Annotated in this window: 47 protein-coding genes; 4 read left to right on the plus strand and 43 right to left on the minus strand. The window is 40.5% G+C overall.

Annotation, left to right across the window (positions count from 1 at the left end; genetic code table 11):
• Positions 1-26: 26 nt before the first annotated feature.
• The 5 genes from A5867_RS12120 to A5867_RS12140 all read right to left on the minus strand — a co-directional run bounded on the left by A5867_RS12120 (position 27) and on the right by A5867_RS12140 (position 8,489).
• Positions 27-791, minus strand: a complete 765-nt coding sequence (locus A5867_RS12120) for a ribonuclease HII (protein WP_005229617.1) — start codon at positions 789-791, stop codon at positions 27-29.
• Positions 775-1,641, minus strand: a complete 867-nt coding sequence (gene ylqF / locus A5867_RS12125) for a ribosome biogenesis GTPase YlqF (RefSeq protein ID WP_005229614.1) — start codon at positions 1,639-1,641, stop codon at positions 775-777. The genes A5867_RS12120 and ylqF overlap by 17 nt, the downstream gene beginning before the upstream one ends.
• A gap of 420 nt (positions 1,642-2,061) precedes the next feature.
• A complete protein-coding gene (locus tag A5867_RS12130; protein WP_087627706.1) occupies positions 2,062-2,958 on the minus strand; it encodes a class C sortase in 897 nt (298 codons plus the stop codon).
• A gap of 22 nt (positions 2,959-2,980) precedes the next feature.
• On the minus strand, positions 2,981-4,849 hold the full coding sequence (locus A5867_RS12135; RefSeq protein ID WP_087627707.1) for a SpaH/EbpB family LPXTG-anchored major pilin: 1,869 nt from the start codon (positions 4,847-4,849) through the stop codon (positions 2,981-2,983).
• A gap of 64 nt (positions 4,850-4,913) precedes the next feature.
• Entirely contained in the window at positions 4,914-8,489 is a 3,576-nt protein-coding gene (locus A5867_RS12140; protein ID WP_087627708.1) for a SpaA isopeptide-forming pilin-related protein, read from the minus strand.
• Between the two features lie 343 nt (positions 8,490-8,832).
• On the opposite strand from A5867_RS12140, the gene A5867_RS12145 reads away from it, so the two are divergent.
• Positions 8,833-10,326, plus strand: a complete 1,494-nt coding sequence (locus tag A5867_RS12145; RefSeq protein ID WP_087627709.1) for a helix-turn-helix domain-containing protein — start codon at positions 8,833-8,835, stop codon at positions 10,324-10,326.
• A gap of 129 nt (positions 10,327-10,455) precedes the next feature.
• Here the strand turns inward: A5867_RS12145 and lepB are convergent, their stop codons facing one another.
• The 7 genes from lepB to A5867_RS12180 form a co-directional block, all read right to left on the minus strand.
• Positions 10,456-11,004, minus strand: a complete 549-nt coding sequence (gene lepB, locus A5867_RS12150) for a signal peptidase I (RefSeq protein ID WP_005229602.1) — start codon at positions 11,002-11,004, stop codon at positions 10,456-10,458.
• Positions 11,005-11,035: 31 nt separating this feature from the next.
• On the minus strand, positions 11,036-12,466 hold the full coding sequence (locus tag A5867_RS12155) for a S41 family peptidase (RefSeq protein WP_087627710.1): 1,431 nt from the start codon (positions 12,464-12,466) through the stop codon (positions 11,036-11,038).
• A gap of 68 nt (positions 12,467-12,534) precedes the next feature.
• Positions 12,535-12,756 (minus strand): YozE family protein, encoded by a 222-nt coding sequence (locus A5867_RS12160; RefSeq protein WP_005229600.1) that lies wholly within the window; start codon positions 12,754-12,756, stop codon positions 12,535-12,537.
• Positions 12,749-13,270 (minus strand): peptide-methionine (S)-S-oxide reductase MsrA, encoded by a 522-nt coding sequence (gene msrA, locus A5867_RS12165; protein WP_016610786.1) that lies wholly within the window; start codon positions 13,268-13,270, stop codon positions 12,749-12,751. The genes A5867_RS12160 and msrA overlap by 8 nt, the downstream gene beginning before the upstream one ends.
• Entirely contained in the window at positions 13,270-13,920 is a 651-nt protein-coding gene (locus tag A5867_RS12170; RefSeq protein ID WP_087627711.1) for a YpmS family protein, read from the minus strand. Before A5867_RS12170 ends, msrA begins: the two co-directional genes overlap by 1 nt.
• Positions 13,917-14,903: an SGNH/GDSL hydrolase family protein gene (locus A5867_RS12175; RefSeq protein ID WP_010749380.1), complete on the minus strand. Its 987-nt coding sequence runs from the start codon at positions 14,901-14,903 to the stop codon at positions 13,917-13,919. The genes A5867_RS12170 and A5867_RS12175 overlap by 4 nt, the downstream gene beginning before the upstream one ends.
• A gap of 212 nt (positions 14,904-15,115) precedes the next feature.
• Entirely contained in the window at positions 15,116-15,958 is an 843-nt protein-coding gene (locus A5867_RS12180; protein ID WP_026008095.1) for a DegV family protein, read from the minus strand.
• A gap of 126 nt (positions 15,959-16,084) precedes the next feature.
• On the opposite strand from A5867_RS12180, the gene A5867_RS12185 reads away from it, so the two are divergent.
• Positions 16,085-16,738: a hemolysin III family protein gene (locus A5867_RS12185; RefSeq protein ID WP_005229593.1), complete on the plus strand. Its 654-nt coding sequence runs from the start codon at positions 16,085-16,087 to the stop codon at positions 16,736-16,738.
• 63 nt (positions 16,739-16,801) lie between these two features.
• Here the strand turns inward: A5867_RS12185 and A5867_RS12190 are convergent, their stop codons facing one another.
• The 14 genes from A5867_RS12190 to A5867_RS12255 all read right to left on the minus strand — a co-directional run bounded on the left by A5867_RS12190 (position 16,802) and on the right by A5867_RS12255 (position 31,414).
• Positions 16,802-17,290 carry a dihydrofolate reductase gene (locus tag A5867_RS12190; protein WP_005229592.1) on the minus strand — a complete coding sequence of 163 codons (489 nt, stop codon included), beginning with the start codon at positions 17,288-17,290 and terminating at the stop codon, positions 16,802-16,804.
• 5 nt (positions 17,291-17,295) lie between these two features.
• Positions 17,296-18,042 carry a hypothetical protein gene (locus A5867_RS12195; protein WP_087627712.1) on the minus strand — a complete coding sequence of 249 codons (747 nt, stop codon included), beginning with the start codon at positions 18,040-18,042 and terminating at the stop codon, positions 17,296-17,298.
• 44 nt (positions 18,043-18,086) lie between these two features.
• On the minus strand, positions 18,087-19,034 hold the full coding sequence (locus tag A5867_RS12200; protein WP_074933007.1) for a thymidylate synthase: 948 nt from the start codon (positions 19,032-19,034) through the stop codon (positions 18,087-18,089).
• A gap of 16 nt (positions 19,035-19,050) precedes the next feature.
• The gene (locus A5867_RS12205; protein WP_087627713.1) at positions 19,051-20,958 is read right to left on the minus strand and encodes an ABC-F family ATP-binding cassette domain-containing protein; all 1,908 of its coding nucleotides are present in this window, start codon (positions 20,956-20,958) and stop codon (positions 19,051-19,053) included.
• A gap of 203 nt (positions 20,959-21,161) precedes the next feature.
• Positions 21,162-23,198 (minus strand): sodium:proton antiporter, encoded by a 2,037-nt coding sequence (locus A5867_RS12210; RefSeq protein WP_087627714.1) that lies wholly within the window; start codon positions 23,196-23,198, stop codon positions 21,162-21,164.
• Between the two features lie 3 nt (positions 23,199-23,201).
• Entirely contained in the window at positions 23,202-23,483 is a 282-nt protein-coding gene (locus A5867_RS12215) for a hypothetical protein (RefSeq protein ID WP_015510017.1), read from the minus strand.
• Positions 23,484-23,672: 189 nt separating this feature from the next.
• Positions 23,673-25,793 carry a penicillin-binding protein 2 gene (locus A5867_RS12220; RefSeq protein WP_005229581.1) on the minus strand — a complete coding sequence of 707 codons (2,121 nt, stop codon included), beginning with the start codon at positions 25,791-25,793 and terminating at the stop codon, positions 23,673-23,675.
• Between the two features lie 310 nt (positions 25,794-26,103).
• On the minus strand, positions 26,104-27,132 hold the full coding sequence (locus A5867_RS12225; protein WP_087627715.1) for an LCP family protein: 1,029 nt from the start codon (positions 27,130-27,132) through the stop codon (positions 26,104-26,106).
• 185 nt (positions 27,133-27,317) lie between these two features.
• A complete protein-coding gene (locus A5867_RS12230; protein ID WP_087627716.1) occupies positions 27,318-28,127 on the minus strand; it encodes an ABC transporter permease in 810 nt (269 codons plus the stop codon).
• 42 nt (positions 28,128-28,169) lie between these two features.
• A complete protein-coding gene (locus tag A5867_RS12235; protein WP_087627717.1) occupies positions 28,170-29,219 on the minus strand; it encodes an ABC transporter ATP-binding protein in 1,050 nt (349 codons plus the stop codon).
• A 32-nt stretch (positions 29,220-29,251) separates the two neighbouring features.
• Positions 29,252-29,662, minus strand: a complete 411-nt coding sequence (gene tagD, locus A5867_RS12240; RefSeq protein WP_087627718.1) for a glycerol-3-phosphate cytidylyltransferase — start codon at positions 29,660-29,662, stop codon at positions 29,252-29,254.
• A gap of 284 nt (positions 29,663-29,946) precedes the next feature.
• Entirely contained in the window at positions 29,947-30,147 is a 201-nt protein-coding gene (locus A5867_RS12245; protein ID WP_005229578.1) for a cold-shock protein, read from the minus strand.
• Positions 30,148-30,288: 141 nt separating this feature from the next.
• On the minus strand, positions 30,289-30,894 hold the full coding sequence (locus A5867_RS12250) for a superoxide dismutase (protein WP_005229576.1): 606 nt from the start codon (positions 30,892-30,894) through the stop codon (positions 30,289-30,291).
• A 76-nt stretch (positions 30,895-30,970) separates the two neighbouring features.
• Positions 30,971-31,414 carry a GtrA family protein gene (locus A5867_RS12255; protein ID WP_249270054.1) on the minus strand — a complete coding sequence of 148 codons (444 nt, stop codon included), beginning with the start codon at positions 31,412-31,414 and terminating at the stop codon, positions 30,971-30,973.
• A gap of 132 nt (positions 31,415-31,546) precedes the next feature.
• Between A5867_RS12255 and A5867_RS12260 the strand changes: the two genes are divergently transcribed.
• Positions 31,547-32,356, plus strand: coding sequence for a DUF1189 family protein (locus A5867_RS12260; RefSeq protein ID WP_005229572.1), 810 nt, complete (start codon positions 31,547-31,549; stop codon positions 32,354-32,356).
• A gap of 26 nt (positions 32,357-32,382) precedes the next feature.
• On the plus strand, positions 32,383-33,378 hold the full coding sequence (locus tag A5867_RS12265; RefSeq protein ID WP_087628180.1) for a phosphoglycerate dehydrogenase: 996 nt from the start codon (positions 32,383-32,385) through the stop codon (positions 33,376-33,378).
• A 67-nt stretch (positions 33,379-33,445) separates the two neighbouring features.
• Here the strand turns inward: A5867_RS12265 and A5867_RS12270 are convergent, their stop codons facing one another.
• The 17 genes from A5867_RS12270 to A5867_RS17980 form a co-directional block, all read right to left on the minus strand.
• Positions 33,446-34,387, minus strand: coding sequence for a glycosyltransferase family 2 protein (locus A5867_RS12270; RefSeq protein WP_170927533.1), 942 nt, complete (start codon positions 34,385-34,387; stop codon positions 33,446-33,448).
• 57 nt (positions 34,388-34,444) lie between these two features.
• Complete coding sequence (locus tag A5867_RS12275) at positions 34,445-34,744, minus strand: hypothetical protein (protein ID WP_005229567.1); 300 nt, start codon at positions 34,742-34,744, stop codon at positions 34,445-34,447.
• Between the two features lie 11 nt (positions 34,745-34,755).
• Positions 34,756-35,421: a TrkA family potassium uptake protein gene (locus A5867_RS12280; RefSeq protein ID WP_005229566.1), complete on the minus strand. Its 666-nt coding sequence runs from the start codon at positions 35,419-35,421 to the stop codon at positions 34,756-34,758.
• 86 nt (positions 35,422-35,507) lie between these two features.
• The gene (locus tag A5867_RS12285; RefSeq protein WP_005229563.1) at positions 35,508-36,137 is read right to left on the minus strand and encodes a response regulator transcription factor; all 630 of its coding nucleotides are present in this window, start codon (positions 36,135-36,137) and stop codon (positions 35,508-35,510) included.
• A 3-nt stretch (positions 36,138-36,140) separates the two neighbouring features.
• A complete protein-coding gene (locus tag A5867_RS12290; protein WP_005229561.1) occupies positions 36,141-37,208 on the minus strand; it encodes a sensor histidine kinase in 1,068 nt (355 codons plus the stop codon).
• On the minus strand, positions 37,205-37,936 hold the full coding sequence (liaF, locus tag A5867_RS12295; protein WP_005229558.1) for a cell wall-active antibiotics response protein LiaF: 732 nt from the start codon (positions 37,934-37,936) through the stop codon (positions 37,205-37,207). The genes A5867_RS12290 and liaF overlap by 4 nt, the downstream gene beginning before the upstream one ends.
• 152 nt (positions 37,937-38,088) lie before the next feature.
• The gene (gene greA / locus A5867_RS12300; protein ID WP_005229556.1) at positions 38,089-38,568 is read right to left on the minus strand and encodes a transcription elongation factor GreA; all 480 of its coding nucleotides are present in this window, start codon (positions 38,566-38,568) and stop codon (positions 38,089-38,091) included.
• Positions 38,569-38,683: 115 nt separating this feature from the next.
• The gene (gene mltG, locus A5867_RS12305) at positions 38,684-40,027 is read right to left on the minus strand and encodes an endolytic transglycosylase MltG (protein WP_087627721.1); all 1,344 of its coding nucleotides are present in this window, start codon (positions 40,025-40,027) and stop codon (positions 38,684-38,686) included.
• Between the two features lie 101 nt (positions 40,028-40,128).
• Entirely contained in the window at positions 40,129-42,957 is a 2,829-nt protein-coding gene (locus tag A5867_RS12310) for an N-acetylmuramoyl-L-alanine amidase (RefSeq protein ID WP_087627722.1), read from the minus strand.
• Positions 42,958-43,215: 258 nt separating this feature from the next.
• On the minus strand, positions 43,216-43,509 hold the full coding sequence (locus tag A5867_RS12315; RefSeq protein ID WP_087627723.1) for a hypothetical protein: 294 nt from the start codon (positions 43,507-43,509) through the stop codon (positions 43,216-43,218).
• Positions 43,510-43,520: 11 nt separating this feature from the next.
• Positions 43,521-43,703 carry a hypothetical protein gene (locus A5867_RS12320; protein ID WP_087627724.1) on the minus strand — a complete coding sequence of 61 codons (183 nt, stop codon included), beginning with the start codon at positions 43,701-43,703 and terminating at the stop codon, positions 43,521-43,523.
• Between the two features lie 316 nt (positions 43,704-44,019).
• Positions 44,020-44,865 carry a dTDP-4-dehydrorhamnose reductase gene (gene rfbD, locus A5867_RS12325; RefSeq protein WP_087627725.1) on the minus strand — a complete coding sequence of 282 codons (846 nt, stop codon included), beginning with the start codon at positions 44,863-44,865 and terminating at the stop codon, positions 44,020-44,022.
• Positions 44,866-44,920: 55 nt separating this feature from the next.
• Complete coding sequence (gene rfbB, locus A5867_RS12330; protein ID WP_087627726.1) at positions 44,921-45,949, minus strand: dTDP-glucose 4,6-dehydratase; 1,029 nt, start codon at positions 45,947-45,949, stop codon at positions 44,921-44,923.
• A gap of 15 nt (positions 45,950-45,964) precedes the next feature.
• Positions 45,965-46,546, minus strand: a complete 582-nt coding sequence (gene rfbC, locus A5867_RS12335; protein ID WP_087627727.1) for a dTDP-4-dehydrorhamnose 3,5-epimerase — start codon at positions 46,544-46,546, stop codon at positions 45,965-45,967.
• Positions 46,547-46,548: 2 nt separating this feature from the next.
• The gene (gene rfbA, locus A5867_RS12340) at positions 46,549-47,418 is read right to left on the minus strand and encodes a glucose-1-phosphate thymidylyltransferase RfbA (protein WP_087627728.1); all 870 of its coding nucleotides are present in this window, start codon (positions 47,416-47,418) and stop codon (positions 46,549-46,551) included.
• Between the two features lie 11 nt (positions 47,419-47,429).
• On the minus strand, positions 47,430-49,247 hold the full coding sequence (locus A5867_RS12345) for a glycosyltransferase family 2 protein (RefSeq protein ID WP_087627729.1): 1,818 nt from the start codon (positions 49,245-49,247) through the stop codon (positions 47,430-47,432).
• A gap of 3 nt (positions 49,248-49,250) precedes the next feature.
• On the minus strand, positions 49,251-49,503 hold a 253-nt coding region (locus A5867_RS17980), incomplete at its 5' end, for a CDP-glycerol glycerophosphotransferase family protein (RefSeq protein WP_170927534.1).

Genomic DNA, 49,503 nt, shown 5'->3' on the forward strand with positions numbered 1-49,503 from the left:
GCTAAAAAAAGAGGGATGGATGAAATTTATAGATATTGTTTTACTGGCGCAAATGTTTTTCGATGAATAGGACAGATTCCGTGGGCAGCTAGCCCTTCTAAATGGACTTTGGTTCCATACCCAGCATTTTGATCAAACCCATAAAAAGGATAGACTTCATGAAAATCTTTCATTAAGTTGTCTCGATATACCTTGGCGATGATACTTGCTGCGGCAATGGAAATGGAACGGGCATCTCCTTTGATCAAGCTTTGTTGAGGGATTTCCGTATCGATCGTCATCGCATCGATCAGTAAATACTCGGGCTTGACTGCTAAGTCGATCAAGGCTTCTTTCATTGCTAGACGACTGGCTTGATAGATATTGATCCGATCGATCTCTTCTGGACTGACCACACCGATACCGACAGCAACGGCTTTGTTTTGAATTTCGATAAACAGCTCTTCTCTTTTCTTGGCAGAAAGCTGTTTGGAATCATTTAGACCTAAGATCTGACATTCCTTAGGCAAGATGACCGCAGCTGACACAACGGGTCCTGCTAATGGTCCGCGCCCCACTTCATCTAAACCAGCAATAAAACGGGCGCCTTGCTGAAATGCTTCGTTTTCAAAACGCATCATTTCTTCGTATTTTTCCTGCAATAGCTGGTGTTTCACTCGCTGTTTCTCGTATTGTTGCAGCAGCTTTTGGACCCCCGCTCGTTCATCTGCTTGCAGCGCTTGCAAATACGCTTGGTCATTGAAAGCTGGATCAAATAATCGCTCTTTGATTGTCTTAATCGGTTGTTTCATCTTGGCTTTCCATTTCCTCCACTCGATCTAGTGTATATCGGCCCAATTTCCCTTGCCGAATGTCGAAGACAACGAGTTCGCTTCCTCGATCGTAATTGTCTTTATAGCCACGTTTTTCCGTGATTTTCATCAACAGATCGGGCGCTAACAACGCCTCTTCTTCCGCTTTTAGTTGGTAACGATTCGCGATTCTTTCAGGATAATAGCGGGCAAAAAAATCAAGACCATACAATGCGATATCATCCAAATGGATCAGCTGGTCTTTGATCGCTCCGGTCAATGCCAGCTTCTTGCCGATCTCAGGATCTTCAAATTTTGGCCATAAGATCCCAGGCGTATCTAGAAGCTCTAGATCAGTCCCAAAACGCAGCCATTGCTGCCCTTTCGTCACGCCGGGTTTATTGCCCGTCTGAGCGATTTTCTTCCCTACTAAGCGGTTCATCAAGGTCGATTTTCCGACATTCGGGATGCCGATCACCATTGCTCGAATCGCACGAGGCTTCAAGCCTCTCGCTTTATCGCGAGCAATTTTTTCCTTCAAGACTTGTTTTGCTGTAGGAACAATGGCTTTAACCCCTTGATTGTCTTGGGCGTTGATTGCCAGTGCTAGATAGCCTTGTGCTTGGAAATAATGCTCCCATTTTTTGGTTTGAACGGGATCTGCGAGATCCGCTTTATTAATCAAGATCAATCGTGGTTTTTGTTGTAATAATTGATCTAACATGGGATTGCGGGATGAAATCGGCAAGCGTGCGTCCACGAGTTCAAAAACGATATCCACGAACTTTAATTTTTCACTTACTTCACGTCTGGCTTTCGCCATATGGCCTGGAAACCATTGAATGGTCATTTGAACGTTTTCCTCCTTGGTACTTCTTCGAATTGATAAAAAAGACAGTCGTTTTTATATTCGTGTAGTCTATAGGTGACAAGAACGAAGGCTACTTGCTTTTTTTGAGTCAGAGAAACCCATCAGTGCAGCAAACTAGCTGAACTGTTTGCGGATCAAAGTTCTTTTTCCAACCTGATGCATAGGAAAAGCTTCGAGCGCGTTTGTTTCAACGCTCCTTGACTTTTAATTTTGGGGAAGTGGTTGAATGAAGCATCCTTACCGCTTTATTTTGGTTTTTCCTAACACACTCACAATAGTCTGACTGCTTTTTTGCTATCTTTTATCTTAGTTATTGTACCATATTTCACACGACATGTTTCATTCTGACTAAGGTTAAAAAGTCATTTTCTTCTACTTAGTGAGAAAAACAAACGATCCTTACTTTTCATCAATGGAAGTATTCGAATGAAGACGTTTTTTCCGCTGAATCCTATTACTAATCAACAAGAGGAGGATAAGAACAGTGATCACGCCTAGCATCAATCCTACTTTTTGCTGCTGTGCTTTTTTGGCGGCGGCTGTTTCTTTTTCTTCAACATAAGGAATTCTTTTGCCCCGTACCAATAAACGATGGCTATTGACCATATAGGGGGTACAGGTCAACAGCGTGACGTAATCGCTGCCTTTCACAATTTTTAATGCCTGAGTATCATCAGGGTCGACCATTTTTATCTGATCTACTTGATACGCCAATGTATCATCAAACGTTTCGATATAAAACTCATCACCGATCTGCAACTTAGGCAGATCAGTAAAGAGCGTTGCACTCGTTAACCCACGGTGCCCACAAAGAACCGCATGGGTATCTTCACCACCTATTGGATACGAAGCGCCCTCCAATAATGTTGTGCCTCTTTTTAACAACGTATCGGTGGTTTGATCAAAAATCGGGAGAGCGACACCAATCACGGGGATCTTTAAGACGCCGATCGTATGTCGTTCATAGTAATCAGGTGTATCAACTGATTCTGAGTCCCTTGTTTCTGATAAATCTTGCGTTTCTTTGATTCCAGGATTGCTGGGCTGCTGTGCTAGCTCTTGATTTGCTCGTTCCAACTGGTTCCTTTTTTGTTGTTTTTCTATTTCACTCATTTTTTTGGCTTGGCTTTGGTAGTAACTGATCAACTGTTGATCCAAAATCGTGTTGAGCTGATTACTTACAAAAGGATAACTGATGATCAAAACCCCTAGCAGCAGCAGAACACCCATCAAAAAATCCAATAAAGTTACTTTTCTAGTTGGTGCTTTTACGCCATTTCTTCGTCTGATACTCATCGTGCTTTTTCATCTCATTTACTTACCCTTTCCGTTTTACAAAATAAACCCCTGCTAAACTAACGATCACCACTCCGATTGCGCCCATTAGATACGTGCCGACACCACCAGTTGCTGGTAAGGTTCCTTTGCGGCGGTTAGGAACTTTTTCGGGCTCTCCCAATTGCTCTTTCGTTCCATAAGACGTTTCATGGACTTCAAAAGCGATGCGATTTGTTAGCAGCACGTAATTTTTCGGTGCTTTTACTTCTTCCAAATAGTACGTGCCAAATTTCAACCCGATGATATCAACCAATCCATCTGTTCCTGTGGTAAATTTCGTCGCTTGATCCGCTGTTTGCACCCAAGATACCTGTTTGGTTCCCTCTTCGATTTTCAAGTAGTTGGCATCATCACGGTCTTGATCTCGTACAACAAAAACTGCATCTGCCAGCGCTTCGGTAGCGGTCACAGCCCCATCGACTTTTAAGAAGCGTTTGCCCCCTGTCAAAACTTCCACGCTTGGCGGCGTTTGATCCGTCATGAAATCTGTTTCTACATTTGCTTCATTCGTAAAGCCATTGATAGGCATAGCCTGTTCATTTAAATACATATAATACACAAAGCGCAATTGATTTCCCGGCGTTAGTTGCGGCACAAATTCTGGATTGATGGTTACCGTAAAGCCATGCTCTTTTTCCGTTACTTGATAGTTCGTTGAATCGATTTTCTTTTCTCCATCATACAACGCATAGCCAGTTTCTCCCTCTGCTGTATTTTCAAAAGTCAACGCTGGATCGTGCGCATCGATCAATTGGAAATGTTTGTATTTGTTTTCTGCTCCTACTTTGTCTTGGATACCTAATGGGATATTGACCGTTAGGTGATATTGAATTCTTTCGCCGATTCCCACGTCTTTGCCGTCTAATTGTGGTGTTGTTTTGGTAACATTTGTCGTGTCATTCTTGACTGTTAACTCAACCGTGACGTCATTGCCTGCTGCGATCGAAAAATCCTTGATGGTTTCTTGCTCGATCAAGGCGGCTTGACTTGGGGCTTTCGTTTCCTCTAATTGATAGGTGCCTGCTTCTAACTGCTCAACTTTTAACTGTCCTTTTTGGTTTTCTTCAACATCGATGGTCGTTTCTCCAGCAGCATATTGTTTACCTGTTAAAAAGCGGTACGCTGCTTGTTTGTCAGTCGTCCACGTATAAAGTCCATCGGCTGCACTTAAAATATATTTCTTGGTCTGTGCGTTTCCTTCTTGCTTTGAGATGACAAATTCCGCATCATTCAGTGGTTCGTTTTCCCCCGTTCCTCGTTTATTCACAAGGAGCGTTCCTTCATTTGTGACAGTATTTTTAGGATAAAGATGAATCGTGTCTAATTCTTCTTCCCCGTAAGCATACGACCCGTCTGCTTGTTGGATCATTTCGTAAACAGGAAAGGCGATCACCATGTTCTCAGCAGTGGTAACACCGTCTTTAGGGTCTTCTACAATGGTGTAAACTGCATCCCGATCGGCTTGTTTTTTCGGCAATTCAAAACCCAAATCACCGGCTGCATCTGTTTTCCCGCTAGCTACAGGGGAACCAGGCGCCAAGGTTTGGACTTGACGCTTGGCTTCTTCAACGGATGCCCCTGCAGATCGTTTTTCATAAAATGCTGTGGTCACATCATAGACAGAAAAAGTGACATCGGCTAAGCCTTGGTATTGATCAAACTCTGCCATCTCAGTCCCACTATTTTGAATCAATGAACCTGGCAAATTGACCATTTTCTTTTTATGCAGATGGACCTGTGCCAAATTGCTCTCTGCGGATACTTGCTGATTTTTCGTTCCAAAAAAGACAAATGGCAGAAGTAAAAATAGGAGACAAAACATTTTCGTATGATTAAAAATCTTTTTCATTGTTCTTTCCTCTCTTCTATGTTTGATATGTTTGATATTTTCGTTTATTTCACGAATGGTCAAATTACTTTAATGAGGGCTTATCTTTGCGCGTAACGTACAGATAGCTACCTGTTAAAAGGACTAGTAGACCTGCTGAAAGAATCGCCAGCCACCCATGCCAATTCCCTCCTGTTTCAGGAAGAGACACTTTTACTTGATTGGTGACGATCAATTCTATTTGATTGTTCTTTTCTCCAGAAACAAGAAGATTCGGCTGCAATTTTTCGTCAATCAAGACACTGCCATCCTCTTCGATCCTGATTTTCACAGGTGCTGTTAAACCAGCATAGCCTGCAGGCGTAACAATTTCTTCTAAGGTATAGCTACCCGGTGTTAGATCATGGAAATGAAATACCGCTAACGATTCTTGGGATTCTGGTAATTCTATCGTCTGACCGTTTCCGCTTAAGCGGAATTTGGCTCCCTCAAGCGCTTGTCCCACTTCATCCTGTTTATTGACAACCAAATCAAAAGGTTTTAACTGATTGCCATGGGTAAGAGTCCAACAGTTGGCATCTGCAGCGACGTTTTCCCCTTGATACTGGATCTTTCCGTCTGAACCAACGACAAACTCATAATCACCAGCAATCGTATCGTATCCAAGCGGACCAGCTGTTTCTGAGATGCGATAAGCGCCCGGCTCAAGGATCGTAAATTCAGCCATCCCCACGTCATTCGATGTTTCTGAGGCAATTTCTTGATAATCCCCCGCTGCTGTTTTTTGTTGCAGAGAAAAGACAGCCCCAGCTAACAGTACTTGCTGCTCTTTTTGTACCGTATATTTTCGAATAGCAACTGGAATTTCTGTAAACGGATTGGTGATCTCCAGCGTAATCGTATGATCGTCCACTGTGACGGGTTGCCCATCGATCGTCGTATTCCCTTGCGCATCGATATGAATTAGCCACTCTGTCTGCTTAGACAAATGATGTCCCGCCGGTGCAGTGACTTCCTCCAAACGATAGGTCTGATCTTTTTGCAACACAGTATCTGCTGGCAGCTCATACGTTCCATCCCCTTGGTCCACAAGGGTCACTGTCTCTCCTGCCCCCGTTAATTCAAAAACGGCACCTGTCAGCTTCACCTCTCCTACAGCGGATTTTTTGATCAGGTTTAATGCCAAGGGCACAAACGCCTTTGTGTTTTTCCATGTATAAGCGTCCACTTTTGTCGCTTCATAACCTGCCACTGCTCGCTCATTTGTGACTTGATAATCAAAAGTTTCTCCTTGATTGTTATACAGCGGCAGTAAACGGGTTTCTTCGTACTCCGGCCCATCCTTTTCAGAAAGCGCGTAAACCTTGCTTCGTTCCCAAGTTGTCTGGTCTTGGGCATCGGTCTCAGTAAGTTTGAGATACCCTTTTTGCCAGCTTTTCTCATTGCTGACAGGACTCCTGCTTATTTCAAAATAGATCGTTTCAGGACGACTGGAGGTATCGCCATCGTATTCTTCCCAGTGCTTTTTGATCGTCACCTCCTTCCCAGGTGCTTTGGCGGATGGCACACCAAACAATGCCTTTTGATCGGACTGATGATTCGGATAAAATACAGTTTCGCCATTCATTTGATACCAAGTATCTGGTTTAAAATCCGCTGCTTCTGTTTGAATCCGCACTTGATAAAGAATTTGCAGTTCTTGCCCTTCGCCTAAATAAAGACCAGAAGCATGGATTGTATTGTCAGACATCGAAATGTCAGGCTGCACCGTTAGAGCAGCCGACCCGACACTTTTGACGGACAAGCTATTTTCTTCGTAGACAAATGGCTGCGAAATGGGGTCAGTAATCTCGCCATCGGTGACTGTTGCCGCAATGTGAAGGGCTTTTTTCTCGAGATAGTCGGCAATATCCGCTGCTTCATTGGCTGACTCATAATAAAGATGGCCGTCTTCATCAGTAGAAACCATCTGTCTCATTTTTTTCTCGACATCGGCCTTTGTATACCCAGCGGTTTGATCTCCTTGCAGTTGAATCCCCAACCCATGAATCTCGATACCACGTTCTTTTAACGCCATCGCTTCACCAATCGTGGCGATAAAGGTATTGTTGATCCATTTATAATTGTTCTGTTGATCAAACGCAAAATAGCCATTGTAGAGAAACGATGTATTCATCGGCTGGTCTTGAGTAAGAGAAAAGGCGGTTCCATAATAACTGCCGTCTGCCTGGGTATGCACTTTAGACACATGATAACTGTAAGTAGGAACGCCATCCGTTAGCAAAACGATGACTTTCTTATGTCCATTTTGCGTCGATAGCATATCCCCTGCTTGACGTAGCCCCCTTTGTGTAAAGGTTCCCCCAGCTGCTGTTTCTGGCGTCATCGATCGGATCGTCTCTTTGACTTCAGAAAATTTTCCTAATTGGCAGGTTTTGTTTTGATAATTGCTGCCATCACTGGAATAACCGACATAGCCCATGTAGACACTATCCTGAATGCCGCTTCCTTCAATTTGATTCAAAAAGCGATCCACGCCTTTTTTCACTTCTGCGATCCGTCCCATCTCATTCATACTGCCTGACCAATCCACTACCAACACGATATCGATGGGATCAATTTGACGTTGAACATTCCCTCGTACATTTAGGTAGACATCAAATAGTCCCGGGGTATTCGTCTCTTTGGCAAATTTTCGTAGCGCGAAATCCGCTTCGTCTCCTACACCACCATATTCAATATATGAATGGGTCAAATTTGCTGGATCGCCATTCCATGTAGTTATGCCGTCCCACGTTTCGCCTGCATCCTTGTTCCCCTGATGATTTAAGACATTACTGTTTTCATCAGTTTTCCAGTTCGCCGCAGGATACGTCCCGCTTTGGTATGTCGTATAATCTGGTTCAATCGAAGTAAAAGCCTGTGAAACGGTCGTTTTTTGATAAAGATGTTCTTGTTTAAATGGTTCAATGAGCGTTTCCTCTTCAGAAGCACTTGTCGCCGTTCCTGTCTCGTTTGTCTCTTCCTTCGTTTCTTCTTTCGAAACTTCTTTTGAACTTTCAGTCGACGCTTGCTCCGAGGTCGACTCACTCACGGCTTCTGAAGAGGATCCAGTGCCAGAATTGACTTCTGACGTTTCTGAAGAAGCAGAATTTGTGGCAAGTGGGATTTCAAAAACTGATTCATTCAAAGACAGTAGGTTGTACGATTCTTCATCTTCCTTGTCATATTCTTCGATCTGAATCATCAATTTTAGCTTTTTCGTTTCTTCAGGCAGCTGAAAGATTAGTTCTTGTTCCGTTGGTGTTTGCAAGAAAGCTTGGGTTGTAAGCCAAGACTGTGCGGAATCATCCTTGACTTGAGTCATCTCTTCATTGCTTGTTTTTAATAACGACTGTTCCTTCGTTTCATAGATCGCGTATAGTTGTACCCAGAGACGCTGCTGTTTGTTTTTTTGCGGTAGTTGATAGCATAAAGAAAATTGATGGTCCTCTTGGTGACCAGTCAGTTTGATCTGCTTCGTTTCAGCAATAGTGATCGTATGTTCTTCTTGTGCACTTGCAGTCCCGTTTGTTTGCAAACTCGAATAAATGAAAAATAGTATCCCCCCTAACATACAGAAAATGAAAGAGAACCAGTGGTGTCTCTTTGTCAAAAACATAAAAAGACCTCCTTTCAAAGAATCAAAAATTACAAGCTGATCATACAAGAAAGAAGCAAAAGACACCTCTTTTTTTTATTTTCTGAAAAATAGAACTAATTGGCACACCTGTAGTTATTCATAAGAAAAAAAAGTTGGTTATTTTAAAGTTAATTCATTATCTATATGTTATTTAATAATTTAAAAAAACTATCGTTTTTCACCTGCGATTTCTATTTTTGTTCTTTATGAGACAGTTCTATGAAAAATTTGTCTCAATTTTTCTAAAAAAAAGCAAAAGTTTTGAGACGTGTCTTTACACCGTTATATAAATACGTTATTAATAAAACAAGAAGGTGATCATTTGATTGAAAAAATACTCTTAGATACCCGAGCGTTAGACAAAATCGGACTCTACGGAAAACTATTATCAATTGCTCCGGGTGAATACAACCTAGAGTTCGTGAAAAATCTGACCCACTTAAGTACAACACGATTGAAAAGTTTACTTTCCTCGATCCAACTCGACTTGCAAAACCTCTCCCCAGTGAATCTTTCATTACATAAAAACACCCTGAATCTTCCTAAAAATTTGATTGAATACAACCAATATCAGCAATTTTTAGCGCAAGAAAGCATTTCTTACAAATTATTGTTAAGCATCTTGACCAATCAAGATGAAAGTTTACTGGCATTTTGCCAAAGAAACTATATCAGTCGTTCGACTTGCTTTCGGCAAACAAAGAAGCTGCAAGACCATTTGAAAGAATTCAACGTGACGTTAAATCAGTCCGCTATGGCACTTACAGGTTCGGAGATGGTGATTCGCATCTTATTGTTTAATTTTATCTGGCACATTTCTTTAGGAGATAGTTTGGCGAGGGCATTTGATCAAGAGATCGAAGAACTTTTTGTAACTTACGAAGGAACGAAGTACAAAAGCAAGTATGAGATTGGCAAAAAAGAAGCCTTGCTTCATTGCAAAATCTGTCTATTTCGTATCAAGAATGGTCACGCGACAAATCTTTATCAGTTAACGAACCAGTCCTTTATTCCCAGTGGTGAAAATCTTGATTTCTTTTCAGCGTTTTTTGAAATCATTGATTCAGCGATAGATATTCTTGAGATCAATGCTTTGTTTTTCCTTTTTTATTACTGGCCGATGCTAACTTCAGCGGCAGACGTGCGCCTTCCGATCATTCAAGACTGTTACAAGCATGAAAAATCGGAGTTAAAGGAACTGATGGCTGAATTTGAAGCACACTGCCAAAAATTTCTCTGTGACTTTGATTTCGACCATCAATCGTTTCTTTATATGAATACATATCTTACATTGCTGAAGTTCTGCATATTCAAGCAAAAAGTCCCTCTTTTAAATTTTTTTGAAGCTACTATAATCAAAGATAAGTACCCATTACATACGATTTTGACAAATACGATTCAGAGTTTTTGGCGTAAAATAGCAAATCGCAAAGGCTACGAGTGGTTAAAAGCCTGTTATACGGATCTTGCTTTTTATCAAGCGTGTTTGCTTTACCCCATTTACATCGAAAAGGAACAGAAATATAAGCTTAAAGTTGCTTTTGTCTATGTATCCAATTACTTGGTCTCAATGGAAGTGTTTAATATATGTGAACGATTGCCCTATGTTGAAATTGAACGGATCACGCTGCCCACAGAGGAACCCTTTGACTTTTATATTCTGAGTTCCCCACAGCTTTTACCTCCTTTTACAACCGAGGAAAACACTGCGATCATTGATTTTTGCCGCTACCGTGATTTTGAAACGAATCTATGTCAGAAACTCTTGGCTGCTTTTAATGAAAAAATACAAAGAATAACTGCCAATAGCGCCTAAGTCCACCCTTTTCTCGATACAAACCACATCCTTTTGAAAAAGGATCATTGCTTATACAAAATCCCCCCTTGGAATCAACAGATAATTCCAAGGGGGGATGTTTATTAAGAATATTCTATTTTTCTCAGTCTAAATCAGCCGAATATGAGTCAATGGATAATAAACAAAGCGGGCATTGCCTAAAATCGCATCGCCTGATATAGGACCAAAGGAGCGGCTATCTTTAGAGGCACGTCGATTATCACCAATGACAAAATAACTGTCTTTGCCTAATTTCTCCACGCCCAATAAAGATTCCAAATCAAAATCATTGGTATAAGAGGCAGACTCATGATCGTTGCTGCGGTTTTTCACTAGAAAATCTTCATCTACCGGTTCATCATCAATGTAAAGCTGATCATTGACATATTTCACCGACTCACCCGGCAAGCCAATCACCCGCTTGATATAGGTCGAACCATCTGGCAGCTGGAAAACAACGACATCAAAACGCTGGATCGGTGAAATCTTTTCGATGACTACCATATCTCCTTGTTGCAACGTTCCTTCCATGGAGTTCCCTTCAACAGGAACCGGAATCAGTAAAAATGCCCGAATCAAGAAGGCTGTTGCAAAGGCGATCAAGGCATATTTCACAACTAGCCAAAAACGATCAATCCACTGTTTCTTGGCATTCACAAATCTACCTCCTCTCCGATTTATTCCTTACTTATTTTTCTGAAAGCAAAGACAGTGCTTTTAAGTACGCTGGGTCCTCTGCTTTGAGTTTTTCTGCTACTTCTTTTTCAATTGCTTGGGCAGTGTCGGCATCGACTTCACCAGTTGCCTTTAGGTCATGTGCTTCTTGGAAGGCTTTCACAGCTGCAGTCGTCTCATCATTGAAGGTATCGCCGCTCGTGGCATACCCTAACGCTTTAAGAAATTGATTCAGATTGTTGACAGCCGTTGACGATTGTCCAGCTTTTAAGGCATTATCACGAGGTAATGGCGGGAAATACGCATATTCTGGATAATCCTCTTCATAGTCCGGCATCACACCTTGATCGTTGACCCAATTTTCATTCGGTGTCAGCCATTTCATGACCGTCATTTTTAATTCACTATTATCCCCCAGATCCTTCACATTTTGAACGGTCCCCTTACCAAAGGTTTCCGTACCAACGACTGGGATATCCGCTGATTCTTGCAAGGCTGCGGCAAAAATCTCAGCTGCGGAGGCACTGCCGCCGTCGACTAAAACAACGACTGGCTCTGTGACTTTGAATCCTTCATCCAATGCTTCGCTCGCTTTGGTCTCACTGACAACCCCTTGATTGTTGGCAAACTTCACGATCGTTTGGCCGTTTTCTAAAAACATACTTGCCATGATCTGGACTTGATCCAGCAATCCACCAGGATTTTGTCTTAGATCAAGAACAAACGACTTCGCACCGTCTTCCCGCAACTCGGTGATCGTTTCTTTCAACTCAGCTGCTGTGTTTTCGGCAAAGGAGGTAATATCAATTCGACCAATCGTATCATCATTTTCAACCAGTTCACCATGGACTGTTTCGATTGGGATCACGTCCCGAGTGATTTCCACATCAAAGGTATCTGCTCCACGCTGAATCGTTAAGGTCACCTGCGTGCCTTTTTCCCCTCGAATCTTACTCACGACTTCAGACAATTCCTGTCCTTGCGTATCTTCCCCATCAACTTTGACGATTCGATCATTCATGCGCAGACCACTTTTTTCTGCAGGGGTGTTTTTGATTGGCGCTTGTGCGACCTCGGGATAGTCTTCCACGATCGACAAAGTAGCACCGATCCCTTCAAAACTTCCTGAGAGGGACTGATCCAAGTTATCCGCATCTGATTGGTTTAGATACGTCGTGTAAGGATCGTCAAGCGCATCGGTCATCCCTTGAAGAGCACCCTCAATCAATGCATCCTCATCGACTTCTTGGTAATAATTCGCAAGGATCTGGTCATACAACGACTGGATTTTCTCCATCCCGCTGGCTTCTGTCGTCGTTTCTGTCGCCGGCTGTGTCGTCTGCTGATTTTGCTGGGCTGTTTGCCATAAGTAGACACCGCCTCCCGACAAAATCGCGACACAGACAAGAGAAACGATATATCGGCTTGTCGTTACATTTTTCATTCACAACACCTCTCTGAGAAAAAACAACTTCGTTCTGAGCATTTATGCAGGCAAAACGAAGGACGTTTTTATTTGTTATTTTCGAGATACTCTGCCCAGATACGATCAAAAATATCCATGGATGGCAAATAATCAACGTTTAGTTCCAGATAAGAAGAGACTTCATCATAATCATCACTGTGCTTTGGAAACTGAATATCATGACTCGCATGAGTGGCAAAGATCTGAGCCTCATCTGTATGACTCGGACCTTTGACTGCCATTAAATAGCTATAAAAACTTTTACGCATGTTCTTGCTCCCAATGATCTTCTAAAAAGGCTGCTCGACGGGCATGATTGCGAGCAAAATTTTCAGGATTCTTTTTGTAGTACTCTTGATGTTCTTCTTCCGCTAAATAAAAGGGTTGCGCTGGTTCGATCGTAGTCACGATCGGATCGGTAAAGCGACCGGAAGCCTGAAGTGCTGCTTTGCTGGCTTCGGCTTTTTTTCGCTGCTCTTCGTTAAAATAGAAGATAACTGGACGATAATTGTCACCGCGATCTTCAAATTGTCCAAAAGCATCCGTTGGATCTGTTTGCTGCCAATAAATCGTCAAGAGCTCCTCATAACTGATTTTTTCTGGGTCGAAAATGATTTCTACTGCTTCAGTATGCCCTGTTTGATGGCTTTTGACTTCTTCATAGGTTGGATTTTCGGTATGTCCTGCGGTATAGCCAGAAAAAATCGAATGCACCCCTTCGAGTTCATCAAAGGGCTGGATCATACACCAGAAACACCCACCTGCAAAAATTGCTCGTTCCATTATTCATCCTCCGTTTCAGCTGGTAAATATAAGCTCATTTGAATTTCATCATCTACAAGATTGATTTTGTTTGCCTTGATGAACAATCCGTTTTGCATGCGGAATTGATCCAATCGTATCAGTATAATTTGTTCATCAGCATTGACATCGATCCATTCGGGAAATTTAAAACTACGTTTGATCATTTTCATTACTTCACTGGTGGGCAAATCCAAGGTGCCAATCGATAAACTTTTGGCTTTTAATTGGACATTGCCTTCTTCTGTCACATAAGGATCAAAATAGAGATAAAACGTGATAGGAAACCCTAATACTTGAAACTCGCCTGTTAAGAGTGCTTCGTTTCTCAGCTCAAAATTATATTTTACCTCTTGATCCTTTTGAAAATCAGATAGATAAAAATCAATCAATTGATTGACTTGGCTTTTGTTGCTGTTAACGGTCAGAACAGGACTGCCCTCCCGTTGAACAAGTTCAGCACTTTCATTTAAGCCAGTTTCTCGCTGCTGAAAAATTCTTGAAGCAAAGAAAACCGTTGTCCCCAAAAGGATGCCGACCAGAACTAGAAAAGCAATTTTCCAGTAGTTGATCGATTTTTTAGTGTTTGCAGCTGTTTTTTCCGGCTGCTTCGTTGATTCGCTTGGTTTCATTTTGCTTCCTCCTCTAGCAACCAATAGTTTTGTGTTTTGATTACTTCATCGCGAACGGCATTCGCCATCAGTTGATACCCAAGATTATTGGGATGGAAGCGGTCGCCTTCATACAAAACATTGTTGGTGATATTATTCCCGACAGCTTGCGATGAGTCGGTAGTCGCCGACGTGCTGCTTTGTGTCTCATCAGCATTTGGCGCCGATGACTCAGGTAAACTTCCAGTGTCGGTTGTTTGTGTTGTTTCCTCAGTTGCGTCTTCTTCTGTATCCGCAATACCGACCTCATCACTTAACCCTTTATAGAGCAAATCGTTGATAGGAATAAAAAAGGCATTTTCTTGCTGATTGACGAACGTTTCCGTCTGTTTATTCCAGTTATCAATGATCGTCTGCATGTCGGTGATCTCTGGAAAGTTCAGATAAAATGGATTGTAAATACCCAAAACATAGATTGGGGCATCGCTATTTAGTTCACGGATTTGAGCGAATAAATCTTTTAAGCGTTCATTATATTCTGCCATCGGTTCCGTAAACGTCTCGATACTCAGACCGAAGAAATTGCTTTGGATCACTTTTAAGACGTCATTTCCGCCGACGGTCAAAGTAATCAGGTCCGCTTGACTAAGGTCTTGGCGCAAGTCTTCATCATTTTTGACTCGTTTTAAAATCTGGTCGCTTCGTTCACCAGCGACCCCATAATTTTTGGTTACTAAATTGCTCAGATCATAGCGGTCCTCTAGATCTCCTGCCAAAATAGGCACAAAGCCGCCCCGAGCTGTTTCATCCCCAACACCCTCTGTCAATGAATCCCCAAGTGCGAGGTATTCAATGGCGGATTTTTTCGAATCATTGGCTGCTAGCTTATCCACAGGGGTCAGCAGTGGTTGCGCTTTGGGAACAGCTAAATGAAACAGTACACCCGTTCCAACGGCTATCAGTCCCACAACGATCAAATAAGTTACTAATTTCTTCCATTTCACAGGTATTCAAACTCCTTTGTAATCTTTGCTATTTTAACAAAATTCTCATAAAATTCCTAGTCGCAATCCTTCAAACTTAAGAAAGAAAACAGCTCCCTACTCTCTGAATAGACAAAGAATCGCAGCTTCATTCTGCTTTTTCTTCCTTTCAGCTTTTCATACACCAAAAAGCGATTCGTCGTCAAACGAATCGCTGAAAGGAAGCACCTTTTTTATTCCGTACTGTAAGTGATCGCAAACGCACCTCTACCTGTATGAGTGGCGATGATCGGTGTTGTGTGAAGCAATGGGATCTCCAAGTCAGGAAACAATTCTGCTAGTTCTTTTTGGAAACGTTCCGTGATTTCTAACCCTTCTGCATGAGAAATACCAATTTTCGTCACTTTTGGCATATTCTTCAATTCTGCTTTTAATTCCTCAAACCATTTATTGAACGTCTTGACGCCGCGTCCTTTGACGACTGGAATCAGTTCTGAATGATCAAAATCCATGATCACTTTCATGTTCAGTAAGCTCGATAAAAGACCTTTGGCACGACTGATGCGCCCACCTTTTACTAAGTTTTCTAACGTTGAAACGCCGATAAATAATTTCGTATGCTCACGCACCAGATCCACTTCTGGTAAAACTTCTTCTAGTGTCTTACCGGCTTTAGCCAATTCTGCTGCCCGAATCACTTGAAAAGCCAACGCTTGGTCTGTCGTGTCGCTATCGATCACGGTGACTTTGGCTTTTGATAAATGACTGGCTTGACGAGCCGCTTCCACAGTTCCACTAAGACCTTTGGTCATATGGATCGATAGTATTTCACTGCCATCTTTGCCTAATTCGTCATACAGTTCTACAAAATGACCAATCGGCGGCTGACTAGTTTTAGGTAATTCTTTGGCTTGCGCCATCATTTGCATAAATTTTTCTCCCGGCAGCGTTTCATCATCTGGATAAACGACACCATCGATCATTACAGATAAAGGCACGACATGGATAGCCAAAGCATCACGGACACTTGGTTCCATCGTACTGGAAGAATCTGTCACAATTTTAAGATTTGCCATCATATATTCACTCTCTCTTTAAATCAAGTCTTTTTTCGTGGTAAAATAACCACAGACCATTTATACTAAGTATAACAGAGAGAAAATTTTTTTTCATCTAATTTCGATTCGAAAGGACGGTGCCGAATGCAGCACATGAAGTTTAGTCGCAGATATTTGATCGTCAATGAAGTATTAAATGCAGTAACCCACGGGATCGGATTAGGACTGAGTATCGCAGGACTGGTCATCCTCTTAATCAAGGGGGCAAATCTAGGGTCACCTATCCACATCGTTTCCTATGCCATTTATGGGTCGATGATGATTTTGCTCTTCCTCTTTTCTACCTTATTTCACAGTTTGATTTTTACCAAAGCAAAAAAGGTCTTCCAAGTCTTTGATCATGCCTCCATTTTCTTGCTGATCGCTGGAAGTTATACACCTTTTTGCTTACTTAGTATCCAAGGCTGGCTTGGCTGGTCACTCTTTGTCTTGATTTGGCTACTAGCAATTAGCGGCATCGTTTATAAGTCACTGACTCTTCATAAAAAAGAGACCGTCTCAAAAATCTCCACCCTGATCTACATCATCATGGGCTGGTTATGTGTTATTGCCTTTAAACCTCTGATCGAACATTTAGGCTACTGGGGAACATTTTTACTAGCAAGCGGTGGTGTTTCTTATACTGTAGGTGCGCTATTCTATAGTTTAAAATCCGTTCGGTTCATGCATGTGGTTTGGCACTTATTCGTTATGTTAGGTGCTGGACTGATGTACTTTTCCGTCTTGTTGTATACCTAAAAATGAAGCACTGCTTATAAAAAAAGAACAGGAAACTTTCGCTGCAGAAAGCTTCCTGTTCTTTTATTTTCTACGATAAAATTCAAATTGATGGGGATAATGGTTCTTTTCATCGACGATCCCATCAATCACATGATCAAGTTTCCATTGCGTCCAATCAATCTCTGGGAAATACACATCTCCGTTAAATTCCGCAGCGATCACTGTACGGTACAATTGATCGCAATCGTCAATCATCGCTTCAAAAACACCTGCTCCACCAGTTAAAAAAACGGGATGCTCTTGCTGCTTCACATACGCCAAAATTTCCTCACGGTCATGCATCACTAAGGCGCCGTTGGCTTGATAATCCCGATCACTCGTCAAAACGATCGTCGTACGCTGTGGCAGTAATCTTTTTCCCATGCCTTCAAAGGTTTTGCGTCCCATTATAATCGTATTATTGATGGTTTGCTCTTTAAAAAATTTCAAATCATTCGGCAAATGCCACGGCAGTGTACCATCCGCTCCGATCAACCCCTTTTGATCTTGTGCCCAAAGTGCGATCAACATAAAAATTACATCCCTTCTGTATAAAATGATTCCGAAATAATAGCAGCAACCTGCAGCCGCTGCATCAGCTGAAAAGCTGATTCATGCTCAAATGGATCTTTGTTGCGCTCCTCAAAGCGCAAGCCATCACAGGCTTGGTAAACAATTGTGCCGCCGCTTCTTTGGACATTTCGCGGCCATTCCCCATCGTTTAAATGCGCGTTGTTGTTTTTCAGTAAGGTCGGTATCAGGGAGATTGGAAAGAGAGCACTACCAGCTGCGATATCAACTTCTTCTATTTGAAAGAAGTCAGCAGCGATCTCGTTGATCAAGCGCTCCGTTCTTTGCCACGTTTGCGGATGACTCGCAAACGCCCTTGCAGTTCGTCCTAGGATACAATACGTATTCGCAGATAAAGGCTTTTTGCTTATTGCCACTAGTTCTTCGGGATAGGTCTTCATCCACGTCACCACGCGATCAAAATCACAAATATGCAGCGAATCCAAAGCTGGCAGGTGGTGCTGGGCAGCAAAAACAAGCCTTCTGCGGGCATCCGCTGCTCCTTTTGCTGGTATAAAAATGGCAGTACACTGCTGATTTGATCGAATGGCTTCCTTTAGCTCTGGCACTGTTTCTTCGGATACGGATAGCCAAACTGCATCATAGTGCTGATGCAAGAAATCGATGACTTGCTCAATGAGCGCTGCAGTAATCGATCCAGCATGTCTCTGATGAAAGGTCGCCGCAAAGCCTCGCTTGTGGGTATTTACCATTACGCCTCATTCCTTTCTTTATGAAATGAAACCCAAACAACCACTTAAACTGCGATCGGTGCTTTGATCGTTGGATGCGGATCATACCCTGCCAAGGTAATATCTTCCATTTCAAAATCAAAAATCGACTGTTTTTCAGGATTTAACTGTAAGGTTGGCGCCGGACGTACCGAACGAGTCAACTGTTCCTTCATTTGTTCCATATGATTGCTGTACAGATGAGCATCGCCTAATGTATGGACAAAATCCCCGACTTCTAGTCCAGTTTCATGAGCAATCAGGTGCGTTAATAGCGCATAACTAGCAATATTGAAGGGAACGCCTAAAAAGACATCGGCACTGCGTTGATACAGCTGACAGCTTAAGCGACCCTCATGAACATAAAATTGAAACATTGTGTGACAAGGTGGCAACGCCATCGTCGGTACATCTTCAGGATTCCATGCGGAGACGATCAGACGGCGAGAATCCGGCGTCGTTTTGATCATGTCGATCACTTCTTTGATTTGATCGATAAACCCGCCCGTACTTTTTTCCCAATGGCGCCATTGATACCCATATACATGGCCCAAATCGCCGAAAGTTTCAGCGAAAGCATCATCGGCTAAGATTTTTTCACAAAATAGTTTCAACTCATGTTGATACTGTTCATTGAAAGCTTCATCCACTAATGAACGGCGACCAAAGTCTGTCATATCAGGACCTGTATAAGCCTCACTTTTAATATAGCGTTCAAACGCCCATTCATCCCAAATGTGGTTATTATGTTCCAGCAGGTAGCGGATATTGGTATCTCCCTTTAGAAACCACAATAATTCGCTCTTGATCAAGCCAAAAGGAACTCTTTTTGTTGTCAGCAAAGGAAAGCCTTGGGACAGATCAAAACGCATTTGATGACCAAAGACACTGCGTGTTCCCGTTCCTGTACGATCACTTTTATCATTGCCTTCTGCTAATATTTTTCTTCCTAGATCTAAATATGCTTGTTCCATCGTTCTCTCCTTTACTCTACACATATTCGCTCAAATATTCCCAACGATCCATTTTTTCTGCAAGTTGCGTTTCAACCTCGCTGATTTCTTGCTGTAATTTTTGGAGCTTGGTAAAGTCAGCTCCTTGATGATTCATCTCTTCAGTCAAAGTGGCAGCTTTTTCTTCTAACACCGCGATATCATCTTCAATTGTCGCCCACTCTTTTTGTTCCATATAACTCAGTTTCTTTTTGACAGGCGCTGCAGCAGACTCCTCACTATCAGCAGAAAGGGAATCGTTTTTTGATTCTTTTGGCTCTAGTACACTTGAACTAGCTTTATTGGTATTGGCTGCTAAGTACTCATTAATGGAACCAAAGTAGGACTTAATCCTGCCGTCTCCTTCGAAGATCAGCAATTTTTGGGCAACTTTATCTAAAAAGTAGCGGTCATGGGAAACAGTGATCACTGCACCTGGGAATGTTTCCAAATAATTTTCCAAAATCGTCAGGGTATCAATATCCAAATCGTTGGTCGGTTCATCTAACAAGAGAACATTTGGCTGCCCAATCAATAGCTTGAGCAAAAATAGGCGTCGTTTTTCCCCGCCAGATAGCTTGCCGATCTTAGTGCCGTGCATGGATCGCGGAAACAAAAACTGTTCCAGCATTTCTGCGACACTGACTTGTGAGCCATCCACTTTTTGCACTTCCTCGGCTGCTTCTTGCAAATAAGCAATCATTCGCTGATCAGGGTTCATCGCTTCAATCGTTTGCGTATAATAAGCCATTTTCACAGTCACGCCAATCGTACGCTCCCCTTCTTCTAAAGGCAGGTGACCAGCTAAAATATTGAGCAACGTCGATTTGCCCGCACCGTTTTCTCCTGTGATCCCTAAGCGTTCTCTTGATTGAATCAACAAATCAAAGTGAGACAAAATCGTTTTGTTTTCAATCTTGAAACTCGCATCTTTTAGCTCTAAGACTTGCTTGCCTAAGCGTGTCGTAGCAACATCAATGGCCACTTCGCCGTTTCGTTTTACTTGATGTAGGTTTTCTTTTAAATCATCGAAACGATCGATCCGTGCCTGTTGTTTCGTTGTACGGGCCTTCGCTCCAGTGCGAATCCAAGCCAACTCATGTTTGTACAACTGCTTGCGCTTGTCTTCTTGCGTCTCCTCCACACGTTCTCTTTCTGCTCGAGCATGAAGGTACGTCTCGTAATTGCCCTGATATTCATGTAGCTTGCCAAAAGACAATTCAAAGATCCGATTAACGACTCGATCCAAAAAGTAGCGATCGTGGGTCACCATCAATAATGCACCCCGATAATTTTTTAGATAGCCTTCCAACCATTGGATCGCATCATAATCTAAGTGGTTAGTCGGTTCATCCAATAACAACAAGTCTGGTTCATCGATCAATACTTGAGCCATAGCCACTCGTTTCTTTTGACCTCCAGATAACTCACTGACCTTTTTTTCTAACTCATTGATCCCAAGTTTTTGTAAAATGATCTTGGCAGTTGTATCTGTATTCCAAGCATCGGCTTTATTCATCGCTTCTTCTGCCAACTGATAATTCCGTTGCGTTTGTTGATCCAAGCCATTATTCTCTAAGGCAATCAGCGCTTTTTCATAGTCACGAACAACGCGAATCAGCGGACTGGTGCCTTGAAAAACAGCATCTACAACAGATAATTCTTCTCGTAACTGATTGTCTTGAGTCAAGAAACCGATGCGATAATCTTGGGCGGCAAATACCGTTTGGCGATCGCCATCACCGCGATCCAAACCGGCCAAGATCCGTAACAAACTCGATTTACCCGTGCCATTGACACCGATCAAACCGATTCGATCTTTTTCATGTATCAGAAAAGAAAGCTGATCAAACAGTGTTTTTTCACCATATGTTTTGGTTAATTCACTTACTTTTAATTCTTTCACAGAATCCCTCCTGAGTTTTTTCTTCGCTCATTGTACCACATTTCATCAGCGGAAACGATGAGAGAAAAAAATCAATTTTTGCAAAAAAAGAATGCCTTCGTCAGTCTACTCCTTCGGATCATCGATGTTGATCATCGTTTAGGAATAACCTGACGAAGACACTCCATAAAACGTGCCTTAAGTTGTGCGCCTCTTGAGACGTATTATCGGCGAAACATTCGCTGCTTCGGCTGTTCTTCTGCTCGAGACATCGCATACGATTCTAACAGATTGACATTGCGTCGGTATTCATTTGCCGAAATCGTTGAGATTTTCTCAGCCACTTCATATTCATCGATCGTTTTGCGCTCAAGGTAATAGCCCCAAAGGACTTTCTTAACAAAAATCGGGTCTTGCTCGATCATGATCGTTTCAATGAAATTGCTGTGTTCAAATCGTTTGATGCTCATTTCTCGTTGACGAATAAAAAAATTGATCAGCGAGGAATCATAGACATCTTCTAAATTGCTCAAACTATGAAAAATATATTCACTGTTCTTTAAGTAAATTTTTTGTACTTCAGAAATGTCTCGTTGCTTCAAGGCAGCTTTTAGCTGCTGCTGTCGCTGTAAAAACAAGCGAGGATGAATCAAAATACGGATAAATCGCTGAATAAAGAAGAGCCAAAAACTAAAGAATGAGAGAATTTGTTTTGCGAGGGAATGCTGTTGCTGAGAAATAAACCGTGAATAAAAACGGTAGCCATTTAAGCTGACTTTCCCATTTCGATAAGCTTCATCCAAGCCGTCTTGTTCGATCGATAGGATCAATCCTTGAATTTCTTGGATTTCTTGTTTTTCTGAATCAGTCAAACTATTGCGATACAACTCCCAGCGCCGATTTTCATAGGAATTGATGACAGCATCGATCGCTAAACGGCCTTTATCCGAGAGTTCTTGCTTTTCTTCTGCTTCCAATTGTTCGATGACGTCTTCTAAGATCAGCAAGTGATTGAAGTCGACGCTTTCGGCAGCTTCCCCATCTGCCAAGTATGGCAAGACTATCACGCTGATGATCAATGTCAGTAAGATCACACAAGCGGTCAAAAACAGAAGCAAGCCTCTTTCATGAAAGGGTGCATCATGCACCATCACAGGCAAAATAAAGATGGCTGCCAAACTGACTGTTCCCTTGACTCCGCCAAAAGTCAACAAGGCGACTTGATTCATTGATACTTGTTTTTTTGACTGTAAAAACCAATAGTAAAACAACAAAAAGAGAAAACGAACAAGGAAGATCACCGCCGTGATCACCAAAATCGTAATCACTAGATGCCAGTTTGCATAATTATTGCTCTCCCAGATTGGTGAAAATACTTGTGACAACTCAATTCCTAGAAAAAGAAACACCAATGCATTCAATGTAAAGACAATGGTCGACCAAGTACTTTCTGAAATGTTCGCCAGCTCTGCATCAAACAACGAGATCCGTCGTTTTCTTTGGGCTTGGGCTACACCTGCCACAACGGCTGCGATGATCCCTGAGACCCCGATCATTTCGGCCAGCAAATAGGCAGCAAATGGCAAGAGCAGTTCGATCAATAAGTATACTGTGACATCTTGTGCCGAGATTTTTTCAATAAAGCGCAAAATTCGACGTTTCAGCCACACGATCAAGTAACCGACAAGCCCGCCGCCGATACTAGAGAATAGGAGCTGGAACCCTGCGTTGGCTGCTGAAAAGCTCCCGGTGGTCAAAGCTACGATAGCAAACTGCAATGCGGTAACCCCTGAAGCATCGTTCAGTAAGCCCTCGCCTTCCAGAATGTGCATAATGTTTTTGGAAATTTTCAAACGTTTTGCTAATGAGGAGACTGCCACTGCATCAGTTGGTCCTAACGCAGCACCAAAAGCGAAACAAGCAGCCAGAGGAATCGTGGGCATCAACCAATGGAGCGTTCCGCCGACAGCAAACAGTGTCATTAAAACGCCGCCAAAAGCCAAAAACAATACGATCTTGCTGTTTTTGAGGATTTCAGGTACATCTGCTCGTTCTCCTTCACGAAACAGCAATGGTCCAATGATCATTACTAAAAACATTTCCGGTTCAAAAGCGATTTCCTGTCCCATTTCTGTTAAACCTAGTAAAATCCCTAAGATGATTTGAATAAAAAAGATCGGTACCGAGGGTAATATTTTGCTCGCCACATTTGATAACGTGACGAGAATTGCAATGATAATGACGAGTTCAATAAATTCCATCCATTACCCTCTTTTCTTTCGAATAGCTAATAACAGCTCAAGAAAATCTTCTTTTTTCAAAAGGATCTTATCGTTTAGAAGACCTAACTCCTTTTCGTTATTTTCAATTTCGCATTGGACACGCCGTGATTCCAAGCGGTAAAGATCGTGTTTCATTCGCTCAAATTTACGAAAAAGCAATGGATTTTTCCGTTGCAAGTACTCACGAATCTCTTTTTTTTCAGCTGGTGTAAATTGTCCCAACTGTTTCATCAGTTCTTGTTTGCTTAAACATTCCTTGTTCATGATTGTGCTTTGGGCCCCTTTTTATTATCAATTTATCTTTTTATTTATCGTATAAATCAAAATTATCTCTTGACCGCTAGTATTCTAAGCCAATCATTCAAAAATAGCAAGTCTTTCTCACTAAAAGATGGTTTTCTATCCGCATTCTTATAAACTAAAAAAACCGCAGCTTTCACTGCGATTTTTTGTTTATTTCATATACAAGTCGTAATAAGCATCCATGATCTCTTTCGCGATTTGAATATTGGGATGCGTATCGGTGTCTCCTTTTAATTGAGGCATCACGATCGCAATCGCAATATCCGCATCACTGCTTGGCCCGTAGGCAACGATGTTTAAGTTAACTAAGCTGATGGTATTGCCATTACTATCCACGATGGGTGTTTCGGCAGTACCTGTTTTGGCAGAGACTTCCATTTTCGCCGAAGCCAAGCCTTTGGCAGTTGCCCAAGCATCCGTTCCATGAACCGCATCGTAAAAGCCATTTTGGATAATTTGCATTTGGGCATCTGATAAACCAACCTCGTTCAATACCGTTGGTTCGATGTCCTCAATCAGCGAACCTAGTCCGCCTGTTTCATCATTGTCGTAGATTCCGTCAACGATGTGAGGCTGCAATCTTTTGCCACCATTAGCAACAGTTGCTGCATATTGTGCCAGTTGCAGTGTCGTATAAGTATCAAACTGGCCGAATGCCAAGTCGAGGATCTTTCCGCCATCACTGACAGGGTCCATGTTCTCAATGGATGTGCTGATACCAGTTGCTTCTCCTGGTAAATCGATCCCTGTTTCAGTTCCCATACCAAAAGAGGCAAAAGAGGAACGGAGTTTTTCGTAGACATCCCCTTGACGATCCACTGTTGGAATCGAGATGCCTGACTGATAATTGATGCCCATCAAACGTAAAGCGACTTGCATCATATAGGAGTTAGAAGAAACTTCTAACGACTGCTCTGCAGAAAGATTGCGATTATTTGCCCCAGTTGGGTTGAAAATAGAAGCTTTTACATCGGAGCCGATTCTGATTGGTTGATCCAGCAGCACTTCGTTGCCGTTTAAGACGCCGTTTTCCCAACCGGCAGCCAAGGTTCCTGCTTTGACGACGGACCCTGGTACAAAGGAATTAATAAAGGTACCAATGGCATTTTCTTGCATTTCATTTGATCCCGTGTCATGATGATACCCGGACATGGAAAGGACACCGCCGGTTTTCGGATTTAACGCCACTGCGTATACCCCTGGGGAATACTCTGCAGCACCAGAATCAATCAGTTTTTGAAAATTGTCTTGCAAAATCTTGTCAACTTTCGCTTGAAATTCAGCATCGAGTGTTAAAACCAGATTATCTCCCTTTGCACCTGCAAAGGTTTCTTTTTGACTTTCAATATTGTTGTTGTTGTCAAGCGATATTTCAGAGATGGATTTTGTTCCTTGTAAAACTTCTTCATATTGCTGTTCTAAATAACTACGGCCAACGCGATCATTACGTGCGTAACCTTTTTCTAAGAATTCGTCTAGAACTTCTTCAGGTATTCCTTGTTCTTCACTAGTCACCGTTCCGATCAAACTAGCCAGAGAACTTCCTTCAACGATCTTTCGTGTCCAATCGGTCCCGGTGGAGATTCCTGGTAAATCGACCATGTTTTCAGCAACAACTGCCAATTCTTGGTCAGACACATCCGACGTCTTAATAAAGACCGTACTCAAGGATTGTGCGCTGTTCATCCGCTTGAAAATCGTGGCTGCTTCTAATTCGGCATCGGAGAAATTGATTTCTTCCTCGGTCACTTTCTCAACGGTTGCCGTATATTGTTCAGAAGTACCTAAAGAACGCTCTTCATCACTCAATCGTTCAGTTGCTTTTTCAAGATTGTCTTCATCTGCCAACCAAAAGTCCTTAAGATCTCGATCAGACAAGTTTTTGTCGACTGGCATTTCGATCAACTCGCTCAATTTTTTGGCCGTTTCTAAAAGATCTTGAGCGGTCATTTTGTTTCCCCGGGTAAAAGTGATTGCTGCATTGGCTTGATTTTCCACTAAAGCTTTCCCAGAAGCATCGTAAATCATCCCCCGAGGGGCACTTCCTTTTACTTCCACTACAGATGAAGCTTTCAATTGCTGCTCAATATTGTCGCCATTGACGATCTGTAGATAGCCTAATTGGACAATCAATGATACAAACAAAGCAAAAATAATAAAAAACAAAAAGTTCAATCGAAATGGAACATGAGATTTGCGATACGATTTGGCCTTTGGTTCTTCTGGCCCCTTACGTATCCCTTGGACAACTTTATCTTTCAAATTCTTCATCTCATCTATCCTTCCAATCTATAATGACTACTGTCCTATTTTACCAAAAAATTCGATCTGAAACAGAAAAAACAAAAAATATCCATTAATCCTTAGAAAAAACTATAAAAACTCAACGATATCTGCCTGAATGTTTCACAGATAGATTGTTTCATTTTCACTCTTTCATGAAAAAATTGTTTTTTTAAGCTTTCTTATGTTTTTTCATTTGTTGATTTCGTGAAACAAGAAATTGATTGATGTTATTGTGGAAAACTAAAAGCAGGAGGACTTTCGGTCACCCTGCTTTTTAGGCTTCTAAAGAAACTAGCTACTCCCCAGTTGTTGAATTTTCTTCTGAGAAGGTCAAACTGTCGTCGTATAACTGATAATTAGGCGATCCGTTAGTATATTCATCGCCTTGGGTCAACCCCTCGTTCGTCGGAAGTTGCAACTGCTCCTTTAACAAATTTTGCGTATGCAACAACTGATTCGTCCCCAAAAACTGATAATACACTCCACCAATCAGTTGTCCTTCCCCTTTCAGCTGCTCTTGCTCAATGGTCGCAAAAGCTGGCATGTAATTCGTACCGATATCCATCATGTCATTCCAGGTAAGATCCGTCTTCGAATTTTTTTCAACTGCTTTAAGGATGTTGCGGTAATTTCCTATTCCCTCCAAACTCATGACTTTTTGAAGGATTTTCGTCACCACTTCTCTTTGCCTTCTTTGTCGCCCTATATCTCCCTCTGGATCTTGTTTGCGCATTCTTGCGTAGGCCAAGCCTGTTTTCCCATCTAAAGTGATTTGTCCTTTAGGGACATGGACACCTTCTAACGTAAAATCGATGGCATTTGTCACTTCGATACCACCTACTGCATCAATCAAATCCCGCATCCCTTGCATATTGATCGTCACATAATGGTCGATAGGAATGTCTAAAAGATTTTCAACTGAATCCATTGCCATCGCTTCACCACCGAAAGCATAGGCATGATTCAACTTATCGATCGTATTAAAGCCAACGATTTGCGTATAGATATCACGGTCAAGACTAACGATCGTTGACTGCTTTTTCTCAGGATTGACTGTTACCACCATCATGCTATCTGAACGGCCTTGCTCGGTTCGTCCCAGCGCCCCTGTATCAATCCCCATTAACAGAATGGAAAATGGATCGCGCTCTTCAATGCTGATCGCTGTTTCTCGTTTGTCTGTTTTACGATCAACAGACTTTGAGATTTGGTTGAATGTAGCATTCGTCTCTTGATAGATCTGCATGCCATAAATCGTTAAGCCAATGATTCCAACTACTAACACGACTAAAATACTGACTATTACTTTTTGATAACTCCGCATCCTGCACCTCGCCAATAAAAAATCACTTATCGAGTAAATTTTCCCACAAAATACAACGTTCAGCAACCGCTATCAAGAATAACTTTCATCCGTAACGCTTCCGTAACTTATTTGAAATAAAGAAAAAATTACAAACAAATAAAGTGCGCTCTCTAAGATAGAGAGCACACGTCAAAACATCATTTTTAAATGTAATCAACAAAACGAGCACGGAACTTCATATGCAAATGGCTTCCTAAAATAAGAAGCATCAAAGTTAGACACCAGAATATAAGTGTGTAGGTCGTTTTTTCCCAAACCCATGCTCGAGAAAGCAATGAGTCTCTAAATCCTTCGATAATATAATAGAAAGGATTAAGTCTTAAGATTTTGACTAACCATACAGGCATATTACGATTATTTATATCCCAAATCGGACCTGATACATAAAAAAGCAATCGTAACACAGATTGTAGAAAAATATGATAATCTCGAACTAAAACGGTTATTGTGGCATTCAAAACACCATAAGCAAACAAAAAGCTTACCATGCAGAAAAAGTAATAAAAATATTGAAGCCAATAAATAGTAGGTGTATTTCCCGTAAATAATAATGATCCCACAACAATTGCTACCATCGGAATGTATGATGACAGATTACTAACTATATTGATTGTTGGGAGTATACTTACAGGAAATTTCATTTTAGCAACCATTCCGACTTGCCTATGAATACTGTTTGACGCTCCTAAAACTGATGAGCTTATATAAAACCAGGCCGTAATACCAACCAACATCCATATGATAAATGGAAATCCATCCACTTGACGATTGTTGTTTACACCTAATCCGAACACAAGATAATAGATTCCAATTTGAATTGCTGGATTCAAAATTTGCCAAGCTAAACCAAGATAATGACTTTGATAGGTAGCTTTATCTTCATAGCGAGACATTCGAAAAATCATACCACTATGTTGAATTTGTTCCTTTAAAACTGCGATTATTTCTTTCACAAGGCTCTTCCTCTTCTACATAATATAAGTAAGTATCGTTAACTATCTCACGATAACTTTAGTAATAACTTCTATAGGATTCTTAAGCGCATAGCCTAAAGATCTTCCGCTAAATGAAACAATACTGAAGAAAAGAATACTTAAGACTGTCAATGATAAAATAAGCTTAGTAAAAATAGTCATCTTTTCTCCGAATAAGGTTCGCTTAATATTTTTTTCAAGCTCGTTATCATTTAACTTTTGATTCAAGGTTTGTGGATCGCTTTTAGCTTTTTCAGCTAATTTTTCCATATTAAATTGCTTTTGTTTTTCTTTGTATTCATCTTGGTATTTTTTCTGTTCCTTTTTAGGCAATTTCTTAAACCAATCAATAAATTCACGGTATTCTTTCATTACCTCATTTGTCGGACCAAACATTTTTAGATCACCATAATGCATCCAAATTGTTTTATCACATAGTTTTTCTACTTGACCTAGTGAATGAGAAACAAAGAAAATAGTTTTGCCATTTTTTTTAAATTCCATGATCTTATCCACACACTTTTGATAGAATGTTTCATCTCCAACAGATAAAGCTTCATCGATTACCAATATATCCGGATTATTATGAACCGCAATAGCAAATCCTAATCGAGATTTCATACCACTTGAATAGCTTTTTACAGGTTGATTAATAAAATCTCCTAAATCAGCAAAAGCAACAATTTCATCTAATTTATCATCAATTTCTTTATTCGTCATTCCTGACATTAACCCTTTTAAACGAATATTTTCTAGACCAGTCAATTGAATTTTCAAACCTGCACCAATTGCAATGATTGAAGTTTCTCCATTGACTTCCATCGTTCCTGATGTTGGTGGAATAATTCCACTAATTAGGTTAGAAAGCGTTGATTTTCCAGATCCATTAATACCGATGATCCCCACTGATTCACCTGCATTTACTTCAAAGCTCACTCCCTTTAATGCCCAGAACGTACTCATGTTTTTTTTGTAAAATTTAAAAAGAGATTTTACTTTGTCTGATTTCTTCTTTAGAAGATCATATTCCTTTGTCACTAAAGTACTACGAACTTTAATTTGTTTTTCCATTTTATCTTCTCATCCATTCTAAAAATCTTTGCTCATATATTTTTTTTGAGCATGGTTAAATCAGCTTTTATTTGCGTTGTTGAAACCTCTGGCGTACGAGGAAGGTAAACAACCTCCACCCCAGATTCAGTATTTAAGTAATCAAACTTACCTGTCCAGTCATCACCTATTACAAAAGTATCAACGTTATATTTTTTTACATCATTTATTTTTTGCTCCCAATTTTCTTCAGGAATGACTAGATCTACATATCTTATTGCTTCTAAAAGCTGCTTTCTCTTTTCATAGCTAAAGTAACTAGTCTTGTTTTTTTGTAATAAGTTGAACTCATCTGTTGATAATCCAACAATCAAGTAATCGCCATATTGCTTAGCTGTTTGTAATAGATTAATATGACCATAATGAAGCAAATCAAACGTTCCATAGGTAATAACTCGTTTCATTTTTAGCTCCTTCTTATTTCAAAATAAAAATCACTAATAGATTATATCATAAAACAAAGAAAAAAAAATTTCTCAGAGAAGAATTAACAAATTTGAAAGATTATCAATTCTAAAAAATTTGCTTTAGTTCCCTTTTTTCATCTAAATAGTAGCACCCTATAGGAAGTGCTTCCTCAACTATAAGTTTAACAAGAAAAAGAAACCAGTGTAAATGTATAAAAAAAAAGCAGATATTCATGCTCTTTTGAGATGAATAATCTGCTTTGTCTACCGTTTGTTTGATTTTAGACTTTGGTTACTTCCGCTGCCTGCGGTCCGCGGGCACCTTCAACGATCGTAAATTCAACTTCTTGTCCTTCTTCAAGCGATTTAAACCCATCTCCTTGAATGGCAGAGAAGTGTACAAATACATCATCGCCACCGTCAACTGTAATAAAACCAAACCCTTTTTCGTTGTTGAACCATTTTACTTTCCCATGTTCCATAGTGTGTAAAGCCTCCAATAATTATAATCCGACGATTCCGTCGATTTCATTATAGCGGAATATGTAAGCGTTAGCAATAACGAAATTTCTTTCCATCAACAAAAAAGAAGCCCTTAGTCAGGCTTCTTCCTAATAGTTTGTTTAAGCTTTTGCGAAATATTCGTTTACTTTGTCCCAGTTAACAACACTCCAGAAAGCATTGATGTAATCTGGACGAACATTTTTGTATTTCAAGTAATACGCATGTTCCCAAACATCTAAACCTAATACAGGTGTTTGACCATCCATCAATGGTGAATCTTGATTCGCGGTTGAAGTGATTGCTAGTTTACCGTCTTTAACGACTAACCATGCCCAACCTGAACCAAAACGTCCAGTTGCAGCAGTTTTAAATTCTTCTTTAAAGTCTTCAAAGCTGCCAAAAGTTTCTTCAATTGCCTCTTTGATTGCTCCAGTAGGTTCGCCACCGGCATTTGGGCCTAAGATTTCCCAGAAGAATGTGTGGTTAGCATGGCCGCCGCCATTGTTGCGAACCGCTGTTTGAATATCTTCAGGTACAGAAGAAAAGTCTGCTAATAATTCTTCAACTGTTTTTTCACCTAATTCAGGATGTTTTTCAATCGCTGCATTTAAGTTTGTTACATAAGTGTTGTGGTGTTTATCATGATGCAAATGCATCGTTTCTTCATCAATATATGGTTCCAATGCATCGTATGCGTAAGGTAAATCTGGTAATGTGTAAGTCATAAAAAAAATCCTCCTCAATGATAATGTTTACATAAGTAACATTATCAGACTATCAGACTTTGTTCAAAAAATATGCTTACTTTTTCTCACTTTTTTTCGTATTGAAAATCAAAAATTTACTAAACACATAATTTGCCAAAACAACAACGACTTGGGTGACCAGCTTGGCAACAAGATCGCCGGTAGCTAAAATTGAGATAAATAGATACATACAGAGCATGTCCAAGCCTAATGATATAACGCGAAAAAAAATGAACTTTCCAAATGCCGCCCAAGACTCTTGCTTCGTTTTTGTTTTTGTTTCAAAGACCCATAACTTATTTGTAAAGTAAGCGAATAAAACAGAAGCGATCCAAGAAATCACATTCGCTGTTTGATAATAAAAACCAAACCCTTCACGAAAAATAAGATAGACGACAATATTGACTACGGTGGTCAAACCACCAAAAAATAAATACGTGAGTGGCTCCCACAGTTTTTTTTGTTTTAAGATTTTTTTGTATTCAATAAACTTTTGCATACATGTGCCTACTTTCATTACTTTATTTACTTATTCAATAGATATTTGGCTCTTTTTTTGTGAATTCCTTGTAATCCTAAGAACCCTTCGTTACAATTACTCTAGTTATACCACAAAGGAGTTTATCAGCAAATGACTATCGTCCAACTATTTAAAATTGCTTTTTTTCGAATACCCGAACTAAAATTCGTCAAAAAAGCAGAGTTTTCCAAAGTAATCGTTTTTCTATTAGGTGCAGCCGTGATGATGGCTTTGCCAGTTACCATCAATGTCTTAGACGTCTTTCGTGATGTGCAAGCAGATGGACAAAAAATCGGAGAAACGATTCCTGATTTCACGATCGAAAATGGACAGCTTTCTGTCGCTCCCAATACGCAAGGGTTCATCTATCAAACCGATTCGATCATCTTTACTTTTGATCCTGATGGCAATCGTACACCAGCGGATATTGCATCTGATGTTACCGGCTCGGTGATCGCAGTAGGTTTGTTAAAAGATCAGCTGGTCATTCGTATCCCTTCTTCTGGTTTCTCAACGTCTATGTTCGATTCAAACCAATTAGAGTTTGATTATAGTGAACCAGCACTTCGTAATCTTAACGGTCAGGCGATTCGAGAAACCTTATCCAACCAAGCGATCCCATGGCTGATAAAAATCATTGTCTTTTTTGTCGCCTTATATCCCACGTTTGTCAGCTTACTGATCACCTTAATCATGGGAACCTTTATTGCAACGATCTATACGAAATTGAAGCTATTCTCTTATACCTTTTTCGAAAATTTAAAGATTCTCATTGTCTGTGCTGCATTGCCTACACTCATTAGTGTTATTGTACAACTAGCGCTACCTTCCTTTGATGCTACCACCTTTATTTTGTTTGGTTCCCTATTCTTATTTACGCAAGGTGTCAAAGATTCCCCAAAAATACAATTAAAAAAATGATCTATGCCATGTTCAATTCATTGAACATGGCTTTTTTCTCATTCTTTGCTACACTTAAGATACAAGGAGGCTTGGCAATGAAAAAAATAATCTTAACCACTCGCAACTTTCGCAACACTTATGTGGAACAAATGGAAAAAGACTATCAATTTCTCGTGTACTCAAAGGCCCAAGCAATTGATTGGTCACAAGTGGAAATCACTATCGGTTGGAAGCCAGCATGGAACGAACACCTGTTAACCGAAAAAACAAATTTGAAATGGGTCCAAGCGATTTCGGCTGGTGTGGACACCTTGCCATTAAAAGAGTTTGCAAAATACGACATTCTCTTATCAAATGGCAGTGGCATCCACGCAGAATCGATTACAGACCATTTATTGGCTTTGCTCTTTATGGAAAACCGCGGGATTTTCCAAGCAATCCAACAACAAAGAAAACAGCAATGGGCACCGGATACGATTCCTTATGCAAAGCTATCTGATCAAGAGATTTTGATCGTTGGTACGGGACAAATCGGCCAAAGATTAGCCCAAGCATTAACCTTTTTTGGTGTACATCCGATCGGCATTAATACAAGCGGCCATGAGGTGGCGGGTTTTGAAAAAACGTTTGCGTTATCTGACTTACACACTTGCGCAAAAACCGCCGATTGCATCATCAATATTCTTCCACTGACAGAAGAAACCGCACATTTGTATGATGAAGCCTTTTTTGCACAAATGAAGCCTTCTGCTTCATTTTATAATGTCGGTCGCGGTCCTAGCGTGGATACTGCCGCATTAACAAAGGCATTAGAGAAAAAGCAGCTGGCATTTGCCGCACTAGATGTTTTTGAAGAGGAACCTCTACCAGAAAATGATCCGCTATGGCATACCGAAAACCTGTTGATTACTCCTCATATCTCAGGACACACGCCCCATTTTCAAAAGGCATTTATGGATATTTTCTTAGCGAATTTCCAACAATTTTTAACAAAACAAGAACTTGTTAAAAATGAGATAAACTTGGATAAGGGATACTAACAAATTCTTTCCGAAAAAAAAGTGTACAGTTGAAGGCAACCCCTTCACATTGTACACTTTTATTTTATCATTGTTTTTCTTGGTCTTTTTCGGTTTCTTTCAAGAAGTACAAGGGTCTATTTTTAGTCTCTAAGAAAATTTTTCCGATATACTTGCCGATGATCCCTAAACAAAGCAATTGCAATCCACCAACAAATAAGAAGATACTGACCATTGAAGGCCACCCTGATGTCGGATCTCCAAAAATAAAGGTTCTTATCACAATAAAGATCAAAGCAATCAGAGAACCAAAACAGGAAAGCGCACCAATAAACGAGGCGATATTCAAAGGTGTATCTGAAAAATTGACGATGCCATCGATCGAATATTGGAATAGCTTCCAGAATGACCAGGACGTCTCACCCGCTACTCTTTCTCGATTCTCATAGGCGATGTATTCTGTATCAAACCCAACCCAGCTGAAGATCCCTTTTGAAAAGCGATTGTACTCTGACAGCTGTAAAACTGCATCAACCATATTGCGGCGCATCAAGCGAAAATCTCGCGCACCGTTTACCATTTCAGTATCGGCAATTTTGTTGATGATGTTATAGAACGAGTTCGAAAAAAAACTGCGAATCTTTGGCTCACCTTTTCTATCGGCACGTCTCGTACCCACACAGTCAAGCTCTGGTTTACTTCTTAGCAAACCAAACATTTCAGGTAGTAATGACGGCGGATCTTGTAAATCTGCATCCATTACAGTGACAAAATCGCCTCTAGCAGCTTGTAGACCCGCATAAAGAGCAGCTTCTTTGCCAAAGTTTCTCGAAAAAGATAGATAGCGAACACTTTCAGGGTGGGCGTGATACAAGTCTCTTAAAACAGACAGAGTTTGATCTGAAGACCCGTCATTAACAAAAATATATTCAAAAGGCATATTTAAGTGTTTCTTCACTTTTTCTGTTTCTTCAAAAAAAATCGGCAAGCTTGCCTCTTCATTAAAACAAGGTACAACAATTGATAACATCGGTTTCATCTCCTAGAGCCAATCGTGGGAAATCGGTCAGCTGGGACCGAATCCACATTATTTTTTATCTTCGCTAAAATCATATTTCGGTTCATCTAACGTTTCATCATAGTCCACAGTTAGATCATAGCCTTTGAAAAACCATTCGTCTGCTTCATCAATAAAAAAAAGCAAGCCATCAATGGTTTGTTCGACGATCGGACGTTCTGGTTTATCGACTGACATTCCCACGGAAAATCCGTCATGCACTTGCGTTTTGCCATAAATTTTTCCGAAAAAACGAATCCCGCTTCCTTGGTCTACCACCAATTCTTTTTTAAACCATTGCATTGCTTCAGGACTTATTGTTAAGTTCATTTTCTTCACTCCTAATCATTCATATGTTCATCAAGTATATCTACATCATCTGTATTGCCGATCACGAGTAAATTGTCATTTTCACGCACGATCGCCTCTGCATCAGGCGAAACGATCACTTGTCCTGGTCCCCGACGAATCGCAACGACTGTCAGACCATACTTTTGTCGAAAATTCAGCTCAATCAGGGATTTATTGAAAAAGCGTGGATTGGACACGCGAATCTCTGCTAGAGAAAATTCGTCAGATAGTTCAATATAATCTAAGATATTTTTGGAAACTAGATTATGGGCGATGCGAATCCCCATGTCACGTTCGGGATGGACGACACGATCTGCGCCGAGTTTTTCCAGTACACGGGCATGGTATTCGTTTTGGGCTTTCGCTAAGATATTAGGAACACCCATTTCTTTGACCATCAAGGTCACCAAAATACTAGCTTGAATATCCTCACCAATCGCAACAATGACATGGTCAAAGTTACGGATACCCAATGAGCGTAACGTCATCTCATCTTGTGCGTTGCCGACCACCGCATGGGTGGCGATATTCATATACTCATTGACACGATCTTCGTTGCTATCGATCGCCAGTACTTCTTGTCCAGATTCAATCAACGTACGACAAATACTGCCACCAAAACGGCCCAGACCGATTATTGCATAATTTTGCTTCACCACAAACGCTCCTTTTTTACCAGATCATAATTTAGTATAACAAAAACCTCCTCTGCTTGCCATGAGGAGGTATGATTATTAAGACTTTATTTTATCAAACCATGTTTAAAAGCATATATAGTAGCTTGTGTACGATCTTCTACTTCTAATTTTGATAAGATATTTGATACATGTGTCTTCACTGTTTTCAGCGTAATGAAGAGTGCATCCGCAATCTCTTGATTGCTCTTTCCTTCGGCGATCAACAGTAACACTTCTTGTTCCCGATTGGTCAAATCTTCATGTAGGATCGGTGTCCGATTCGTCAAACGATCCATCATTTTCGTGGTGACTTCGGGTTCTAAGACCCGCTCTCCTCGCTGGGTTGCACGAATGGCTTCCGCAATCTCATGAGCAGTAGACGTCTTTAACAGGTAACCTGCCGCACCCGCTTCAATAGCAGGATAGACTTTTTCGTCATCAATAAAACTAGTGACAATAATGATTTTTGCTTCGGGCCAATCATTTAAAATCAATTTCGTAGATTCGATCCCATCCATTTCATCCATCACCAAATCCATCAAAATCACATCTGGACGTAATTCCAATGCCTTTTCATACCCAACTCGACCATTTTCCGCTTCCCCAATTACTTCTATATCGTCTTGAATCGATAGATAAGAAGAGACCCCCAGACGAACCATTTCATGGTCATCAACTAACAACACTTTAATCATACCTTATGCCTCCTTCAACAGTGGAACTTTAATTTCAATACTGGTTCCTTGATTTTTAAAACTAATAATTTTCAACGTTCCGCCAACGGCACTTACCCGTTCTCGGATATTCATCAAGCCATAGCTGCCGGCCTTTTGATCTTGTGGATCAAAGCCAACACCGTCATCGATCACCCGCAACAACACGTTATTATCAATGCGATGCAAGTAAACTTCCAACTCATTGGCCTTGGCGTGACGCAGTGTATTAGATAAGAGTTCTTGGATCACACGAAAGAGTTGATCTTCAATCGAACTAGGCATCGTAAAGTCTTCAATATCCCAAGTCAATAGAATTTTGATTTTGGTCTCTAATTCTTTTAACAATTGCTCGATTCCTTGCTTTAGACTCTTCCCTTCCAAAGTAACAGGTCGTAGATGAAGCAAGAGCGCCCGCATTTCAGATTGCGAAGCATTGATAATGTCTGTGACCATAGCTAACTGTTTCTTTTGGCTTTCTGGCGCATCTGTTCGAATCGCTTGCTCATTTAGTGCAGACATCATCATCATGGCGGCAAACAGCTGTTGAGAAACAGAGTCGTGCAATTCACGAGCCAGACGCTGCCTTTCTGCTTCTAAAATCTCTTCTTTCGTCTGACCATCAACAAACTGCGGTTTCGCATTCAATTGCTGTAATTCCATCGACATCTGTTTCATCTTCGATTGGATACTGGCAATATCACGATCCACATTCGCAATCAAATGGTTTTCAGACGCATGGGGGATTTTTGTTTCTAATAAAGGGCTATCGATATAGCCGCTGGCTAACAGTCTTAACTTTTCTTCCACCGGACCGTATTGACGGTTGCGAAAAAAAGAAATCAGTAAAAAGACAGCTAAAGCAATCAATGCAGATATTACAAGTAAGTGAAAGACGATTGGGATAAAGAAGAGCTTGATTTGAAAGACTTCTATCAGCCAATTATTTTTCCCACTGGCATACAAATAGGAAAACAGCATCAAAATCATGGTGAAAAAACTTGCTAATCCTGCATAAAAAGCGATCATGCCTCTTGAAAATTTCCCGATCATACCCGAATCACCTCAACATCACCAACAAGGGTATTCGTCAATATTTTCAAACGCCGACTATTTTCGCCATAATCCGGGCTGTAGATCGTCACTTTTTCATTTTTCAAGCTCGTTTCTTCGCCTTCAAAGATAACGGAGCCAATAAAAGTACTGTGCTCTAATTTGATTGCTACGCCAGCAGGCACTAAAATACGAGTTCTGCCAAAGCCTTTTCGTACGATCACGACGTTTTCTTTCTTAGGCAATAAAGTGTTGCCTAGATCGATAAAAGTGTCTCCCGTCAAGATATCTAAATTGATATCGTCCCATTCATAGACTTGACTGCCGATCCGTTCATTGCCTAACCATTGCTGCTTTTGTTTCAGTGGATGATCAGCTTTGGGTTCTTCAGTTTCAACAATAATCATTTGTTTTTTGCGCCAGAATGAATTTTTAGTTAAGTCGATTCCGGTAATCTCGACTCCTTTTAAACCAATAAATAAAATCGCAAAAATCAGCATCAGCCACAGTGCTGGACTATTTAACAAACTGATCAAAATAGCAATGGAACTTGAGACCATCAAGAAATTTTTAAAATTGCTCTTGCGCTCACTTCGGTTCACAAGGACCAAGCACGTCACACCAAGTATTAATAAAAATAATAATGGCGGATTAGATAAAATTTGCCATACCGCAAAAAGCAGTAAGAGCGCTTCAACAATAAAGAAAAAACGCCAAGGACTTTTCATTCAAGCTCCTCCTCCTAGTAATTCTACTCTATCATACCTGAAAAAAATGGTTTGTCCATCCGTCGCTGGTCCGAAAAAAGACCCTGTTTGATCAAATTCCCTAAAGGAGAATGAACAACAGGGTCAACTAGATTGATCGAGTGATCAAGCAATTAGCTTTTCTTTACTTCTGTGATTCTTACTTGCATATCTCCGCCTGGCGTTGAGATCGTCACTTCATCATTGACTTTTTTCCCAATCAAGGCACGAGCGATTGGTGAATCATTGGAAATTTTACCAGAAAACGGATCTGCTTCAGCACTACCGACGATCATGTACTCTTCTTCGTCACCATCAGGCAACTCAACAAAAATCACTGTTTTTCCGATGGAAACTTCATCAGAGTCTACACCCTCATTATCAATGATCTCTGCAAAACGAATCATATTTTCTAAAGTAGTGATTCGGCCTTCGACAAACGCTTGTTCATCTTTAGCAGACTCATACTCTGAGTTTTCGGATAAATCGCCAAAACTGCGGGCTACCTTGATACGTTCAATGATTTCGCCGCGTTTTACCGTTTTCAATTCTTCTAATTCTTGTTCTAGCTTTTCTTTTCCTTCAAGTGTCATTGGGTAAACTTTTTCTACCATAGTTCTTTTCTCCTTTTAGTAACTTCTAATAAATCGCAAAAGGTAATCTTTTGCGATGAGTCCACAAAAGATTACCATGCTTTTTTTTAAATGTAAACTATAAACCTATGAAAATTTAATTTGAGGTATTGTTTACATATTGTTCCACTAATTGCATATGCTGTTCATAGGTTTCCGCAAAGTAAACTTCTTGGGTTTGAATGTCAGCAACGAAATAATAGTAGTTGTTCGGTGTTGGATCTAAGACCGCTTGGATCGCTGCTTCGCTTGGATTGTTGAATGGTCCAGGTCCGTAGCCAGTATGCACATAGAGATTATAAGGAGAGTCAACTTGAGTGTCCTCATAAGTGACTAGCTCTTTGTGCTCACCTAACGCGTATAGAATCGAAATATCCGATTGCAGCGGCATATCAATCGCTAAACGATTGAAGAATACCTGTGCGATATTTTTACGATCTTCTAGCTTACTACCCTCTTTTTCAACAAGTGAAGCCAATGTAAGGACTTCTTGAACCGTCATTTCTTTTTGAGCAATTTGATCGAAATATTTGGACAAGACTGAATTTGATTTATCCACCATTTGGGTAACGACTTCTTCTAGGGTATTCCCTGTATAGTAGTCATACGTCGCTGGGAACAAGTATCCTTCTAGTCGGTAACGCACACCTTGCGCATCGCCGGCACTTGCTAAAAGCTCAGGATAGGTTTCTTTCATTTTTTCAAAGAACTCGTCACTTTCCATCAAAGCTAGGAAATCGTCTTTCGAGATATTTGTTGCTTCCGCTAGAGCATCACCGATTTGATCCACATCAAATCCTTCTGGAATCGTCACTTTTGCATCAGAGATGACCGAGCCTTCACCTTTTTGCAGCATCTTTGAGATTTGATCCAATGTCATACTAGGAGAAAAATGATAATTTCCTGCTTGAAATCCGGTTAAATTATTGAATTTCGTATAATAGTTAAAAATCATACCACTTTTAATGATATTGTCTTCTTCCAATATTTCTCCAATTGCTTTGTTGGACGATCCACTAGGAATCTCAACCGCCACCGTTTCTGTATCTTCTGGATTCAACGGCTGCAATCCTGATGTTACATAACGATACATTGAAAATCCTAAAACACCACCGATGACGAGCAGAGCAAGGACTACGATCAAAACGATCCGATTGACAATCCGATCTTCTTTTTTGCGTTGCTGCTTGCGCAATTGCGTTTCCCCACCTTCAGCTATGGGCACTTCTTCTTCTGCTGCCCTACGACTTGTAGCAGCTTGCTTTGCTTGTTTATTTTTGGCCTTTCCACTTGCAGTTCGCGAACCCACCTCTTCTTGAGGTTGTTGAATAGGACGCTCGTTCAAACCATTGCTTTCTTGGGTTTGATCTGATTGAGGTTGCTTTAAAGCTCCTAATACTTCGTCTTTAAAGGATTTATCCTCTGGATGTTGTTTACTCAAAACAACTCCTCCTAACTTTCGTAATACTGGCTTGTACCATTATACACGAAAGTTAGGAGGAAGGAAATGATTAATAAATTACTCAAACACTTCTTTTAAACTTATAGTCTTTCACCTGTTGCGTCTTGAATCAATTGCTTCGCTATTGTATCAATATTTCTCCTGATTTTTGCCACATCATTAGGATTTGTGATGAATCCAAGTTCTATTAGTCGATAGTCGATTCCTCTATCTTTAAAGACTCTTAAGTTCAATAGATCGCTACGCAAGCTCAGCCCTCGATTATTTGCAAAAGCAGAATGCCAACCTACATGCTGACGAATAGTTTCAGCCATAGCTATGCTCGATGATGAAGGAACAAGATCTTTATGAACAATAACATGTCCACCTGTTGATAAGGCTCCACCGGCATCTAAGTGGATTTCGGTAACAGACAAAATTTTGGAACTAACTAAATATGCGCCCCCCATGATCTGGGTATCCTGATACATGTCTTTTGAAGTATCATAAAAATTGATTTTACTCGTTTTTAATTGTGCAGCATATTTTCTTAAATAGGGCAACAGTTCATTACGTGTGAAATCACGTTCATTGGTTCCACTACCAACTGCTCCTGGATCCCATCCCCCATGCCCCATTACAAAAAGGTACTCACTTTTTTCAACAAATGGTTTTTCCGTTGAGCCAGGAGCTTTTTGACCTTTGGGGATCAGTTGAATTTCTATTGCTTCAGCGCGTTTACCTAAAGAAATAGTTCCAGCTTTCTGGTCATTGACAGCCCAATCAAGCCATCCATATGTTTGTGAGTGAACACGGTAATAGACGTCATAAACTCGAGCAAGCGCACCAGTAAGCTTCACTTGGACTGCTTCTAATCGCCTGGACTGCCCAGTTGTGCCAGATAAAGCACCGTTTGAGCGTTCAGCTTGCCAACCAATACCCTGAATATGTGACTTGTATGAAATCCCTCCAGACAACTCAGCATTGGCAATGTTCATTTTCATGCCTTCTACTCTTAAAGATTGGCCGGTAGTCCCGCCACGGATATAATTCCCCGTAGTAGATGACCAGCCCAAACGTTGCACATGAGTGGATAAATTAATCGTAGCTTTCCCTAAATTTGCTGCCGAAACAAAAGATAATCCCTGACCGGTCGGATCACTTAAATATTTAGGTTTAACAATTACTTGGACCGCTTCAATGGCTAGATTGTAAGCTGTAGATCCAGCATTTCCGCCATTTTTTGTCCAATTCAGCCACCCTAGTCCCGCAACGTGAACGCGGTAATAAACAGTGGCCATATTTGCTAACTCTCCTGTCAAACGAATGCGAATACCTTCTAAGTTTCTGCCTGTCTGACCGATCTCCTGACCAGCACTCATATAAGATGACCAACTAGAATTTTGAACAAGACCGCTATACTCCACACTTCCTGCAAAGTTTGTTGAGATCGTACTCATTTTAAATTTTTGTAAAGGTCGGCCCTGTCCTGTTGTTCCAGAAGTAATGCCATTTCCAACTGGGCTACTCCATGAAGAATTGCTAAAGGTTTGATAAGCGCTGTTGATCGTTCCAGCTTCCACCATACTGGCCTCATTCAGATTACTTGGGGCCGTAAAGGTTATTTGAACTGCTTCGATACGCGCACCTAAGCCAGTTGTACCAGCAGTTTCACCATTTTTCGCCCAACCGAGCCAACCAAGGCCACGGACGTGAACACGATAAAAGATGTCTTGATTTGTACTTCGAATTTGCAACGACTCTAATTGACGATTGCTTGAAGTATCCCCTATCGTCTCATTGACGGGACTCCATGATCCCCAACCCGTATTTTGAAAATGGCCGCGATATGTGATACTGTTGGCATCATCTAAGCCATCACTGAGAATTTTAAAGCCTAAGATTTTTTTCGATTGTCCTGTAGTGCCGCTTGTAGCGCCATTGTTCTTGATTTCTTGCCACCCTTGCCCTTCAACAAAGCTTTGGTAGTTTATGGTTGATATATTGCTCTTTTCTGAGAGGCTAGTTGTTGGTGACGTTACTGACACATCAAGAAGTAACTGGTACTCATCTTCCTCGATTTGTTTAGCAGAAGGGCCGCCTGTCGCTTCCTCATCAGATAGATCTGGCATCGTGACAGGCACTGCTAATGACAATGGTTTAAATTCTTTTCCTACTAATTGCGCTGGATTGCTTTCATTTAGATGCCATCCTTCAGTTAAAATCTTGAATTCAGGAACCGCTTCAGAAAACAGATCATTCACTGAAACGACATATTTATTTTCTTCAAAAGTTGCAGTGATTTCGTGGTCTTGCGTACCGCTCACAAAATGCTTCAATTCAGTATTTTGTGATAAATCCAATACTGATAAATGATTACTGGAAACATCTAAACTTTCTAAGTGAACAAGACCTTGCAGATCAAGTTCTTGAAGATCATTATTGCTGACATCTAAGTGAGTTAATTCTGTAAAAAAATGAATTCCTTCTAATGAACGAATATTTTTGTCCGACAAATCTAGGGTAGTTATACTGGCTATTTCATGGGATAAAATTCCATCTCCATCACTATCCAGTGTGGCAATATATTGACGAAAATGTTCGTCAGGAAAATGTTCAACATCAATCGGTACAGAAAGTGCATCTTCATTAATTGCATCTTCACTAGAACTCTCCGTAGTCTCCATCAAAGAATTTGAATCTGTTTCTTCATTTTCTGTCGATGATTGTTCAGGAACATTTGATGTCTCTTCAGTAAAGTCTTCTGTACTTTCTGAATGCTCCGACGTATCATCTAAATCTACTTCAGAAGTAATTGATGTGTTGCTTGTAGAAACTGTTTCTGCAATAGCTAAACTTGGCGCTGTCAAAGTACCGCTTAAAATCGTCAATAAACTAAATATATGAAAAAAGTTCTTTTTTACCTTCATTTTTTCTCCTTTTTATTAATCACATTGTGTCAACTGCCAGTCTATAAAGATCCTACGTATCTACTAGCTCACCAGTTAAACGAAAATGGATAACTTCCATCCTCAACCTTTATCCACTTGTTCCCGTCACCCATCCTAAAGATACAGAATTTTGTCAGCCAAAACTTCGAATGCGGGAATGTTAACTTATTTAAGGAAGCTCTAACTGGACCGTTTTTTCCATACCTGTTACATTCGGTACTGCTGCCTCTTTTTTGGTTACAGCAATCCTGACCGCTTCAATGCACGCTTACTCAGACCATCAACAAATCCTGTTTCTTCATCATTTTCCGCCCAATCTAACCAACCATAGTTTTGAACATGTACTTGGTAATATATATCATAAGCTTCTTGATTGACTAAGCTTATTTTTAACGCATGAATTTTTTTTGCTTCACCTGTTGTACTAGCTAGTAAAGTACCAGCACTATCGGTTGCAGCAGAAGTCCATTCTTCATTACCTTGGACTTTGAACTGCACATCCATAGCAAAAGAACTGTTAAGTGAACCCACTTGAAAAGCTTCTAATCTCCAGCCTTTTCCGCTACTGCCAATCCGGTCATAACAAAATTGCTAGTATTCCCTTTAACAGCACGCTGCCACCCCTCACGTTGAAGGTGCCCCTTAAAAACAAAAGACGGTGCTGCTTCAACGGTCTCTTCCGATTTTTTAGCCTTATTTTCAGCAAGTTGATACTTCAGTTTCATCTTGCTGTTCTTTTTCACTTTCAGTCTATACACTGCTTGATTCTATTGCTTTTTGAATTGAATCAGTGTCTTGACTTTTCGAGTTTGCTATTTCTTCATGCGTATCGGAGATTGGTATTGTTTCAATTGATGGCGCCGTATCCAGACTATCACTATGATCTGCAACGCTGCTGTCTGCATTTTCTAAAAAATAGTAGAGATCCTTGTCTGCTCATCCTATCTTTTTCAAATCTTCTATCACTATCTACTGAAACGTTGATTGTAGACAATGACAGCATACTAAGAAAAATCCAAAACACTCTTTATAATTACTTAATCACTGATCGCAAGAACCCGATAGCATTTGTTGTAATGCTTCCTGCCATGTCGGAATCTCAAAGCCGGTTTCTTTGGCTTTTGACAGATCCATCACCGAATACTGCGGACGGGTCGCCTTTTGTGGAAATTCTTCTGAAGTTACCGGTTTCACGGTCACATCCGTATCTTTCAAAATCTCTTTTGCAAATTCGTACCATGAACAGCTATTGTCATTTGACAGATGATAGATTCCTTTAGGGGCATCGTTTGTGATCACATAGGTCATAAACTCCGCCAAGGTGCGGGTCCAAGTAGGACGGCCGAACTGATCATTGACCACGGTCAATGTATCGTGTTCTTTGGCTAAACGCTGCATGGTAAAGACGAAATTGTGTCCGTATTGACCAAAGACCCATGAGGTACGGATAATATAGTACTTGCTCATGATCGATTGCACGGCTTTCTCACCTAGTAATTTGGTCCGGCCATATTCATTTTGCGGATTGACTTGGTCGTCCGTCGCATATTCCCCGTCTTTTTTGGTACCATCAAAGACATAGTCGGTACTGATATAAATCAAGGTTGCCCCGACTGCTTCGGCTGCCAATGCAACGTTTTTGGTGCCATCGACGTTGATTTTTTCATCTAATTCCTTGCCTTCATCTTCAGCTTTATCCACCGCAGTATAGGCGGCACAATGAAAGATCACCGTTGGTTGTATTGCTTTGATTTTATTCATTGTAGCTTGTGCATCTGTGATATCCATTTCAGCGGAATCTGTCGATAGATAAGCAGCCCCTTGTTCATCCAATAGATGACGTAATTCTGTGCCTAATTGGCCGTTTCCTCCTGTAATTAAATACATGTATCTCTTCCTTTCGAAAAAAGCAGGAATTCTCGCTTCCTGCTTTTTTGTTGAATTATTGACCTTGCTTGGCGTAACTTGCTTCAACGCGGGCTTTTTCTGCCTGCCACCATTCGGGATTATTGCGGTACCATTCGATGGTATCCGCCAACCCATCTTTAAAGTTGGTGAATTGCGGTCTCCAGCCCAGCTCTTCTTTTAGTTTTGTTGCATCGATGGCATAGCGCAAGTCATGGCCTGGTCGATCATTGACATGATCATAGGCATCTTTGGATTGTCCCATCAATGTTAAGATCAACTCGATCACTGCTTTGTTATCTTCCTCGCCATCGGCACCGATCAGATACGTTTCTCCGATGCGTCCTTTGGTCAAGATGGCCCAGACAGCAGAAGAATGATCATTGGTATGGATCCAATCACGGACGTTTTTGCCTTCGCCATATAATTTAGGTCGAATGCCGCTTAATACATTCGTGATTTGACGAGGGATGAATTTCTCGATGTGTTGATACGGTCCATAATTGTTGGAACAATTCGAGAGCGTTGCTTGTAATCCAAAAGAACGTACCCAAGCTTTGACCAAGAGATCGGAGCCTGCTTTGGTGGATGAATATGGACTTGATGGATTGTATGGTGTTTGATCGGTAAACTTCTCCCCCGGTCCCTCACCATGGCCTGGCAGGTCTTCTCTCAGGGGCAGATCCCCATAGACTTCATCTGTCGATACATGATGATAGCGGACTTGATGCTTGCGACAAGCTTCAATCAATGTATACGTGCCGATCAGGTTGGTTTGCACAAAAGGAAATGGATCTTTCAATGAATTATCATTATGGGATTCTGCCGCATAATGGACGACCGCATCTGTTTGTTGGACCAGTTCATCAACTAATGCTGCATCGGCGATATCCCCCACCACTAATGAAACACGGTCTTCTGGCAAGCCAGCTAAATTGGCCTTATTCCCTGCATACGTTAATTTGTCCAAAACCGTGATGTGGACATCTGGATGATGCGCCACGACGTAATGAACAAAGTTGGAGCCGATAAATCCAGCACCACCGGTTACAATGATTCGTTTCATAATTAAATACGCTCCTTATATTTCTCCGTAGACGAAGGTATTTTCTGCCTCAAAGGCTTTCAAGGTCGGATGATGCTGATCTTTTTCTGACAGGATTGCTTGTTCTTTGGCGATTGGCCAATCAATTGCCAAATCTGGATCGTCAAAGGCAATACCGGCATCTGCTTGTGCATTGTAATAATTATCACATTTGTACAAGAAATTGACATTAGGCGTCAAGGTTACAAAACCATGGGCAAAACCTTTTGGCACCAACAATTGTCGGTGATTACTTTCGGATAAAATGTAGCCTTCCCATTGTCCATAGGAAGGAGATCCTTTACGAATGTCTACGATCACATCCAACACCGCACCGCTTACCACCCGAATCAATTTGGTTTGGGCCGCTTCGCCTTTTTGAAAATGCAGTCCCCGCAAAACACCAGCTTCTGCTGATAAAGAATGATTGTCTTGGACAAAGTCATGGCCAATGCCCGCTTCTTTGAAATCAGCTTGCGAATAGCTTTCGGTAAAGAAACCACGATGATCACCAAAGACAGCCGGTTCAATGATCAAGACATCTGCTAATTTTGTTCTTGTTACTTTTAATTTTCCCATCGTTATGCCTCTTTTGCTAGGTTCAATAAATATTGACCATATTGATTTTTCTTCAGTGGTTGTGCCAAATCGATCAATGCTTCACGATTGATATACCCCATGCGATAAGCAATTTCTTCCAAGCAAGCCACTTTTAAATTTTGTCGTTTTTCAATTGTTTCAATAAACGTTGACGCCTCTAATAATGACTCATGGGTTCCAGTATCTAACCAAGCATACCCGCGTCCCATGACTTCAACGGATAGTTGCCCTAATTCTAGATATTTTTGATTGATATCCGTGATCTCAAGCTCTCCGCGTTCTGAGGGTTTGATTTGTTTCGCGATTTCCACGACTTGTTTATCGTAAAAATACAGTCCAGTAACAGCATAATTTGATTTTGGAGTATCGGGTTTTTCTTCGATCGATACAGCTTGCATCTCATCGTCAAATTCCACGACCCCAAAACGTTCGGGATCAGTGACATGGTAGCCGAACACCGTGGCACCTTGTTCTTTTTGCGCTGCTCGCTGCAACATATTTGACAAACCGCCTCCATAATAAATATTGTCACCAAGAATCAAACAAACACTATCATCACCAATGAATTCTTCGCCGATGATGAAGGCTTGCGCTAACCCATCTGGACTTGGTTGAACGGCATACTCGATGTGGATGCCTAATTCATGACCATCTCCAAATAATTCTTCAAAACGCGGGGTGTCTTGCGGGGTGGAAATGATCAAAATCTCCGTAATTCCCGCCAACATCAACGTCGACATAGGATAATAGATCATCGGTTTGTCATAGATCGGCATTAATTGTTTGGATGTTGCTTTGGTTAAGGGATACAGGCGTGTGCCTGATCCACCTGCTAGAATGATACCTTTCATGACGTAGCTCCTTAAAGTTTAATTATTTCGTCTATCTTTGTATTTTTCCCCTTATAACAAATAGTCATCAAGAAATCACCTGACAAGTTGATATCATTGATTTCAAGTTCTATTTTCCCCTCTTTTACTAGTAAATTTGCTTCATACTCAGTAAAATTATGCACTGTTTCATCCGTTACTTCAATTGGATCAAAAAAAACATAAAGTTTCTCGGAGGATTCACCATAGACATGGCTACCTGATAACGGCACGATGATTTTACTACTTAATTTTTTTATATTTTTAATATCCACATATATTAAATCAAAAAAACTTTTTACTGAATTGTTCATATCGACAGAAAGCAAGCCACTCTTGTTCTTATACGCTACGTATGAATTGCCATTTATATAGGCTACTTTAGAAAAATCATCTCTAACAGCTAAAGCGCGATGCGATGTTGTATCATATGCTGAAAAACGAGCAGCAAAATCCCAAGCTTGATTTTTATCTTCAAAATCATGAATATATTTTTCTAATTGAATCGTTGCTGAGATTGAAGCTGATACTGTAGCTTTCATTAATCCCCGTTTAACAGTAATTTGACCACTATTTTCATTTTGATCGATTGGCCAAGTAATTCTTGTATTTCTTCCTTTTAGACTTAGATTATATGTGAAAGCATTTTGTTCTTGTTCATTATAAGTTAACAATTCTTTAGGAATTTTAGCTTCAATTTCTTTGTTATACCTTTTTATTATTTTTCCTTTACTACTAGTGAACTCCACTTTTGATTTCTCAGATTTTGTTAATACAGATTTTGCTTCAATACGAATTTTATCCTCGATAAAGTCAAAACTTTCCATATAACTTCTTGCTGTATACCCTTTTTCAAAATCCGAAATTTTTATTAATGTATCAATATCTCCAGATTGAAGCAAATAATCACGGATTCGGTCTCGCGTAATAAGATTTTCAGATTTTATATAAGAAGCGTATAAGCGATAAAATTCTTTTGCATATGAAAACTCAATTTCTATCCGCTCTGATTGTTTATTTTGCAGCCATTGGCCTAAAATACCTAACACTCTAGTTCGATACCAATGAGTAATCATAAAGGATAGATTAGCTTCTGATTTTATTGTTTCAATAAAGAAGTCCATTAATTTATATATTTGGTTCCATTTCTCTTCTGGATTTCTTCCAAAAGAACTGGAATTATTTTCGCCAGTAGCTACCCAATGGTATACAGGATAATCCGCTAACACACCGACTACGGCTTGATGAGAGAAGCATAGTGTATTAAAATACACATCTTCCCATAGTACTCTGCTTCCTTCATTGAAATGAATATCATGTTCAAGCAAAAAACTTCTTTTATAGAATTTATGCGGTGTCATAGGTAATAAGTAAGATATATCCTCTGATCCAACTTTATTCTCTGAAAATTCTTGCCATCCCCATGTCCAGCCATCAGTTCTAACCTCTTTAGGATTCACAACATCTAAATTATTTTCTTCAGCAAAATCATACACTTTTTCAAACGATTGCGGAAAAATAATATCATCGTGATCCATAAAAAGAAGATATTTTCCTTTTGCGACGGAAATTCCGACATTTCGCGGACGGCTCCCCCAACCAGAATTAGTTATTCTATGAACACAAATATTTTCATGATGACTCTTTAACTCTTCCAAATAATAAAACAATCCGTTTGGAGATCCATCATCAATAAAAACTATTTCATATTCTGACTGATCCATTGTCTGGGATAAAATTGAATCAACTAACAGATTCAGTCTGTTCAAATTTGTATTATATGTTGGAATAATTATACTAAACTTTATCATATCTCACCTCTTGATTTCTTGAAGATAATTTACTACTCTTTGAGCATTCTTACCATCTACGTATTTATATGTTGATTTCTTAAGATCTTTGGCAGTTAAATTGATTTTTTTATCTGTCAAAATATGGGGTAAATCAGCCTTTAATTCATTAAAATCCTGGTAATTTGGAAATTTTAAGTATTCCTCAAAATCGACATAAAACCCGGTTTCTTCCTTATATTGTTTTATATCTGGTGTAAAAAGAACAATTTTTTTT

It is taken from the genome of Enterococcus sp. 6D12_DIV0197 (genome assembly GCF_002174385.1).
In the GTDB taxonomy this organism is placed as follows: Bacteria; Bacillota; Bacilli; order Lactobacillales; family Enterococcaceae; genus Enterococcus_D; species Enterococcus_D casseliflavus.

Excerpts from the sequence above, each read along its gene's own strand:
- A5867_RS12220 (WP_005229581.1), bottom strand. The coding sequence starts at position 25,793 with ATGAAGAATTTGAAAGATAAAGTTGTCCAAGGGATACGTAAGGGGCCA.
- tagD (WP_087627718.1), bottom strand. The coding sequence starts at position 29,662 with ATGAAACGAGTTATTACCTATGGAACGTTTGATTTGCTTCATTATGGT.
- rfbB (WP_087627726.1), bottom strand. The coding sequence starts at position 45,949 with ATGAAACGAATCATTGTAACCGGTGGTGCTGGATTTATCGGCTCCAAC.
- rfbD (WP_087627725.1), bottom strand. The coding sequence starts at position 44,865 with ATGTATTTAATTACAGGAGGAAACGGCCAATTAGGCACAGAATTACGT.
- rfbC (WP_087627727.1), bottom strand. The coding sequence starts at position 46,546 with ATGGGAAAATTAAAAGTAACAAGAACAAAATTAGCAGATGTCTTGATC.
- liaF (WP_005229558.1), bottom strand. The coding sequence starts at position 37,936 with ATGAAAAGTCCTTGGCGTTTTTTCTTTATTGTTGAAGCGCTCTTACTG.
- rfbA (WP_087627728.1), bottom strand. The coding sequence starts at position 47,418 with ATGAAAGGTATCATTCTAGCAGGTGGATCAGGCACACGCCTGTATCCC.
- A5867_RS12250 (WP_005229576.1), bottom strand. The coding sequence starts at position 30,894 with ATGACTTACACATTACCAGATTTACCTTACGCATACGATGCATTGGAA.
- msrA (WP_016610786.1), bottom strand. The coding sequence starts at position 13,270 with ATGGAACGAGCAATTTTTGCAGGTGGGTGTTTCTGGTGTATGATCCAG.
- A5867_RS12180 (WP_026008095.1), bottom strand. The coding sequence starts at position 15,958 with ATGGCAAATCTTAAAATTGTGACAGATTCTTCCAGTACGATGGAACCA.
- A5867_RS12210 (WP_087627714.1), bottom strand. The coding sequence starts at position 23,198 with ATGGAATTTATTGAACTCGTCATTATCATTGCAATTCTCGTCACGTTA.
- A5867_RS12195 (WP_087627712.1), bottom strand. The coding sequence starts at position 18,042 with ATGGTAAATACCCACAAGCGAGGCTTTGCGGCGACCTTTCATCAGAGA.
- A5867_RS12140 (WP_087627708.1), bottom strand. The coding sequence starts at position 8,489 with ATGTTTTTGACAAAGAGACACCACTGGTTCTCTTTCATTTTCTGTATG.
- A5867_RS12215 (WP_015510017.1), bottom strand. The coding sequence starts at position 23,483 with ATGAACAAGGAATGTTTAAGCAAACAAGAACTGATGAAACAGTTGGGA.
- A5867_RS12190 (WP_005229592.1), bottom strand. The coding sequence starts at position 17,290 with ATGTTGATCGCACTTTGGGCACAAGATCAAAAGGGGTTGATCGGAGCG.
- A5867_RS12255 (WP_249270054.1), bottom strand. The coding sequence starts at position 31,414 with ATGCAAAAGTTTATTGAATACAAAAAAATCTTAAAACAAAAAAAACTG.
- A5867_RS12135 (WP_087627707.1), bottom strand. The coding sequence starts at position 4,849 with ATGAAAAAGATTTTTAATCATACGAAAATGTTTTGTCTCCTATTTTTA.
- A5867_RS12260 (WP_005229572.1), top strand. The coding sequence starts at position 31,547 with ATGACTATCGTCCAACTATTTAAAATTGCTTTTTTTCGAATACCCGAA.
- A5867_RS12285 (WP_005229563.1), bottom strand. The coding sequence starts at position 36,137 with ATGATTAAAGTGTTGTTAGTTGATGACCATGAAATGGTTCGTCTGGGG.
- A5867_RS12120 (WP_005229617.1), bottom strand. The coding sequence starts at position 791 with ATGAAACAACCGATTAAGACAATCAAAGAGCGATTATTTGATCCAGCT.
- A5867_RS12155 (WP_087627710.1), bottom strand. The coding sequence starts at position 12,466 with ATGAAAAATGTAACGACAAGCCGATATATCGTTTCTCTTGTCTGTGTC.
- A5867_RS12275 (WP_005229567.1), bottom strand. The coding sequence starts at position 34,744 with ATGAACTTAACAATAAGTCCTGAAGCAATGCAATGGTTTAAAAAAGAA.
- A5867_RS12160 (WP_005229600.1), bottom strand. The coding sequence starts at position 12,756 with ATGCGTAAAAGTTTTTATAGCTATTTAATGGCAGTCAAAGGTCCGAGT.
- A5867_RS12265 (WP_087628180.1), top strand. The coding sequence starts at position 32,383 with ATGGCTTTTTTCTCATTCTTTGCTACACTTAAGATACAAGGAGGCTTG.
- A5867_RS12235 (WP_087627717.1), bottom strand. The coding sequence starts at position 29,219 with ATGGAAAAACAAATTAAAGTTCGTAGTACTTTAGTGACAAAGGAATAT.
- ylqF (WP_005229614.1), bottom strand. The coding sequence starts at position 1,641 with ATGACCATTCAATGGTTTCCAGGCCATATGGCGAAAGCCAGACGTGAA.
- A5867_RS12225 (WP_087627715.1), bottom strand. The coding sequence starts at position 27,132 with ATGCGGAGTTATCAAAAAGTAATAGTCAGTATTTTAGTCGTGTTAGTA.
- A5867_RS12130 (WP_087627706.1), bottom strand. The coding sequence starts at position 2,958 with ATGAGTATCAGACGAAGAAATGGCGTAAAAGCACCAACTAGAAAAGTA.
- A5867_RS12270 (WP_170927533.1), bottom strand. The coding sequence starts at position 34,387 with ATGTTATCAATTGTTGTACCTTGTTTTAATGAAGAGGCAAGCTTGCCG.
- A5867_RS12345 (WP_087627729.1), bottom strand. The coding sequence starts at position 49,247 with ATGATAAAGTTTAGTATAATTATTCCAACATATAATACAAATTTGAAC.
- A5867_RS12320 (WP_087627724.1), bottom strand. The coding sequence starts at position 43,703 with ATGAAACTGAAGTATCAACTTGCTGAAAATAAGGCTAAAAAATCGGAA.
- A5867_RS12185 (WP_005229593.1), top strand. The coding sequence starts at position 16,085 with ATGCAGCACATGAAGTTTAGTCGCAGATATTTGATCGTCAATGAAGTA.
- A5867_RS12170 (WP_087627711.1), bottom strand. The coding sequence starts at position 13,920 with ATGAAACCAAGCGAATCAACGAAGCAGCCGGAAAAAACAGCTGCAAAC.
- A5867_RS12310 (WP_087627722.1), bottom strand. The coding sequence starts at position 42,957 with ATGAAGGTAAAAAAGAACTTTTTTCATATATTTAGTTTATTGACGATT.
- A5867_RS12245 (WP_005229578.1), bottom strand. The coding sequence starts at position 30,147 with ATGGAACATGGGAAAGTAAAATGGTTCAACAACGAAAAAGGGTTTGGT.
- A5867_RS12290 (WP_005229561.1), bottom strand. The coding sequence starts at position 37,208 with ATGATCGGGAAATTTTCAAGAGGCATGATCGCTTTTTATGCAGGATTA.
- A5867_RS12200 (WP_074933007.1), bottom strand. The coding sequence starts at position 19,034 with ATGGAACAAGCATATTTAGATCTAGGAAGAAAAATATTAGCAGAAGGC.
- greA (WP_005229556.1), bottom strand. The coding sequence starts at position 38,568 with ATGGTAGAAAAAGTTTACCCAATGACACTTGAAGGAAAAGAAAAGCTA.